At 58.2% G+C, this 57671-nt stretch carries 47 protein-coding genes (1 of these 47 running past the window's edge); 20 read left to right on the forward strand and 27 right to left on the reverse strand.

The annotated features are described in order from the left end of the window. The 7 genes from dnaA to PCPL58_RS02475 all read left to right on the forward strand — a co-directional run bounded on the left by dnaA (window position 1) and on the right by PCPL58_RS02475 (window position 13481). Window positions 1-1536: a chromosomal replication initiator protein DnaA gene (gene dnaA / locus PCPL58_RS02445; protein ID WP_054082286.1), complete on the forward strand. Its 1536-nt coding sequence runs from the start codon at window positions 1-3 to the stop codon at window positions 1534-1536. Between the two features lie 38 nt (window positions 1537-1574). Beyond that, window positions 1575-2678, forward strand: a complete 1104-nt coding sequence (gene dnaN / locus PCPL58_RS02450) for a DNA polymerase III subunit beta (protein ID WP_065348732.1) — start codon at window positions 1575-1577, stop codon at window positions 2676-2678. Window positions 2679-2700: 22 nt separating this feature from the next. Further along, window positions 2701-3804 (forward strand): DNA replication/repair protein RecF, encoded by a 1104-nt coding sequence (gene recF / locus PCPL58_RS02455; protein WP_065348733.1) that lies wholly within the window; start codon window positions 2701-2703, stop codon window positions 3802-3804. 4 nt (window positions 3805-3808) lie between these two features. After that, a complete protein-coding gene (gene gyrB, locus PCPL58_RS02460; protein ID WP_003432737.1) occupies window positions 3809-6226 on the forward strand; it encodes a DNA topoisomerase (ATP-hydrolyzing) subunit B in 2418 nt (805 codons plus the stop codon). A 585-nt stretch (window positions 6227-6811) separates the two neighbouring features. Then, on the forward strand, window positions 6812-11710 hold the full coding sequence (locus PCPL58_RS02465) for a DEAD/DEAH box helicase (RefSeq protein ID WP_065348734.1): 4899 nt from the start codon (window positions 6812-6814) through the stop codon (window positions 11708-11710). A 409-nt stretch (window positions 11711-12119) separates the two neighbouring features. After that, window positions 12120-12359 (forward strand): hypothetical protein, encoded by a 240-nt coding sequence (locus PCPL58_RS02470; RefSeq protein ID WP_065348735.1) that lies wholly within the window; start codon window positions 12120-12122, stop codon window positions 12357-12359. 75 nt (window positions 12360-12434) lie between these two features. Beyond that, window positions 12435-13481 (forward strand): reverse transcriptase family protein, encoded by a 1047-nt coding sequence (locus PCPL58_RS02475; protein WP_065348736.1) that lies wholly within the window; start codon window positions 12435-12437, stop codon window positions 13479-13481. Between the two features lie 11 nt (window positions 13482-13492). On the opposite strand, the gene PCPL58_RS02480 is transcribed toward PCPL58_RS02475, so the two are convergent. Then, window positions 13493-13723, reverse strand: a complete 231-nt coding sequence (locus tag PCPL58_RS02480; RefSeq protein ID WP_065348737.1) for a hypothetical protein — start codon at window positions 13721-13723, stop codon at window positions 13493-13495. Between the two features lie 1156 nt (window positions 13724-14879). On the opposite strand from PCPL58_RS02480, the gene PCPL58_RS30535 reads away from it, so the two are divergent. Continuing rightward, on the forward strand, window positions 14880-15026 hold the full coding sequence (locus PCPL58_RS30535) for a hypothetical protein (protein ID WP_157893882.1): 147 nt from the start codon (window positions 14880-14882) through the stop codon (window positions 15024-15026). Between the two features lie 25 nt (window positions 15027-15051). On the opposite strand, the gene istB (PCPL58_RS02490) is transcribed toward PCPL58_RS30535, so the two are convergent. The 4 genes from istB (PCPL58_RS02490) to PCPL58_RS02505 form a co-directional block, all read right to left on the reverse strand. Beyond that, window positions 15052-15861, reverse strand: a complete 810-nt coding sequence (gene istB / locus PCPL58_RS02490) for an IS21-like element ISPsy4 family helper ATPase IstB (protein WP_005741073.1) — start codon at window positions 15859-15861, stop codon at window positions 15052-15054. Next, window positions 15858-16880, reverse strand: a complete 1023-nt coding sequence (gene istA, locus PCPL58_RS02495; protein WP_002551322.1) for an IS21-like element ISPsy4 family transposase — start codon at window positions 16878-16880, stop codon at window positions 15858-15860. Before istA (PCPL58_RS02495) ends, istB (PCPL58_RS02490) begins: the two co-directional genes overlap by 4 nt. 275 nt (window positions 16881-17155) lie before the next feature. Then, window positions 17156-19525 carry a S8 family peptidase gene (locus PCPL58_RS02500; RefSeq protein ID WP_232002875.1) on the reverse strand — a complete coding sequence of 790 codons (2370 nt, stop codon included), beginning with the start codon at window positions 19523-19525 and terminating at the stop codon, window positions 17156-17158. 142 nt (window positions 19526-19667) lie between these two features. Next, entirely contained in the window at window positions 19668-20663 is a 996-nt protein-coding gene (locus tag PCPL58_RS02505) for an AAA family ATPase (protein ID WP_024669681.1), read from the reverse strand. Window positions 20664-20802: 139 nt separating this feature from the next. Here PCPL58_RS02505 and PCPL58_RS02510 point away from each other — a divergent pair, with 139 nt between their 5' ends. Then, window positions 20803-21432: an HAD family hydrolase gene (locus PCPL58_RS02510; protein WP_065348740.1), complete on the forward strand. Its 630-nt coding sequence runs from the start codon at window positions 20803-20805 to the stop codon at window positions 21430-21432. Window positions 21433-21485: 53 nt separating this feature from the next. Here the strand turns inward: PCPL58_RS02510 and PCPL58_RS31955 are convergent, their stop codons facing one another. The 6 genes from PCPL58_RS31955 to PCPL58_RS02540 all read right to left on the reverse strand — a co-directional run bounded on the left by PCPL58_RS31955 (window position 21486) and on the right by PCPL58_RS02540 (window position 27809). Next, the gene (locus tag PCPL58_RS31955) at window positions 21486-21794 is read right to left on the reverse strand and encodes a hypothetical protein (RefSeq protein ID WP_232002877.1); all 309 of its coding nucleotides are present in this window, start codon (window positions 21792-21794) and stop codon (window positions 21486-21488) included. A gap of 489 nt (window positions 21795-22283) precedes the next feature. Continuing rightward, window positions 22284-23087 carry an IS21-like element ISPsy20 family helper ATPase IstB gene (istB, locus tag PCPL58_RS02520; protein ID WP_031598096.1) on the reverse strand — a complete coding sequence of 268 codons (804 nt, stop codon included), beginning with the start codon at window positions 23085-23087 and terminating at the stop codon, window positions 22284-22286. Next, the gene (gene istA / locus PCPL58_RS02525; protein ID WP_104685637.1) at window positions 23080-24579 is read right to left on the reverse strand and encodes an IS21-like element ISPsy20 family transposase; all 1500 of its coding nucleotides are present in this window, start codon (window positions 24577-24579) and stop codon (window positions 23080-23082) included. The genes istB (PCPL58_RS02520) and istA (PCPL58_RS02525) overlap by 8 nt, the downstream gene beginning before the upstream one ends. Window positions 24580-24847: 268 nt before the next feature. Next, window positions 24848-25735 (reverse strand): transporter, encoded by an 888-nt coding sequence (locus PCPL58_RS02530; protein ID WP_065348742.1) that lies wholly within the window; start codon window positions 25733-25735, stop codon window positions 24848-24850. Between the two features lie 27 nt (window positions 25736-25762). Continuing rightward, complete coding sequence (locus tag PCPL58_RS02535; RefSeq protein ID WP_065348743.1) at window positions 25763-26797, reverse strand: phenylacetaldoxime dehydratase family protein; 1035 nt, start codon at window positions 26795-26797, stop codon at window positions 25763-25765. A gap of 1 nt (window position 26798) precedes the next feature. Beyond that, entirely contained in the window at window positions 26799-27809 is a 1011-nt protein-coding gene (locus PCPL58_RS02540; RefSeq protein WP_065348744.1) for a nitrilase, read from the reverse strand. A 168-nt stretch (window positions 27810-27977) separates the two neighbouring features. Between PCPL58_RS02540 and PCPL58_RS02545 the strand changes: the two genes are divergently transcribed. Beyond that, a complete protein-coding gene (locus PCPL58_RS02545) occupies window positions 27978-28937 on the forward strand; it encodes an AraC-like ligand-binding domain-containing protein (protein ID WP_065350984.1) in 960 nt (319 codons plus the stop codon). A gap of 157 nt (window positions 28938-29094) precedes the next feature. Here the strand turns inward: PCPL58_RS02545 and PCPL58_RS02550 are convergent, their stop codons facing one another. The 4 genes from PCPL58_RS02550 to glyQ all read right to left on the reverse strand — a co-directional run bounded on the left by PCPL58_RS02550 (window position 29095) and on the right by glyQ (window position 33484). Then, window positions 29095-29865, reverse strand: a complete 771-nt coding sequence (locus PCPL58_RS02550) for a lysophospholipid acyltransferase family protein (RefSeq protein WP_044309641.1) — start codon at window positions 29863-29865, stop codon at window positions 29095-29097. Between the two features lie 65 nt (window positions 29866-29930). Then, window positions 29931-30473 (reverse strand): D-glycero-beta-D-manno-heptose 1,7-bisphosphate 7-phosphatase, encoded by a 543-nt coding sequence (gmhB, locus tag PCPL58_RS02555; protein WP_003367814.1) that lies wholly within the window; start codon window positions 30471-30473, stop codon window positions 29931-29933. A 12-nt stretch (window positions 30474-30485) separates the two neighbouring features. Beyond that, entirely contained in the window at window positions 30486-32540 is a 2055-nt protein-coding gene (glyS, locus tag PCPL58_RS02560) for a glycine--tRNA ligase subunit beta (RefSeq protein WP_065348745.1), read from the reverse strand. Further along, window positions 32537-33484, reverse strand: coding sequence for a glycine--tRNA ligase subunit alpha (gene glyQ, locus PCPL58_RS02565; protein WP_002551326.1), 948 nt, complete (start codon window positions 33482-33484; stop codon window positions 32537-32539). Before glyQ ends, glyS begins: the two co-directional genes overlap by 4 nt. An 80-nt stretch (window positions 33485-33564) precedes the next feature. Here glyQ and PCPL58_RS02570 point away from each other — a divergent pair, with 80 nt between their 5' ends. After that, window positions 33565-34116, forward strand: coding sequence for a DNA-3-methyladenine glycosylase I (locus PCPL58_RS02570; RefSeq protein WP_003432729.1), 552 nt, complete (start codon window positions 33565-33567; stop codon window positions 34114-34116). 38 nt (window positions 34117-34154) lie between these two features. Further along, entirely contained in the window at window positions 34155-35042 is an 888-nt protein-coding gene (locus PCPL58_RS02575; RefSeq protein WP_058402478.1) for a lysophospholipid acyltransferase, read from the forward strand. Between the two features lie 72 nt (window positions 35043-35114). Here PCPL58_RS02575 and PCPL58_RS02580 read toward each other — a convergent pair whose 3' ends face one another. From PCPL58_RS02580 to def, 5 genes are all read right to left on the reverse strand, one after another. Next, complete coding sequence (locus PCPL58_RS02580; protein ID WP_065348746.1) at window positions 35115-37478, reverse strand: FdhF/YdeP family oxidoreductase; 2364 nt, start codon at window positions 37476-37478, stop codon at window positions 35115-35117. A 154-nt stretch (window positions 37479-37632) separates the two neighbouring features. Next, on the reverse strand, window positions 37633-39006 hold the full coding sequence (trkA, locus tag PCPL58_RS02585) for a Trk system potassium transporter TrkA (protein ID WP_065348747.1): 1374 nt from the start codon (window positions 39004-39006) through the stop codon (window positions 37633-37635). Window positions 39007-39010: 4 nt separating this feature from the next. Then, complete coding sequence (rsmB, locus tag PCPL58_RS02590; RefSeq protein WP_003432726.1) at window positions 39011-40336, reverse strand: 16S rRNA (cytosine(967)-C(5))-methyltransferase RsmB; 1326 nt, start codon at window positions 40334-40336, stop codon at window positions 39011-39013. Then, a complete protein-coding gene (gene fmt / locus PCPL58_RS02595) occupies window positions 40333-41277 on the reverse strand; it encodes a methionyl-tRNA formyltransferase (protein ID WP_044309644.1) in 945 nt (314 codons plus the stop codon). The genes rsmB and fmt overlap by 4 nt, the downstream gene beginning before the upstream one ends. A 53-nt stretch (window positions 41278-41330) precedes the next feature. Next, window positions 41331-41837, reverse strand: coding sequence for a peptide deformylase (gene def / locus PCPL58_RS02600; protein ID WP_002551333.1), 507 nt, complete (start codon window positions 41835-41837; stop codon window positions 41331-41333). A 125-nt stretch (window positions 41838-41962) separates the two neighbouring features. Between def and PCPL58_RS02605 the strand changes: the two genes are divergently transcribed. The 3 genes from PCPL58_RS02605 (at window position 41963) to tsaC (ending at window position 44826) form a co-directional block, all read left to right on the forward strand. Beyond that, window positions 41963-42988 carry a LysM peptidoglycan-binding domain-containing protein gene (locus PCPL58_RS02605; RefSeq protein WP_065348748.1) on the forward strand — a complete coding sequence of 342 codons (1026 nt, stop codon included), beginning with the start codon at window positions 41963-41965 and terminating at the stop codon, window positions 42986-42988. A gap of 123 nt (window positions 42989-43111) precedes the next feature. After that, window positions 43112-44230, forward strand: coding sequence for a DNA-processing protein DprA (gene dprA / locus PCPL58_RS02610; RefSeq protein WP_065348749.1), 1119 nt, complete (start codon window positions 43112-43114; stop codon window positions 44228-44230). Window positions 44231-44268: 38 nt separating this feature from the next. Beyond that, the gene (gene tsaC, locus PCPL58_RS02615) at window positions 44269-44826 is read left to right on the forward strand and encodes an L-threonylcarbamoyladenylate synthase type 1 TsaC (protein WP_003340101.1); all 558 of its coding nucleotides are present in this window, start codon (window positions 44269-44271) and stop codon (window positions 44824-44826) included. Between the two features lie 36 nt (window positions 44827-44862). Here tsaC and PCPL58_RS02620 read toward each other — a convergent pair whose 3' ends face one another. Next, the gene (locus tag PCPL58_RS02620) at window positions 44863-45840 is read right to left on the reverse strand and encodes an NADPH:quinone reductase (RefSeq protein ID WP_065348750.1); all 978 of its coding nucleotides are present in this window, start codon (window positions 45838-45840) and stop codon (window positions 44863-44865) included. A 171-nt stretch (window positions 45841-46011) separates the two neighbouring features. Between PCPL58_RS02620 and hemF the strand changes: the two genes are divergently transcribed. Together hemF and aroE are read left to right on the forward strand one after the other, a co-directional pair. After that, entirely contained in the window at window positions 46012-46926 is a 915-nt protein-coding gene (gene hemF / locus PCPL58_RS02625; RefSeq protein WP_003401477.1) for an oxygen-dependent coproporphyrinogen oxidase, read from the forward strand. Window positions 46927-46977: 51 nt separating this feature from the next. After that, window positions 46978-47802, forward strand: a complete 825-nt coding sequence (gene aroE / locus PCPL58_RS02630) for a shikimate dehydrogenase (RefSeq protein WP_003432721.1) — start codon at window positions 46978-46980, stop codon at window positions 47800-47802. Window positions 47803-48044: 242 nt separating this feature from the next. On the opposite strand, the gene PCPL58_RS02635 is transcribed toward aroE, so the two are convergent. From PCPL58_RS02635 to betC, 3 genes are all read right to left on the reverse strand, one after another. After that, window positions 48045-49613 (reverse strand): SulP family inorganic anion transporter, encoded by a 1569-nt coding sequence (locus tag PCPL58_RS02635; protein ID WP_065348751.1) that lies wholly within the window; start codon window positions 49611-49613, stop codon window positions 48045-48047. 170 nt (window positions 49614-49783) lie between these two features. Next, window positions 49784-50710, reverse strand: coding sequence for a choline ABC transporter substrate-binding protein (locus tag PCPL58_RS02640; RefSeq protein WP_065348752.1), 927 nt, complete (start codon window positions 50708-50710; stop codon window positions 49784-49786). 36 nt (window positions 50711-50746) lie between these two features. After that, entirely contained in the window at window positions 50747-52252 is a 1506-nt protein-coding gene (betC, locus tag PCPL58_RS02645) for a choline-sulfatase (protein WP_065348753.1), read from the reverse strand. Between the two features lie 114 nt (window positions 52253-52366). On the opposite strand from betC, the gene PCPL58_RS02650 reads away from it, so the two are divergent. Next, complete coding sequence (locus PCPL58_RS02650; RefSeq protein WP_003367782.1) at window positions 52367-53317, forward strand: choline sulfate utilization transcriptional regulator; 951 nt, start codon at window positions 52367-52369, stop codon at window positions 53315-53317. Window positions 53318-53462: 145 nt separating this feature from the next. Beyond that, window positions 53463-54287, forward strand: coding sequence for an alpha/beta fold hydrolase (locus PCPL58_RS02655; protein ID WP_065348754.1), 825 nt, complete (start codon window positions 53463-53465; stop codon window positions 54285-54287). Window positions 54288-54441: 154 nt separating this feature from the next. Here the strand turns inward: PCPL58_RS02655 and PCPL58_RS02660 are convergent, their stop codons facing one another. The 3 genes from PCPL58_RS02660 to trpB all read right to left on the reverse strand — a co-directional run bounded on the left by PCPL58_RS02660 (window position 54442) and on the right by trpB (window position 57133). Next, window positions 54442-54972 carry an anti-virulence regulator CigR family protein gene (locus PCPL58_RS02660; RefSeq protein WP_065348755.1) on the reverse strand — a complete coding sequence of 177 codons (531 nt, stop codon included), beginning with the start codon at window positions 54970-54972 and terminating at the stop codon, window positions 54442-54444. Window positions 54973-55097: 125 nt separating this feature from the next. Next, complete coding sequence (gene trpA, locus PCPL58_RS02665; protein ID WP_003432715.1) at window positions 55098-55907, reverse strand: tryptophan synthase subunit alpha; 810 nt, start codon at window positions 55905-55907, stop codon at window positions 55098-55100. Continuing rightward, window positions 55904-57133, reverse strand: coding sequence for a tryptophan synthase subunit beta (trpB, locus tag PCPL58_RS02670; protein ID WP_065348756.1), 1230 nt, complete (start codon window positions 57131-57133; stop codon window positions 55904-55906). Before trpB ends, trpA begins: the two co-directional genes overlap by 4 nt. Before the next feature lie 79 nt (window positions 57134-57212). On the opposite strand from trpB, the gene PCPL58_RS02675 reads away from it, so the two are divergent. Beyond that, a protein-coding gene (locus PCPL58_RS02675) for a LysR family transcriptional regulator (RefSeq protein ID WP_065348757.1) crosses the window boundary here: on the forward strand, window positions 57213-57671 show its beginning. It continues 498 nt past the right edge of the window; only the first 459 of its 957 coding nucleotides appear in the window; the start codon lies at window positions 57213-57215; the stop codon falls past the right edge of the window.

Raw genomic sequence — 57671 nt, forward strand, 5'->3', positions numbered from 1 at the left:
GTGTCAGTGGAACTTTGGCAGCAGTGCGTGGAGCTTTTGCGCGATGAGCTGCCTGCCCAGCAATTCAACACTTGGATCCGTCCGCTACAGGTCGAAGCCGAAGGCGACGAGTTGCGTGTGTACGCACCAAATCGTTTTGTTCTCGATTGGGTCAACGAAAAATACCTCGGTCGTTTGCTTGAGCTTCTCGGCGAACACGGTCAAGGGATGGCCCCTGCTCTTTCCTTATTAATAGGAAGCAAGCGCAGCTCCGCACCCCGTGCCGCTCCGAATGCGCCATTGGCCGCCGCAGCGTCCCAGGCACTGTCTGCCAATTCGGTCAGCAGCGTCTCGGCACCGGCTCCTGCCACGGCTGCTCCGGTTGCTGCCGTGGCGACGCCGGCACCTGTTCAGAACGTTGCAGCACACGACGAGCCGTCGCGTGACAGCTTTGATCCGATGGCAGGTGCCAGCTCGCAACAGGCGCCCGCTCGCGCAGAACAGCGTACCGTTCAGGTAGAAGGCGCGCTCAAGCACACCAGTTACCTGAACCGTACGTTCACGTTCGAGAATTTCGTCGAGGGTAAGTCCAACCAGCTGGCACGCGCTGCGGCCTGGCAGGTTGCCGACAACCCCAAGCATGGCTACAACCCGCTGTTCCTTTATGGCGGTGTCGGTCTCGGTAAAACTCACTTGATGCACGCAGTAGGTAACCACCTGCTGAAGAAGAATCCGAACGCCAAGGTCGTGTACCTGCATTCGGAGCGCTTCGTCGCAGATATGGTCAAGGCCTTGCAGCTCAATGCAATCAACGAGTTCAAGCGTTTCTACCGTTCAGTTGATGCACTGCTGATCGATGACATCCAGTTTTTCGCCCGCAAGGAACGCTCGCAGGAAGAGTTTTTCCACACGTTCAACGCGCTGCTGGAAGGCGGACAGCAGGTCATTCTGACCAGCGACCGCTATCCCAAGGAAATCGAAGGCCTTGAAGAACGACTCAAGTCGCGTTTCGGCTGGGGCCTGACGGTTGCCGTCGAGCCTCCGGAGCTGGAAACCCGCGTCGCGATCCTCATGAAAAAAGCAGATCAGGCCAAGGTCGATCTGCCTCATGACGCAGCGTTCTTCATTGCCCAGCGCATTCGCTCCAACGTCAGAGAGCTGGAAGGTGCGCTCAAGCGCGTCATCGCTCACTCGCACTTCATGGGCCGCGACATCACCATCGAGCTGATTCGCGAGTCGCTGAAGGACTTGCTGGCGTTGCAGGACAAGCTGGTCAGTGTGGATAACATTCAGCGCACCGTTGCCGAGTACTACAAGATCAAGATCTCCGATCTGCTGTCCAAGCGTCGTTCCCGCTCTGTCGCCCGGCCTCGCCAGGTCGCGATGGCGCTCTCCAAGGAACTCACCAACCACAGTCTTCCGGAAATCGGTGACGTGTTTGGTGGCCGTGACCACACGACCGTCTTGCACGCGTGCCGAAAGATCAACGAGCTCAAGGAATCCGATGCGGATATCCGCGAGGACTACAAGAACCTGCTGCGCACTCTGACTACGTGATAACGCCAGTGCAGCTCATCAAGGCAAGGGACTAGACCATGCATTTCACCATTCAACGCGAAGCCCTGTTGAAACCCCTGCAATTGGTCGCCGGCGTCGTCGAACGCCGCCAGACCTTGCCGGTTCTTTCCAATGTGCTCCTGGTCGTAGAAGGTCAGCAACTGTCGCTGACCGGTACGGATCTGGAAGCCGAACTGGTTGGCCGCGTCCAGCTGGAAGAGCCCGCCGAACCTGGAGAAATCACGGTTCCTGCGCGCAAGCTCATGGACATTTGCAAAAGCCTGTCCAACGACGCGCTGATCGATATCAAGCTCGACGACTCGAAGCTGATCGTCAAGGCGGGGCGTAGCCGGTTTACCCTGTCTACCTTGCCCGCCAATGACTTCCCGACCGTCGAAGAAGGCCCGGGTTCGCTGACGTTCAACCTGGTGCAGAGCAAACTGCGCCGCTTGATCGAGCGCACCAGCTTTGCAATGGCCCAACAGGACGTTCGTTACTACCTCAATGGTATGTTGCTGGAAGTGAGTGCGGGCATCTTGCGCGCCGTGGCTACCGACGGCCATCGTCTGGCGATGTGCTCGATGTCTGCCGATATCGAACATGCTGATCGTCATCAGGTGATCGTTCCACGTAAAGGTATTCTCGAAATGGCTCGCCTGCTGACCGAGCAGGACGGTATGGTCAGCATCGTTCTGGGTCAGCATCACATCCGTGCGACCACTGGCGAATTCACCTTCACCTCCAAACTGGTGGATGGCAAGTTCCCCGACTACGAGCGCGTGCTGCCTAAAGGTGGTGACAAGCTGGTGCTCGGTGATCGTCAGGCACTGCGTGAGGCGTTCAGCCGGACGGCGATTCTGTCCAACGAGAAGTACCGTGGCATCCGTCTGCAACTGGCCAGCGGTCAATTGAAGATTCAGGCCAACAACCCCGAGCAGGAAGAAGCGGAAGAAGAAATCAGCGTCGAGTACAACGGTGACTCGCTGGAGATCGGTTTCAACGTGAGCTACCTGCTTGACGTGCTGGGCGTCATGACGACCGAACAGGTGCGTTTGATTCTGTCCGACTCCAACAGCAGCGCCTTGGTGCAAGAGTCCGATAACGACGATTCCGCCTACGTCGTCATGCCGATGCGTCTGTAACTTCATGTCCAGCGCAACCTAGATGTCTCTTAGTCGCGTCTCGGTCACCGGGGTGCGCAATCTGCACCCGGTGACCCTCTCCCCCTCCCCGCGTATCAATATCCTCTACGGCGCTAACGGCAGTGGCAAAACCAGCGTGCTGGAAGCTATCCATCTGCTGGGTATTGCCCGCTCGTTTCGCAGCAGTCGCTTGCTGCCCGTCATCCAGTACGAAAAGCCTTCATGTACGGTCTTCGGTCAGGTCGATCTTGCACAAGGTGGACACAGCAATCTGGGTGTTTCACGCGATCGCCAAGGTGAGTTCCAGATTCGTATCGACGGGCAGAACGCCAGGAGCGCCGCCCAGCTTGCGGAAATTCTGCCGCTGCAGCTCATCAATCCTGACAGCTTTAGACTGCTAGAAGGCGCGCCGAAGATACGCAGGCAATTTTTGGATTGGGGAGTGTTCCACGTGGAACCTCGCTTTATGGCCACGTGGCAGCGCCTGCAGAAGGCCCTCAAGCAGCGAAACTCGTGGCTTCGGCATGGTACACTTGACGCCGCTTCACAGGCGGCATGGGACCGTGAGCTGTGCTCGGCGAGTGACGAGATCGACGAGTTCCGCCGGGCGTATATCAAGGCATTGAAGCCAGTCTTTGAACAGACTTTGAGCGAACTTGTCGAGCTTGAAGGTTTGACCCTGAGCTACTACCGGGGATGGGACAAGGAAAAAGAGCTAAGTGCAGTGCTCGCCTCTTCCCTCCACCGCGACCAGCAAATGGGCCACACCCAGGCCGGGCCACAGCGAGCTGACCTGCGCCTTAGATTAGGCGCGCATAATGCGGCAGATATTCTGTCTCGCGGTCAGCAAAAGCTGGTGGTCTGTGCACTGCGTATTGCTCAGGGACATCTGGTCAGCCAGGTCCGTCGAGGCCAGTGTATTTACCTGGTAGATGATTTGCCCTCCGAACTGGATGACAACCATCGACGCGCACTTTGCCGCTTGCTGGAAGAATTACGCTGCCAGGTGTTTATCACCTGTGTAGATCAAGAATTTTTGAGGGAAGGCTGGCAGACGGAAACGCCAGTCGCTTTGTTCCACGTGGAACAAGGCCGTATCACCCAGACCCACGACCATCGGGAGTGATTGCATGAGCGAAAACCAAACGTACGACTCGTCCAGCATTAAGGTGCTGAAAGGACTTGATGCCGTACGCAAGCGTCCCGGAATGTACATCGGTGATACAGACGATGGCAGCGGTCTGCACCACATGGTGTTCGAGGTGGTTGATAACTCGATCGACGAAGCATTGGCAGGCCATTGCGACGACATCAGCATCATCATCCATCCAGACGAATCTATCACCGTGCGCGACAACGGCCGCGGTATTCCGGTAGACGTGCATAAAGAAGAAGGCGTGTCGGCAGCCGAGGTCATCATGACCGTGCTCCACGCTGGCGGTAAGTTCGATGATAACTCCTACAAGGTATCCGGCGGTTTGCACGGTGTAGGTGTATCTGTTGTTAACGCCCTTTCAGAAATTCTGTTGCTGACGGTTCGTCGCAGCGGCAAGATCTGGGAGCAGACTTACGTGCATGGTGTTCCACAGGAACCGATGAAAATCGTCGGTGAAAGTGACACCACGGGCACCCAGATCCACTTCAAGCCTTCCGCTGAAACGTTCAAGAATATCCACTTCAGCTGGGACATCTTGGCCAAGCGGATTCGCGAACTGTCCTTCCTTAACTCCGGTGTCGGCATTGTCCTCAAGGACGAACGTAGCGGTAAGGAAGAGCTGTTCAAATATGAAGGTGGTCTGCGTGCATTCGTTGAATACCTGAACACCAACAAGACGCCGGTCAATCAGGTGTTCCACTTCAATATTCAACGCGACGACGGCATTGGTGTCGAGATTGCGCTGCAGTGGAACGACAGCTTCAACGAGAACCTGCTGTGTTTCACCAACAACATTCCGCAGCGTGATGGCGGTACTCACCTGGTGGGTTTCCGTTCTGCACTGACGCGTAACCTGAACAACTACATCGAGCAGGAAGGTCTGGCCAAGAAGCACAAGGTCGCGACTACTGGCGACGATGCGCGTGAAGGTCTGACTGCGATCATTTCGGTCAAGGTGCCTGATCCGAAGTTCAGCTCGCAGACCAAGGACAAGCTGGTTTCGTCTGAAGTCAAAACGGCTGTCGAACAGGAAATGGGCAAGTACTTCTCCGACTTCCTGTTGGAAAACCCGAACGAAGCCAAAGCAGTTGTCGGCAAGATGATCGACGCAGCCCGTGCCCGCGAAGCTGCGCGCAAGGCGCGTGAGATGACTCGTCGTAAAGGCGCGCTGGATATCGCTGGTCTGCCCGGCAAACTGGCGGACTGCCAGGAAAAAGACCCTGCCCTCTCCGAACTGTACCTGGTGGAAGGGGACTCTGCTGGCGGATCAGCCAAGCAGGGGCGTAATCGTAGAACCCAGGCCATCCTGCCGCTCAAGGGCAAGATCCTGAACGTTGAAAAAGCGCGTTTCGACAAGATGATCTCTTCGCAGGAAGTGGGCACCTTGATCACTGCGCTGGGCTGCGGTATTGGCCGTGAAGAGTACAACATCGACAAGTTGCGTTATCACAACATCATCATCATGACCGATGCTGACGTCGACGGCTCGCACATCCGTACCCTGCTGCTGACCTTCTTCTTCCGTCAGTTGCCCGAGCTGATCGAGCGTGGCTACATCTACATCGCTCAGCCGCCACTGTACAAGGTCAAGAAAGGCAAGCAGGAGCAGTACATCAAGGACGACGAGGCCATGGAAGAATACATGACCCAATCGGCCCTTGAAGACGCCAGCCTTCACCTTAGCGAATCGGCTCCGGGTATCTCCGGTACCGCGCTGGAGAAGCTGGTCAATGACTTCCGCATGGTCATGAAGACGCTCAAGCGCCTGTCGCGTCTGTACCCACAGGAACTGACCGAGCATTTCGTCTACCTGCCGCCGATCACGCTCGAGCAGCTGTCTGATCACGAGGGCATGCAGGCCTGGCTGGCACTGTTCGACGCGCGTCTGCGTACCGGTGAGAAGTCAGGTCTGGTCTACAAGGCCAGCCTGCGTGAAGACCGTGAACGTAACGTCTGGCTGCCAGAGGTCGAACTGATCTCCCACGGCCTGTCGAACTACGTCACCTTCAACCGCGACTTCTTCGGCAGCAACGACTATAAGACCGTTACCGCTCTGGGCGCGCAGATCAGCACGCTTCTGGAAGAAGGTGCTTACGTGCAACGTGGCGAGCGCAAGAAGCCCGTCACCGAGTTCAAGGAAGCCCTTGCCTGGCTGATGGCCGAAAGCACCAAGCGCCACACCATCCAGCGCTACAAAGGTCTGGGTGAGATGAACCCGGACCAACTGTGGGAAACCACCATGGACCCGAGTGTGCGTCGCATGCTGAAGGTCACTATCGAAGACGCCATCGGCGCTGACCAGATCTTCAACACCCTCATGGGTGATGCGGTCGAGCCACGTCGTGACTTCATCGAGAGTAATGCACTGGCAGTGTCCAACCTGGACTTCTGATGAGCTGTCGACGGGCAAGTTAATTGTCATGTTCGTGCAGGTTATTGTCATGACAAAAAGCGTCACTACCCCGGCTTAGCGCCGGGGTTTTTCGTTTTGGCTGAGAGCTTTAGGGATGGCTGGGAGGTATCCGTGGAGTTCATTTTGTAGCGAAGCTACAAAGATTGTTCGGAAAATCTCGTATTGATAGAGGCAAAAAACCTGGGAGATTTAGAAGCATCTGATGCGAGGCAATTTATGGAAATCAAAACAGCATCGCCCATCAGACCCCTAAACCACCGCTGATGGGCGCCTATTGAGATACGCTTGCGGATTGATTAAAACAAACCGCATGCTGAGCCAGCCAGCCAGCCAGCCAGCCAGCCAGCCAGCCAGCCAGCCAGCTGTAGGTGGGTAAAGTTAATCGCCACGTCGGTCAAAATTAATCGATTTGGCCAAAGTTAATGGCCCACTGCCCTGCCAACAAACCCTGGTTGACCGAAAGGCCTACCGGGGTTTTCTTTTGGCTGTTCGTAGTTGCCCCAATTGATAGACTGCTGCGATTTGGTGCCCGTGATGCGCCAGTCGTATTCAAAAGGAATTCTTATGTCCGCTCTCACCGCCCTGCTTAACACCTATCGCACCGCCTCAGTAAGCGAGCGCGAGAAAGGCACCTACTTTGAAGAGCTGATTTGTACCTACCTGCGCAACGAGGCGACATATTGCGATCTGTATGCGCAAGTGTGGACATATTCCGACTGGTCAAAGGAGCAAGGACTAGACGGTCGCGACACCGGTATCGACCTCGTAGCCAAAACCCATGGCACGGGGGAGATCCACGCCATCCAGTGCAAATTCTTCGCAGACAACTACCGCATCCAAAAAAGCGACATCGACAGCTTCTTTACCGCTTCGGGCAAAAAGCCCTTCACCCATCGCGTTATCGTCACTACCACCAACAACTGGAACGAGCACGCCGCCGACGCCCTGCAAAACCAGCAGCCGCCAGTGAGCAAAATTGATCGTCAAGACCTGGAAAACAGTCAGATTGACTGGGCACGCTATCAGCCCAATCAAGCTGTAGTGCTCAAGGGTAAGAAGCAGCTGCGTGACCACCAGAAGCGCGCCCTGCTATCCGTTGCCAGCGGCCTGCAAACCGCTGACCGGGGCAAGCTGATCATGGCCTGTGGCACCGGCAAAACTTTCACCAGTTTGAAGATTGCCGAACAGTTGGCCGGTGCGGGCAAGCGCGTGCTGTTTTTGGTGCCCAGTCTGTCGCTGCTGTCGCAAACACTCACCGAGTGGACGCAAGAGAGCGAAACCCCGTTGCATAGCTTTGCCGTGTGCTCTGACAGCGACGTGGGCAAGAAGCGCAAGAAAGACGATGACGCCGTACAAACCTTTGCCCACGAACTGCGCTACCCGGCCACCACCGCGCCACGCAAGTTAGCAGCAGAGATGCTCGCGCGCCACGATGACCAACATATGAGCGTGGTATTCAGCACCTACCACTCCATTGCTGTGATCAGCGATGCCCAAACCCAGCATGGCCTGGCTGACTTCGACCTGATCATCTGCGACGAAGCCCACCGCACCACCGGGGCGACCTTTGGCGACGATGACGAAAGCGCCTTCGTTAAAGTCCACATCGCCGACTACATCCGCAGCACCAAGCGCCTCTATATGACCGCCACTCCGCGCATCTATGGTGAATTGGCCAAGGCCAGTGCTGAAAAAGATGATGTTGCTCTGTGCTCCATGGATGACGGCAGCCTGTACGGTAAAGAGCTGTTCGTCATCACCTTCAGCGAAGCGGTAAAGGCCGAGCTGCTGGTCGATTACAAAGTGCTGGTGCTGGCCATGGATGAAAAGCACATCAGCAGCCGCCTGCAAAAGCTGCTGGCCGACGACGACAATCAAATCAAGCTGGAGGACGCTGCCAAAATCATCGGCTGCTGGAAGGCCCTGAGTAAACAAGACACCCGCGAAGACCTCGTAGACGATGGCGATCCCATGCGCCGCGCCGTGGCCTTTTGCCAGGTCATCGAGTACCAAAAGTTCGCCAAAACCCACAAGGTCAGCTCCAAAAACATCGCTAGCATGTTTGATCAGGTGGTCGAGTCTTACAAAGCCAGCAACCCGGAAAGCACCGACACTGCCGCCACGCTCATCTGCGAAGCTTCTCATGTTGACGGCGGCATGACTGCCAGCCAGAAAGAGGCCGAACTCGACTGGCTTAAGGCCGAGGTGCCCGACAACACTTGTCGCATCCTCAGCAACGTGCGCTGCCTGTCTGAAGGTGTGGACGTGCCCGCCTTGGACGCCGTGCTGTTCCTCACTCCGCGCAATTCACAGGTAGACGTGGTGCAATCGGTTGGTCGCGTCATGCGCAAGGCCGAAGGCAAGAAGCGTGGCTATGTGATTTTGCCGGTCGTCATCCCTTCCGGCATGGCACCCGATGAAGCGCTGAACGACAACAAAACCTACAAGGTCGTCTGGCAAGTGCTGCAGGCCTTGCGCTCACACGATGACCGCTTCGACGCTATGGTCAACAAACTCGATCTGATCGGCAGCGACCCGGCCAAGATGGAAATCATCGCCGTTACCGAGAAGCTCAACAAGAAAACCGACCGCAGCAACATCGGCAAAGACAATGGCAAGGACACTTATGGCATCGGCGAAAAGAGCGGTAAATATGATCACGGCCCTGCGCCTCAACAGTTCGGCCTAGAGTTTGAGATTGGTGAAATTGAGCGCGCTATCTATGCCAAGGTGGTGCAGAAGTGCGGTAACCGCAGCCACTGGGAAGATTGGGCCAAGGACATCGCTAAAATTGCCCGCACGCACATCACGCGCATCACCAGCATCATTGAGAATGAAGACAACACCCGTGAGCGCGAAGCCTTTTTTAGCTTTGCCGGCGAGCTGCGTGACGACTTGAACGACAGCATCAGCGACGGCGAAGTAATCGAGATGTTGGCCCAGCACCTAATTACCAAGCCAGTGTTTGACGCGCTGTTTGAGGGGTACAGCTTCGCCAGCAATAACCCCATGTCTTGCGCGATGCAAAACGTCCTGGACGTGCTTCAAGAGCACCACTTGGACAAAGAAGCCGACACCCTCCAACGCTTTTACGACAGCGTAAAAATGCGCGCCGACGGCATCGACAATGCCGAAGGCAAACAGAAAATCATTGTTGAGTTGTACGACAAGTTTTTCCGTAACGCCTTCCCGCGCATGACCGAGCGCCTAGGCATTGTCTACACCCCGGTGGAAGTGGTGGATTTCATCATTCACAGCGTCAACGACATCCTACAGAGCGAGTTCGGCCAAACTCTGGGCAGCGATGGGGTGCATATCATCGACCCCTTCACCGGCACTTTCATCACCCGCCTGCTGCAAAGTGGACTGATTAGCAAAGAACAGCTACAGAGCAAATACCAAGGCCAAATCCATGCCAACGAAATCGTATTGCTGGCCTATTACATTGCCGCCATCAATATCGAAGCTGTCTACCACAGCATTGTAGGGGGCGGGTACCAGTCCTTCGAGGGCATCTGCTTAACCGACACCTTCCAGCTCTATGAAAAAGACGACCTAGTCAGTGAGCTGCTGATGGATAACAGCGCTCGCCGTACCCGCCAGAAGGCGCTGAATATTCGAGTGATCATTGGCAACCCGCCGTATTCAGTTGGGCAGGCCAGCGAGAACGACAACAATTCCAATGTCGCCTATCCGCTGCTCGACAGCCGTATTCGTGACACCTATGCAGCGCAGTCAAAAGCCACGCTCGCAAAGGGACTGTACGACAGCTATATCCGCGCTATCCGTTGGGCTTCTGATCGAATTGGCGACAGTGGCGTGATTGGGTTCGTCACCAATGCGGGTTTTTTGGAGGCTACCACCGCTGACGGTTTGCGTCAGTGCTTGGCCGAAGAGTTCTCCAGTATTTATGTATTCCATTTACGCGGTAATCAAAGGACATCTGGCGAGCTTTCCCGAAGAGAGGGAGGCAAGATATTCGGCAGCGGCAGCCGCGCCCCGATTGCCATTACGCTGCTGGTCAAGAACCCAGCCGCCCGGCAACACGGACAAATTTACTGGCACGATATTGGCGACTACCTAAGCCAAACCGAGAAACTAGAAAAGATTAGCGCTTTTGCCAGTATTGCCGGTATTACCGCAGCAAATGCTTGGCAGTCCGTGACCCCCGACGAGCATGGTGACTGGGTCAACCAGCGCGATAACAGTTTTGGTGAATTTATCGTGCTGGGCGATAAGAAAGGGGATGCAAAGAAGGTTTTTGAAAATTTCTCGCAAGGGGTGCTCACAGCACGGGACGCTTGGTGCTTTAACGCTAGCAAGTCTGGTGTAGCGTCCAACATGAGCGGGATGATTGAATTTTATAATGCAGAGGTAACGCGCTTTAACGCCGCCCATGTTGGGGCGGACAAGAAAGCCCGCGAATCTAAGTTGGAAGGTTTTATCAATACCGATCCAACACAAATCAGTTGGACTCGGGCGCTCAAACAAGAGCTTGCCAAAGATCGGTTCTTTACCTTTGAAGCGGACTGCCTTGCCCCAAGTCTCTACCGCCCTTTCACCAAGCAGTGGATTTACTTCAATCGTCGTTTCAACGAAATGGTCTACCAAATGCCGCGTATCTTCCCCGGAGATGGGGCGGATAATCGGATAATTATGGTTAAAGCAAGATGGTCAAATGGCCAGATTGCGCTCATTACTGATCGCGTTCCTGGGTTCACGCCTGATGGCGGAGAACAATGCTTCCCGCTTTACCTTTACGACAGTCCTGAAGATCAAGCCAGGGCCAGTAAGACGGTTCCGAGCCTGTTTGACACCCCGGCACAGCCAAGTGCCAGCCGCCGCGACGCTATCACCGAGGAAGGTCTGGCGCACTTTAGCGCCGCCTATCCAGGCGAGGTCATCAGCAAGGAAGACCTCTTCTATTACGTCTATGGCCTGCTGCATTCGTCGGAGTTCCGCGACAAGTACGCCGACAATCTCAGCAAAGAGTTGCCGCGCATACCAGCGGTAAAAGCCGCTGCTGACTTCTGGGCTTACTCCAAGGCAGGTCGCGCGCTGGCCGATTTACACCTGGGCTACGAAACCGTGGCAATGTACCCCGCTAACGTACAAAGCAGCGCCAGCATCGACAGTGACTACCGCGTAACCAAGATGAAGTATGGCAAAAAGGGCAAAGACAAAGACCTCAGCACTCTGCATTACAACGCCAAAATCACCATCACTGGCATCCCGCTGCAAGCCTACGAATACATCGTCAACGGCAAGCCCGCACTGGATTGGGTGGTCGAGCGCCAATCCGTCAGCACCCACAAAGACAGCGGCATCACCAACGACGCTAACGACTGGGCCATCGAAACCATGGACAACCCCCGCTACCCGCTGGAGCTATTCCTGCGCGTGGTCACGGTTAGCCTGGAAACCATGAAGATCATAGAGTCCCTCCCTCCTCTCGATATCTGATCGAGAGCTTGTCACCGGCTAGATGAAATGGCCGGTGACATTTTCCAGTTGAATCCCTCGTCTGAACTCAGGTACAACTATCAGTGCTGGGTGTTACCGCCCAGGTGCTCTTTAAACATGGTTAAGAATCGGGCTTGCAGTTGGTGGTCGGGAAACTGACCAGCTTTTGTGTTCTCCAGAGCTACCTTCGCCACACACCTGTCGTCATCCCGATGTGCTCAGCGCTGAGGGTTTCGTGGCAAATGTCACGAGGCTGTCAGCGATGCTCCATCGGTAAATCGACAGAAATGCGGCGGACGGCTTATCAAGGATTTGATAAGCAGAACTGTGGTTTGTAGCGGCATCTTCAAAGTTCCATTCGGCCCGGAATACCTGGCGGCGGAGTAATCCACCGTAAGGAACTGTAACCATGAAGAAGGTAAAGAATGCTGTCGATACTCGTATCCATCAGCACATGCACAACACTGAAGATGCCCGCGTCATCGTACAAACTGTTCCCCAGCAACCGAGTCAGCGCAAATGGGTCAAGATGAAGGCTGTTGCCAAACCGGTGGCAAAATTTATCCTGTACCGTTCTGCAATCTGGGTCTGGGATCACTCAGGGAGTATTTGGGATTGGCTTTGCAGTAATGTAGGGTTCTTCCTATGACGCAACAAACCACATCATTCGAATTCTAGTGAGGCCGATCCAGTGATCGGCCTCACGTCATTTTGGGGACAGGAAATGGACGCTCCGCTTTATCCCTTCAAACCGATCTACAGCCTAAAGGCGCTGTCATTGACCCTTGGCGAACCCGCCGAACTCCTCGAAAGCTTGGCCAGGCGCAGCTCCAACTTGTACCGTCATGTGCCGCAAACCAAGAAAGACGGCACTCCCCGTGATACCTATGATGCCTACGAGCCGTTGAAAGCCATTCAGCGCAAGATCGTTGATCGACTGCTGGCTCGCGTTCGCTTTCCAGGCTATCTCCATGGCGGGATCAAGGATCCGGTTAAACGCCGCAGTATTTACTCCAATGCACACATCCACGGTCGTGCCCAGTGCGTGGTGCTTCAGGACATTAAAGACTTTTTCCCTTCCATCAAGACGCAGCATGTTCAGCAATTGTTCGTGGGCTTGTTCGGGTTTTCCGAGGCGGTGGCAGGCATCTTGGCGCTGCTGACAACCCGTCATGGCGTCGTGCCGCAAGGTGCCAGCAGCAGTGGCTATATAGCCAACCTGGTGTTCTGGGATATCGAACCGGCATTGGTCGCCAAGTTGAATGCGCAGGGATTCAATTATTCTAGGTTCGCGGATGACATCACCATCACCTCCATTAAGCCCATCGATTCATCAGCGCTAACAAGCATCGTCTCGGCGGTCACCCACATGCTGGCGCAGAAGGGCTGCTACCAGAAGCGTTCAAAGTTGCATATTCGCAAGCGCGGACAAACGGTGCTCTCCAAAAATGGATTCGAGTCTTTGACCGTTACCGGGCTGACGATCTTTAACGCAATCCCAGGCATACCCAAGGCCGAGCGTAAGGCGATTCGGGCGGTAGTAAAACAGTTGGAGGATCAGGCGACGCAGGGTACGGCGTGGACAGAGCTGGAGCCTTTGGTTCGCCGTGCGATGGGCCGTGTAGGACGCTTGATTGCCTGTTCGCATCCCGATGGTGAACGCCTTAAACAACGACTGCATACACTCAAAGTCCGCAGCCAGGTTGCGCTTTTGGATCGCTACGCTGCGGCACTGCAAGACCTGGCGGTTACAGGTCAGTTACCCGGTTAATGCGACTTTCCTTAGAGTTCGACCGTCAGCATCTTGCTGCCCACGCCTGCGCAGAACCGCCCAACGGCGGTCAGTGAGCGCCAGTAGCGCACCGGTTCACGCCGTGACCGCACCGGCAGCCACTTGGCGCCGAGGCGCAGTTCCAGGCGCCAGGCCTCGCCCTCGCGTAGCACGCGAAACTCCCGCGCCGCCCCAGTCTCGACCAGGGCCGCCAGGGTTTCCTGCGCAATGGCTTTCTTCATCAGCCGCCCCTTCGTTCCACTGCTACGCCATGCCCCACCCTGCTGCTATAGCGTATGACCGAGATCCGGTCTCCGGAGTGGTAGCGGCTGTCGACCGTGTCCGCCCCCCACGTGGGGGCTGATTGACCATAACGTCCAATTATGTGCAGCGCGAATCGTAGAGAGCTTAGGAATGGCCCTGTCGTTCCTGAGCCTTACAAAAGGCTAACGCCATGGCCGTGGTCGCTGGCGCGCGTTCAGTCGATTTCTTCGGTTCACGCTGGACGTTGGGCCGTCGTGGATTGGACGGCTTATTCAACGATGCCGTTCGCTTATCTGTGGGTGTGGGTTTCGCCGACCCAACCGATGTACTTCGGCCTTCTCTCGCTTGGGCAAGCAGAGCGTACACGTCGAGGGTGATCGGAGACCCCTGCGTGAGAAGGATCGACAGCTGAAAGTGGCCGTCGCCTAGGGTTTTAATCTGCGCTAGGTTGTGCTCGGACAGCGCCTGATGGTGTTGATGGTGTGTCACGAGCCGCCTTAGATAGAGGAACAGGTGCTGCCCCTGACGGACTCCGGTCAGCTTAAGGTAGTCTTTGTCGATGCCCACGACCGCTTCGATAATGAACGGTTGCCATCCGGCACGCTGCCATGCGTAAACGGTTGACTGACCTGTCATCCTCGATGAGTGAGGAGCTTTCGCTGGAGGGGTGATAGTGTCGGTGCAGGGGTGTTTTGGCCAAGGAGGGCCCAACTCGTCGAAGAAAACTCGGCCACCACTGGGCGATTGATAAAAGAACACTGCAGTCCCGCACACCGGGCAGCCGGCGTTGGGATTGACGTAACTGTGATAGGTATTGGTAAGCGAAATTAACCAGGCGCCGTGAGTCGCTGGCGCGCTATAGGCATTAGTGGATCGTCCTGGGTGTCCATCACCGCCCCAGCCGCAGCTGCAGTTTTTGGGGTGATTCCATGCATTACACATGAGTACTCCTTGTGATTGCCGGCGATTTTCTGATCTCTCAGTCTTTGGCTGTTCTATGTCCTGACGTGACCAGCTCGTTGGGGGGCCCACACACGCTGTAATGCTGATGGCGTATTGATATCTCAGGGTGACCCCAGTACGATCGCTTAGAAATCGATACGAAAGAAATCAATCGCAAAGGAACGCTTGGAAATGGCTAAAAGTGCTCACGTTATTGCCACCGATATCGACGGTTTTATGAAAAAGAAAACGTTGAATGTATGGACATTACCTTGGGCCCAGCTTTACGAGGTTGCTTCCCGTGAGCGTATCAAGGTGTCAACGCCAACTAAAAAGTGACCCCCTTCCGTGCTAAATCGCCAACTTAGTTTTGACCCCCCTCGGGTTCATATTTTCGAGCCGGTTCGGCCCGAGAAGATTTGGTTCCTGCTTTGCGCTTGTCCTTGAGTCGATAGCTTTCACCTGTCATCTGCACGATATGGGCATGATGTAACAGCCTGTCCAGCATGGCCGCTGTCAGTGTTTGATCATCCGCAAAGGTTCCGGCCCACTGGGTAAACGGCAAGTTACTCGTGAGGATCAGGCTGCCTTGCTCGTAGCGCTTGGCGACAACATTGAAGAACAGGTTGGCTTCATCACGACCAAACGGCAGGTAGCCGATTTCATCGATGACCAACAACCCAGGGGCCATCACCACACGACTGAAGTATTCCTTGAGCCGTTCCTGGCGGTGCGCAGCGGTCAGTTGCAGCATCAAGTCAGCCGCCGTGACGAAGCGGGTTTTGATACCGGCCATCACTGCCCGGTAGGCCAGGGCGATAGCCAGGTGGCTCTTGCCTACACCACTAGGCCCCAGGAACACGATGTTCTCGGCACGTCCAACAAAACTCAGTGCTGCCAGCTCCTGGAGCTGTGCCCGGGGGACGCCGGTGGCAAACGCGAAGTCGTATTGCTCCAGCGTTTTCACAGCGGGCAGCGCGGCAGTTTTCAGCAGGGCCTGTCGAGAGCGTTCACTTCGGGCATCGGTCTCGGCAGCCAGCAGCTTTTCGAGGAAGTCGGCAAAGCTGTCTTCGCCGCTTGCTGCTTGTTGGGCCAGGTGCGGCCAGTCCACCCCGACGCGCTCAAGCTTTAGCCCCTTGCATAGTTCTGTCAGGCGAGCATGTTGAAGGTTCATGCTCTCACCTCCAGCAGTTGCTCATAAACCGACAGCGGATGCTGCAAGCTCTCGTACGGCAGGACCCGTCCCAGGCGTAGGCCTTGGGCGGGTTGCGGGCGCAGGCTCTGTGTTGGCAGTGGTAATAGTACCTGCTGCTCTTGGGCCAGACGTACCGCCGGTTGAACACCCGTCGTGCCGTGAATCCGCTGATGAGCGACTTCGTCGAGCCATTGGCCGATATGTGCGTTGGCCGTCACCACATCCAGCGTCAGACCCGCACTCTTGAGCGTAGCGGCCAACGGGGTAATGAAACTGCCCTTCAGATACCCGTTGAAGCGCTCAACCTTGCCCTTGGTCTGGGCACGGTAAGGGCGGCAGACCTTGGGAATAAAACCAAACTCATCGGCCAGCGCAGCCAATCGGGGATGCCAACGGTGCTGGCCCTCCCCAAAAGCATCTCGCTCGGTGATGATGGTTCCGGCGTTATCAAACAATGCCTGCTCGGGCACGCCGCCAAAGTAAGCGAACGCCTCCCGAAGCCCTGTCAGCCAGGCTTCGCTGTCCTCTCGCTCGGAGAAACGGACAAAGCTTGCTCGACTAAAACCAAGTGTCGCCACGAACGCCTTAAGCGGCTGACGGCCTCGTCGAATGGTGGTGAAGTCCACCTGTATCTGCTTGCCGGGCAGTGTCTCGAAACGTACCACCGGCTCTTCTGCCTTACGTTTGAAGGGGCGAATATAAGCCTTCAGACGACTGACGCCGCCGCTGTACCCCAATGCCGTGATCTCACGCAGCAGGACGGTCGCCGGAATCCAGTGTGGGCGCGCCGCCTCAATACGCTCGTGCAGGTAGTCCTTGAAGGGGTCGATTTTGCACGGACGTGCGGGTCTCACCTTGTCACTGGGTAGCGACCGGGCCTTTCGCAGGTACTTGCGCACGGTGTTACGCGAAATACCCAGCTCACGGGCGATGAATTTGATGCCATGGCCCTGACGGGCCAACACTTTAATTTCCACAGACTGCTCCTGGGTCAACATATTGGCAGCTCAAAGCCGCCAGTTTTACCCAGGGGGGTCAATTCTAGGTTGGCGTTAGGGGGTCATTTTTACAGTGGCGGTGACATCAAGGAGGCATTTCAGGACGATCTGAGGGCAGCATTGAAGGGCCATGCGCTCGAAATCACCTATGGCACAAATGCTGTCGTCATCCACCGTGACTCAAATTTCGGCCCACAGAGCTGGGGTTGAGTACAAAGTCCGTCCTCCGATGCAAGGCATAAGCTTCTCCCCAGCTGCCTATGCGGATCATACCGTTACACCAGAACGACATTTTCTGGAGTGATCTTGGCAGCGATTACACTGTAAATGTCCGTATCAACCTCAGGGACTTTGATCGAAATAATTAGCGCATATCGTGCCGGGCTGTCATATCGCTCCAAAGCCCCCCTAGTCTTCCACCATCCTAATGATGGGTACACGGCAAGATAGCCACGGCTTGCTAGCTCAGCTGCAGTGCCTTTCCAAGTGTCCTGATGAAGCGAGCCACGATGGCGTTTCTGTTTACCTAGAGTCCACGCCGGGTCGTTGTCATGGTTCGGCACTCCATTTTCATCGTCGAGCGCAGCGGCATTTACCCTGGCTCTGAACCGAGGGACATCCTCCGTTGGGCGTTTTACGTCGAAGCGAAGACCGTGGGATTCATATCGATAGCGAGATCTTCCGCGGGCGGATGGATTAGGTTCGATGAAGTAGGACAACGTGACGGTCATCTCAACGTCGGTTGCCCCCAATGCTTCAAGTTCGTCCTTAGGCCAGGGTAGCTTGTGCAGGTGCATTTCTCGTGGAGAGGGATCTTTCCCTCTCAACTTCTTAAAGGGTTGGAGGGTGTCCTCGACAATCAGCGTCAGCGAGTTAGATGCGCTCCATTGGGCACGCTCCAGGCTGGGCACGCCAAAGCCACAATGCCTAACCAGACGTTCGTAATCCTGTTTTGTTGGGTTACGATTTTGCGGAAGAAACATCTGCTTCATCGCATCAGTCCATTCAGCAGAATGAACGATCAAAGCCCGAATGCTTTCAGGCCAGCGCCCTGGGTATGCGGCCATTAACTGAGCCGCCATCCGGGAACAAAGCGACGTCGCAGCGCTGGTGGCAGTGGCTAAGGTGAGATGGCGGTCGACTGGGTGGTTATGGGTGGTCAGCAGTGATAGCTCCCCTGCTGTAGCAGGGCCCAACAACTCATCATGGATCAGATTACCTCCCTCGAAGAGCACGTCGGGTTTCAGGGGATAATGGTTAATCCAATTCTGCGACGTCGTGCTGAAGGGGCTGAGGCCGCCCTTTGCGGCAACAGCTCTCAGGCCTGGTGGGAGCTCTACCAGATCTGTAAATGCCCCCACAGTTAATGAGTTCCAAGCCTGTGCAGGGTCACAAATGCCCATCAACGTATTGCTGCTTGGGTAATCCATCCATTCGCTGGATTCTCGAATGTTACCTGCCGATACAACGAATAGTCGTGGGCTTGCACCCTGTGCATCTGCGTCGAAGGCAAGCCGATCGAGAGCCGATGACCAGGATGACGGGCGGCCCCGATCTCGACCGTCCACGGTAGTGACTGCCATGCTGAACAATCGTGTTCTTAGGGGCGCAGTTATCTCAGCCCTGGATACAGCTTCGACTGTATTGAACCCGAAATTCTTCTCATCTCCAGCATTTGCTCCGTCGCTTGGTAGCAGCTTCACAGACTCAAGGCGATGTTCAATGATCAGAGGTTCCGCTGATCTTAATGTATGGGTTAAATCGCCATAAAGGGCTAGTCCAGCCATGCTGGTGCCATGGCCATGGCGATCATCAACACCCCAATCCGGCTCGATAGTGTGAAGGTCTGGTTCCACAAGTGCTGGAGTTAAAAGTGGGTGGCCGTGGTTCACACCCGTATCAAGAATGCAGATGTGCGGAGTATGCTCTGAGGCGGTGAAGGTTGTTCTGCCTAGAAGTTCAGCAGCCCATTCGTGCTGCTCTGCAGGTGTAAACGAATCAAAAAAATCTGCCGTTTCCTTTGCCCTGCGTAGTTCAGCGATGCTGTTAAGAGTCAGAACTGACTGCTGTAGCTGTGCTTTGCTGCATTGGATTGTCAGCACTGTTCGTTCTGGGAAATTAAGCCTTCCCTCCAGTACTCGAATACCAAGTAGCTGAGCGGCCTGCATGAAGCCTGCAGCTACCAGGTCGCGATTATCCCTGACGGGTAACCAAGCCTCCCACCATATAATCTCGTTTTCGTCTGTAGGAAAAAATGCTGGAGCATCCGTCCACAGCGCCTCTAGTTGAGCCACATGGATGGATTGAATCGTGTTGACTAGGGCTTTATGGTCAAGGCTTCGACCTGTAGAACCTTTACGATCATCAAGGTACTCGATGATGACCCGTTCAAAATAATCGAGCTTGCCATCCGGGACGAAAACGGTCGCAAAGCCTTTTCCTCCTTCTTCTTTATAATTGAGAAGCTCGATCCCATTGGGTTTATTTGCCAAACTTTCAAAAGCGAGCTTGATATCGTCGAAGCTTTCAAACTGAACTCGGAGGCCCACGCCGTTTTGGATTCCAAGTGCCGCTTGTTCTTCTTTTGCCTGCTCCGCAACAGGCCGAAGCTGCTGGAGCTGTTCTCGCAAAGCATTGCCGTGCATGGCACGATCACGTGCAGGAAGCGGTGGAGGCCTTACCGGAACCCTATGGGAGGTGAAGGGCTCTGCGGATGATGTATTCTGGGGAAATAGATGCGGGAGGTTTTCTCTGCGTTGATCCGTCATCGCGATACTGCTCTTCGAATTATGTATCGATTAGTATTTTCTTACTGATCAGCTTCCGTTCTTCCAACATATTTAAGACATCAGAATCCGTGATCGATGCACGGTCATGAATAATTGCATCTTTGAGGGTATCGTCTGCCGCCCGTGCCACGTCGGCATAGCTCAGACCGCTGGCTTTATCTGCGAGCTTTGACCAAGCCAACCGTTTCGGTTTGAAGGCGGATAAACGATTCTTCAGCACTGCGATGATTTGCTCTGCTTCGGGAAGTCCGTACTGGATCATGTCGTCAAACCGACGGAACAAGGCGTAGTCCAAAATCTCGGGGTGGTTTGTAGCCGCGATTACCAGACTGTGGGACTGATCCTGCTCCAGCATTTGCAAAAAACTATTCAAAACGCGCCGTATCTCGCCGACATCATTTGCCTGGCCACGTTGCGAGCCTATGGCATCGAACTCGTCAAAAAAATAGACACCGCGTACTTCCGTTATGGCATCAAAGACCTGACGCAGTTTGGCGGCGGTCTCCCCCATGAATTTGGTGATCAAGGCATCAAGTCGCACAACAAACAGCGGAACTCCCAACTCACCTGCCAATGCAGAGGCGGTCAGTGTTTTGCCAGTGCCTGGTGGCCCGACCAATAACAGTTTCCGGCGAGGTGAAAGCCCGTGTGCACGGATCTTCGTATGGTTCTGCTGTTCTTTGATGATCCGATGCAAACGCATAGCAACCTGGTCGTCCAGGATCATGTCGGAAAGCCGAGCTTGTGGATAAGAGGCTTGGAGAAGTCCGACCAACTCACCACGAGGTTGGCTGATAGGGATCGTTTTGTTTGGTAGTTTTGAAGAGGGCCGAGCTTTCGCTGCATCGATCAGAGCTTTTAGCTCTTCTGCCAGTTTTCCGTGGCCGAGCTTTGCCTCGTGCGCTGCAACCTGCATCGCTACGGAGAAAAAGTGGCTGTCATCACCAGCAATGTGGGATTTCAGCAGTGCTTTGAGCTGATCGGCGCTTGCCATAGGTTGACCTCATGCTAGCTGTGCATTATAGGCCTGAATAGGTTTGCCTTGCAGAAAAGTAGCTTCGGCACAGCAAAAGGTTGGCTTTCTCGAAGGTGTTGATTTTCTGGCGTTCGATGTTCTGGAAGGAGTATGCGGTATGAGCCATGTCCAAGCGGCCATCTTTGATGCGTTCGGTACCATCATACGGATTGAGAACGCGCGCCATCCATTTCGCCAGCTTCTAAAACTGGGTATCGCCCAAGGGCGGCGACCTAAGCCGGATGATGCGTCAATGCTAATGCGCCATCCTTGGGGTCTTGCACAGGCCGCTGACCATTTCGGTATTGATGTAACACCGGCAGAGCTTGCGCGAATCCAAGCCGAACTTGATGCCGAGGTCGCTAGCATCCAACCCTTCGCCGACGCCCTCGCCTGCATTGAGGCACTGCAAGCGCGTGGTCTGAAAGTGGCGGTCTGTTCAAATTTGGCCCGGCCCTATGGCGCGGCTGTTAAGCGCATCTTTCCTGGCTTGGAGAGCTACGGCTTCAGCTATGAGATAGGGACGCTCAAGCCAGATCGGCGGATCTACGAGGCAGTGCTGACTGAGTTGGCTGTAGACGCCTGCAAGGTGTGGATGATCGGGGATTCCCAGCGTTGTGATCGAGACGGGCCAATAGCCCTTGGAATCAAAGGGCATTATCTAAAACGGACTGGAGCAGGATCGCCATCTGACTTTCGCGATTTGATGGCTTTCAAGCACTCCGTGTTTGAAAGCCGATCGCCTTGATCTCCCAGTTACATCTACAGTGTGCAGCACCGGCAACGCTTAGCCGGTACAGGTCAGAGACCTAGGTCAATAGCAGCTAACCGGTCAATTTGATGCGACGTCGCATCGCCTTGCCCGGCAATTGCCAGTAAGCGCTCTCGAAGTACGTCCGAGTACGGGCGATGCTTCGTCGGTGCAGATATAGGCTGGATGTTCCGTAAAGGTATTGTGATGCAGGCTTTGCTGCCATCCATAGCTTCCCCAGTGGCGATCAGATCATTTGGCCGAAGCGCACCTTCGCCCTTTGTCATGCTGCCTATCAGGTTGGAGAAGTATTCCTCAAAAAGCACCTCAAGCTTCCCTGATTCGGTCAGATAGGCCAAGAGTAACCATGGATCGTCACTAGTAGGCGAGCCACCCCACCAGATGCTTAGCTCTGCGAGGTGCTGAAGCACGGCACTGTCTTTTTCAAAGACATACCAGATCGCTGGGGCTGTGTGCCTGCGAGCTATTGCATGCTCATACAGCTCCCTAGCAACGCCGGCAGGATCCCGCCAGCCGCTCCCCTGTTTACAAAGGACGAGGGCGCTCGGTTGACCGTTTTCTGTGTTGATGAGATATCCAGGACAGGAGCCGAGGCATGGTTTGAGTCTGAACGCTGTACCCCGATACGAATCGAAATGCACCAAATCTGACGATGCTATCCAGACATGTTGGCGCTGATTGAAAACTGACCCACCCTGCCGATTGAAAATTGACCCAGGACGGATTGCTGATTTTTGCCCCAGCAATTGTGGATAAGCTTAGCAGCAGTGTTCCGATTGAAGACGCATCAAGCCCCACCGCATGCAGCAGGGCATTTATGGTGCGGATCAAAATGGCTCATCGTCCTCGATATCATTTCCGTCCTTTCGCTTTCGTTCGCGTGTTTTGATCTTTGTCTGGGCAGCCAATGTGCTGTGTTGTAGGCGGTAGGACTCGTTGCCCGTTTCGACGATGTGGCAGTGGTGTGTCAGCCGATCCAGCAACGCGGTGGTCATCTTGGCGTCGCCAAACACACTCGACCATTCCGAGAAGCTCAGGTTGGTGGTGATGACCACGCTGGTGTGTTCGTACAGTTTGGACAGCAGGTGAAATAACAGGGCGCCACCGCTTTGGCTGAAGGGCAAATATCCGAGTTCATCCAGTATCACCAGGTCTGTGCGCAGCAGTGCCTGGGCGATTCGCCCTGCCTTGCCATCGTACTTCTCACGCTCCAGCAGATTCACCAGATCCACCGTGGAAAAGAAGCGCACGCGTTTGTTGTAGGCCGTGATTCCGGATACAGCCAAGGCACTGGCCAGGTGTGTTTTCCCGGTGCCAGGGCCGCCGATGAACACGACATTCTGCGCGGTTTCAGTGAACGCCAAGCTGGATAGATCGCTGACCAGCCGGGCATCAGCGCTGGAAGCGCTGAAGTCAAAGCCAGCTAAGTCACGGTGCATGGGGAGTTTTGCCATGTTCATCTGATGATTCACCGAGCGCACCGCGCGATCCGCATGTTCCTGCTGAAGCAGATGTTCCAGCAGCCATTTCGATGAAGCCGTCGACGCTGTTCCTTGAGAGACCAGTTCTTCCCAAGCACTGGCCATGCCGTGCAGGCGCAGTTCTTTGAGTTCAGTCATTAGGTCACGCATTGCGATTCTCCTCATCGGTCGTACGGAGCCGGTCGTAGCGTGCTGTATTGGCAACCGGCGCCACTTTGAGTTGCAGGCTGGTTTCTACACAGGGAGGTGGTGCGGTGGAGGTCAGGCGGGCAACGACATTGAGGATGTGATCGGCGCTCAGACTTCCCGATTCAAGTACCAGCTCCACCGCCACCAGCACTGGTTCGAGACCGGCGATGGGCACAGCAGCCAGTACCTGCATCATGATTCGATCACCGTTGGTGTGACGCCTCAGTCCGCGTTTAAGAAGCTGTAACGGTTTTGGCAGATCAGCAAATGGAGCGCCATTGCGCAGTGCACCAGGCTTGCGTTCGATGAGTGGGATGTAGTGCTGCCAGTCAAAACCGATCTGATCTCGATCAAAGAGGCGCTCGTGACTGGCGATCACCGTTTCGTCGGCAATGACCACGATTCGCGAAGGGTACAAACGGCTGCTGACCCATTGACCCACACGCTCGCAAGGCACCGAATAACGATTGCGCGCCACGCTGATCAGGCAGGTGCTAGAGACACGGACGGTGCGTTCCACGTAGCCATCAAAGGCCGTCGGCATCGGCATCATTTCAGCCTGCTCCAGCTCCAGGGCTTCTGCCACCGTCAAACCGTTGTACTGCGGATGTACAAGTTCAGCCCAGAGCGTACGACAGCGTTGGCCGAGCCAGACGTTCAGCTCCTCGAAGGTATGGAACATGCAATTTTGAGCATCGAGCCAGATTCGCCTCCGGCTGTCTTGCACGTTCTTTTCGACGATGCCTTTCTCCCAGCCAGAGGCCACGTTGCAGAAGTCCGGATCGAACAGATAGTGCGCGCACATCACGGAAAACCGGGCATTGACCGTGCGGCCTTTGCCTTTGTTAACCTTGTCGACAGCCGTTTTCATGTTGTCGTAGATGCCGCGACGTGGCACGCCACCCAACGCTCCAAACGAACGTGTATGGGCATCAAACAGCATCTCGTGGCCTTGACTGGGGTACGCAACCAACCAGAACGCGCGACTTGCGCACAGCTTCATATGGGAGACCTGGATACGTCGAAACAGGCCACCGATCAGCAGGCCTTCTTCGCTCCAGTCAAACTGAAAGGCCTCACCGAGGGCAAAAGTCAGCGGTACAAAAGCGCGTACAGACTTGCCTTGCTCGCACCGCCAAGAGCGGACAAACGCCGTGAGCTGGCTGTAACCGCCGTCATAACCCTCGGCCTTGATCTGCTCAAAAAGTGCCTTGGCGCTCCTACGGTTGTGTTTTGGCCGGAACGAATCAGCCTTGAGCGCCTGCTCTAAGGTCTCGTGAAAAGGGTTGAGCTTATTGAAGGATGCGCACCGTTGGTACGCTGGTTGATTGGCTTCGGGCGCTCTGACCCATTTTCGGATGGTGTTTCTCGACAGCCCGGTACGCTTGGCTATCTGATGCAGCGAGAGCTTGTCGCGGAAGTACATCCGCCGGATTTTTCCCAACATTTCCATGCTGATCACCCTGTGTTCTCCTGCTCAAAAAGTGAGCAGAAGCAGTTGAACACCTGGGTCAGTTTTCAGTCGGCAGAACAGCCTCTACTGGGTCAGTTTTCGGTCAGCGGCAACAATCTTGTTTGACGCGTTCATGTCATTAATCTTGCCCAATTCGTTCTTAAGTCATTGATTTTTATAGCGTGACGGATGACATTCATGTTGCCCGCCGACATGAGCGTATGAGCAAACATCAACCCCGGCGAAAGCCGGGGTTTTTGTTTGTGCTCTAAAACAGTATCGCCAGTCGCAGATTCAAACGTGCCTTCTCCCGGAACCCCTCTTCCACTTCCAGATCCTTGCCGAGTACGGCCTGGACCTGAATCGTCGGGGTCAGCATATGAGTAGCACTCAAACGCAGATAGGCAGTGCTCAGCCGATCATCCTGGCTGACGCCACCCACCCGGTTTTCACCGCCATCGATATAACCCCCACCCACGGCAAACCGGGTTTGCGGCGAAAGGTTGTAGCTCAGGTAAGCCTGGTATTCGTAACGGGCCTTCTGTTCCAGTGTATTACTGCCTGGACCGTAATCATGGTTATGGCTGAACCATGACACATCCGCAGCGGTGTCCAGCGCCCATCTTGCATTGAAATGGTGGATATAGGCGGCTTGCAGCAAGAGCCGCCAGCGGTTTTCACCCAGATTGAGTGCGTCGTCGTTTTCGTAACTGCCGGTAGGCAGATAAAGGTAAGGCGCCACGGAAAAGACATCCTTATTGTCGGTGGCCAAGGTCCACTTTACCGGTGCGCCTAGAATCAGATCACCGGTGCCGGTAGTCTGGCCAAGTGCGCTTGCCTCACCACCAGCCTTCAGATGTCCATAAGGCAGGATGAACTGTGGCTCTATCACCGCGTTGTTGCCCAGCGCAAACGAGTGGATATAGCGAAGCAGGCTGACATCGGTCTTGAGCCGAAAATCGTCCGAGACCTTGTGACCGTTGCTGTAGAAGTCCGAGCTTTCGGCATGCTGTGCATAAACCAGCAAAGCGTTCATGCCGGCAGGTAGCGGCTCATAATCGCCTGCGGTGATTTCCAGCGCATGAGTGGTGGTCGACCAACACGGCAAGGTAGAGATGGCCAGCGCTGAACGGGTAATCAGGGTGAGTCGTTGCATGATCTGCTTCCTCAAGGATGATGCGTATCAGCGGCTGAGCAAGCCACTGCCGGGATGGCAGTTGAGGTATTCGAAATACTGGGCCTCACTGGGGATCACTGCGATCTCGTGGTAGAGGCGCAACTGGACCTGAAAGTTAAGGGTCTGTACGTACTGCATGAAGCCGCCGAAGATCGCCACATGAGTGGGATGAGTCTTTGCCCAGCGCTCCAGGTTACTCAGGTCATCGAACCAGGCGAGGCCAAAACTCTTCTCCAAGGGTTCGCCGGTATCGCTGTCCAGCGCTTGCATGAAGCGACAGCTCAGGCAGCCAACAGTGGCGCCTTTGTCGCGCAGAAACGACATGCCGCGCTCTAGCACGGGTTGTATGTCGTTCAGATACATATCGCGTTCCTGTCCGGTGGTGCTGCTCCAGTCCTGTCCGGATCGAATCAGGCACAGGTTATCGCGCCCCGACATACGCACCCTGCCGACGCAAAGCGCGTTCGCACTGGAAGGATTGCTGCTGCCTGTCAGTGCATCGGTCTGGGCCAGAGGGATACGATCGCGGGAACTGCCCCAGTACGCGTGTTCCTGAATAGGTTCACTCATGTGACTGGCCAGATGCGTAACGCCTTCAGGTACATCCGGCGCGGAAAACAATGTTTCGAAACGCTCGGCACTCGGGCAGACGACCTCGAGGAACCATCCCAGTGGCCCGGTTTCACGAGCCGGGTCTTGCCACCAGTGCGCGAAACCCGAGCTGTTGCGCCACTGATTGAAAGCGTACACGTCGAGCCAGTAAGCGATGGCTATGCAGGTATGGAAACCATCGGCGTCCACGCAACGTGCGCTGTCCCAATACCGCGGTCCTGAGTCGCTATCGAACCGAGTGGTTATCGCTGCCAGTTCTGGCAGACCTACCGGATGCAAGGACTGGACGCCGAAATAAGCCATCACCACCTGCCCTGCCAGCGGATCGAAACGCGCGGACCATGCAGGAAAAGGTGGTTGATAGCCCTCGGGCAGATTGCTGTTCAGCTTACGTGGCTTGCGCAGTTGTTCAGGAATGGCTGAGTGCATGTCACACCTCCAGCGCGATGTCAGGCTGAAACAGCTCGATGCACTCGCTGCTGATCGGCAGGACTGGTAGATCGACTACACATGGGTTGGGATTCGGATTGAACATCAGACGAGTGACGTCGGGACGTGAGTAATGTCCAGTCGGGTCGGCTGCTACCTTGGCGAAGGTCAATGCGGCTGGATCAAGTGTTGCGTAGAGCAGGCCTTCCTCATGTTCGCCCAGCGGAGTTGCCAGATCACTTCCGTCCGGACCGAAAATGCGTGCGTGCCCGCCACCGGCCTGCAACAGGCTGCGCTTGGCGTCACTGTCGCAGAGCATCTCGATCATTTCGGAGGAAACGATTGCACAGGGTGCGAGGACGAAGCACTGCCCCTCTGCGGCATAAACCCGCGAAGCCGCAGTATTGACCTCAGGCCCCAAGGCGCTTGTGGCACTGCGGTACAGGCTGAAGCTTGGCCAGGCGGCGACGTGGATCTGTTCGTTCTGCGCATACATGGCGTACTTGGAAAGCGGTTGCAGGTGCTCCCAGCAGCAAAGCGCGCCCAGAACGCCGACAGGTGTTTCAAACGTACGCAATGAGGCGCCGTCGCCTTCGCCGAACATCGTACGTTCTACATGGGTAGCCTTGAGCTTGCGACGCACGCCAACCGTTTCACCGCGATCGTCGATGATCCACTGACCGATATACAGCGACGCTTTGTGTCGCTCGCTGTAACCCAGCACCACATAGAGACCGAGATGGCGAGCCGCATCGCTGATGCGCCGGGCCTGGGGGCTGTCCAGTACCAGAGACTGCTGGTGATAGCGCTGCACCAGTGGCATGTTCCAGGCCGGTGCGTCCAGCCACAAAAACCACGGATAGCCCGGAATCCACGTTTCGGGGAATGCAATCAAACCGGCTCCGGCGGCTGCCGCCTGCTCCATCAGGGCGATGGTCTTGTCTACGGTGGCGTCCAGATCCAGAAATACCGGCGCGGCCTGTACGCAGGCGACTTTCAAGGGCTCTTTCATCGTCAAAAACTCAAGTGGCTGTTGGATGGCCACAGGCTATGGGCTTTTCTGGCGACGGTATTAGGACGAAAAGGAACGGCTTTTTGACTGGAACGGACAGGCCGACAGGAATGGTTTCAGACTTGCATGGCGGTTGGCTTCGACGCATCGAAATGCAGGTTGGACGCGATGAGCATTTATTTCGACACCAACAGTATTGCTGTGCAGGAACGAGCAGAGTTCTGGCAGGAAGTGGTGTGCAGTACCTTCGTGCCGCTGGAATGTGCCTTCTCGGATCGACAAAATTTCCACGGTCGTTTGCGCTCGCACAGCATTGCAGGACTGGCCTTGGTAGAGGTGCAGGCCTGCAGTCAGACAGTCGTCCGAGATACCTCGAGTATTTCGCGTAGTGACGACGAGTTCGTATTGGTGAGTCTGGCGCTTGAAGGCCGGGCGCAGGTTTCTCAAGAGGGGCGCGAAGCGCTATTGGAGGTCGGCGACTTTGCCATCTACGACACTCGTCGCCCCTACCGGCTGCACTTCGACAGTGCATTCAGACAGACTGTGGTGCAAATCCCGCGCAACAGCCTGCAGCAGCGTCTGTGTAATCTGGAGTATCTGACTGCGTTATCACTGTCTCGCAATGACCCGCTCAATGGACTGGTCTTCGACTTTTTTACCGGCCTGGCTGCACTCGAGAACCGGGTAGGCGAATCACAACAGGCGCGGATAACCGAACAAGGGCTGGACTTGCTGGCAATGGCGTTGTCCGAACGGGTCGAAGGGCAGGCACAAGGTTCAAGACGCAGTGGCTTGCTGCTGCGCATCAAGGATCATATCCAGGCCAACCTGGCAGATACAAAACTGTCTCTGGCCAGTGTCAGCGTCCGGTTCGGAGTCAGTACGCGCTATATCAGCAGCTTGTTTCAGGATGAACAGACCTCGTTCGGACGTTACCTGCTGGCCTCTCGGTTGCAACGCTGCGCCAGTGACCTGCGCGAGCCATTACTCGCCAATCGACAGATCAGTGAGATCGCCTGGCGTTGGGGATTCAGTGATGTCGCTTACTTCAGCAGAGTCTTCCGCCAGCGCTTCGGAGTGCCTGCACGGCAATATCGGCTTGAGGCTTCACCAACGCGTTGCGCATAAAAAAACCGACCTATTAAAGGTCGGTTTCTGATACATCATCAAAACTTATGCACGTTTTTCCAGTTTTTATAGCCTGAAAAAATATGTATATGAATTAGCAGGTTAGATCGTCTTTTTGCGCGGTTTCAAAAAAACCGTACACAGGTTATCCACAAAATCACGCCGGGACTTTTTCGGGAGTTGCAACAGGTACAGCAGGCGAGCCCATCGCCCGTTGCGTATCCTCATTCCAGGTCTGAACGCGCTCATTCAACGCAGCGATGGCACGTGGGCCTGAGCCCTCTGCGTACATCGGCTCGCCGATCACCACTTGAATGGTGCCTGGCTTTTTCGCCCAGCCGTCGCGAGGCCAGTACTTGCCTGCGTTGTGCGCGACCGGCAGCACAGGCAGATCAGCGTTCACTGCCAGTGCAGTACCGCCGCGAGAGAATTTGCCGACCTGGCCGTAAGGCACGCGTGTGCCCTCCGGGAAGATCAATACCCAGACGCCATCCTTGAGCAACTCGTCGCCCTTCTTGGCAATCTCCCTGAGTGCGGCTTTCGGGTTTTCGCGGTCAATGGCGATCGGGCGCAGCATTGCCATCGCCCAGCCAAAGAACGGCACATACAGCAGTTCACGCTTGAGGACCTGGCTCATCGGCTCGAAATACGCCGACAGAAAGAACGTCTCCCAGGTGCTCTGGTGGTTGGAGATGATCACGCAGGGGGTTTTCGGTACGTTTTCGGCGCCAGTCACTTCTACCTTGATGTTCAGGAACACCTTGGTCAGCCAGATGGCGCAGCGGCACCAATAGACGTTAATGAAGCGATAGCGGGCTTTGAACGGCAGAAAAGGCGCAATGAAAAAACTCAACGTGCACCACAACAGCGAGCTGGTGCCCAGCAACAGGTAGAAGAAGAAGGTCCTGATTGCCTGCATGATCGACATAGTTACGTTTACCGTACGGGCAGGTGCCCGCTCCTTGAGCGTCCTGAACCTGAAGAGCTGACTGTTCAGTGAGCGCTGTTGTGGATAAGTTCTGCGGCAACTGCCGCCAGATCGTCAAAAATCAACGTGCCTGCCGGCACTCCGCCTTCCATCGTCTTGCGGCCTTTGCCGGTCATCACCAGCACAGGCTGAGAATCGACGGCTTGTGCGGCCTGCAGGTCACCTTTGCTGTCGCCCACGAACCAGAGACCTTTGAGGTCCACTGTGTAATGACGGGCGATAGCCTGCAGCATCCCGGGTCTGGGCTTGCGGCAGGTACAGCCATCGTCTGGCCCATGCGGGCAATAGACGATCAAACCGACCTCGCCACCCTGCTCTGCCACCAGCTTGCGCAAGCGCACGTGCATGGCATCCAGAGTGGCCAGATCATAATAACCTCGGGCAATGCCGGACTGGTTGGTGGCCACGGCCACCGTCCAGCCAGCCTTGCTCAGCGCTGCGATAGCTTCGATCGAGCCAGGAATGGGCAGCCACTCCGCCACCGACTTTATGTAAGCGTCGGAGTCATGATTGATCACGCCATCCCGATCAAGTATCAGCAGTTTCACAGCGACTCCTTGTCAGCCCAGCAACGAGATGTCGGCGACGCCGAGGAACAGGCCGCGCAAACGCGACAACAGGGCATAACGGTTGGCACGCACGTTGGCGTCTTCCGCGTTGACCATCACGGCTTCGAAGAACGCATCGACCGGCTCACGCAACATCGCCAGACGCGCCAGCGATTCGCTGTACTGACGCTCGGCAGCCATCGGCTGGATCGCGTGATCGGCCTGCTGGATGGCCGAGTACAGCGAGAACTCGTTGGCGTTGTCGAAATACTTGGGCTCGACGGTCTGGGCAATGCTGCCCTCGGCCTTGCTCAAGAGGTTCGATACACGTTTGTTCACTGCGGCCAGTGCTGCGGCCTGTGGCAGTTTGCGGAAGGTTTGGACTGCCTGGACGCGTTGATCGAAATCCAGCGCCGAAGCCGGTTGCAGGGCACGCACCGAAAGGTACACCGCCACGTCGACGCCTTCGTCTTCATAGCGCGCACGCAGACGATCGAAGATGAAGTCGAGCACCTGTTCCGCCAGACCGGCTGGCTTGATCTTCGCGCCGAACTGCGTGACGGCGAACTTCACCGTTTCGATCAGGTTCAGATCGAGCTTCTTCTCGATCAGGATACGCAGGATGCCCAGTGCCGCACGGCGCAGTGCATAGGGGTCCTTACTGCCGGTAGGCAGCATGCCGATCCCGAAGATGCCAACCAGCGTGTCGAGCTTGTCGGCAATTGCCACCGCAGCACCGGTCAGTGTGGTTGGCAGTTCGGCACCCGCGCCACGCGGCATGTACTGCTCGTTAAGCGCCAGTGCGACATCTTCAGGCTCGCCGTCGGCCTTGGCGTAGTAGTAACCGGCAATGCCCTGCATTTCCGGAAACTCGCCGACCATCTCGCTCGACAGGTCGCACTTGGACAGCAGACCGGCCCGCGCAGCACGCTGGGCGTCGCCGCCGATGCGGGGGGCGATGTAAGCGGCCAGTTTCGACACACGCTCGGCCTTGTCGAACACGCTGCCCAACTGCGCCTGGAACACGACGTTCTTCAGGCGATCGTTGAAGGTTTCCAGCTTCTGCTTCTTGTCCTGCTTGAAGAAGAACTCGGCGTCGGTCAGGCGTGGACGAACCACCTTCTCGTTACCGGCGATGATCTGTGCCGGGTCCTTGCTCTCGATGTTGGCCACGGTGATGAAGCGCGGCAGCAGCTTGCCGTCGACATCCAGCAGGCAGAAGTATTTCTGGTTGTCCTGCATGGTGGTAATCAAGGCCTCCTGAGGGACTTCCAGGAAGCGCTCTTCGAATGAACACACCAGCGGAACCGGCCATTCGACCAGACCGGCCACTTCGTCCAGCAGGCTTGGCGGCACGATGGCGGTGCCTTCCTGTTGGGTGGCCAGCTCGTCGACGCGCTTGCTGATGATCTGCCGACGTTCGTTGAAGTCGGCCAGCACATGAGCGGCGCGCAGGTCGCTGAGGTAACCGGCAGGCGAAGAAATGCGCACGTCTTGCGGATGATGGAAGCGATGACCGCGCGAATGACGACCCGCGCTCTGGGCGAGGATCGTGCAGTCCACCACCTGATCACCGAACAGCATCACCAGCCACTGGGTCGGCCGCACGAACTCTTCCTTGCGAGCACCCCAGCGCATGCGCTTGGCAATCGGCAGGTCGTTCAGCGAGTCTTCGACGATGGTCGGCAACAGGGACGTGGTCGGCTTGCCGAGGATAGTCTGGCTGTAACGCAGTTTCGGACCGCTCTGATCGATTTCGCTCAGGTCGACGCCGCACTTCTTGGCGAAGCCCAGGGCGGCCTGAGTCGGGTTACCGTCGGCATCGAACGCTGCCTGACGCGGCGGGCCGTCGAGGTTGACGCTGCGATCCGGTTGTTGCGTGGCCAGTGCGGTAATCAGCACGGCCAGGCGACGCGGTGCTGCGTAGACCTGCTTGGCGCTGTAGGTCAGACCTGCGCCTGTGATGCCTTTTTCAATACCGGCGAGAAACGCATCGGCCAGCGAGACGAGGGTCTTGGGTGGCAGTTCTTCGGTGCCCAGTTCGACCAGAAAATCTTGAGCACTCATTGCGCTGCCTCCAGCTTGGCCAACACTTCATCGCGTAGATCGGGCGGCGCCATCGGGAAGCCGAGACGGGCGCGGGCCTGCAGGTAGGCCTGAGCCACCGAACGGGCCAATGTGCGTACGCGCAGGATGTACTGCTGACGCGCCGTCACGGAAATCGCGCGACGGGCATCCAGCAGGTTGAAGGTGTGCGAGGCCTTGAGGACCATTTCGTAGCCGGGCAATGGCAGCTCCAGCTCGATCAGGCGTGCGGCTTCGCTTTCGTAGAAGTCGAACAGCTCGAACAGTTTGTCGACGTTGGCGTGTTCGAAGTTGTAGGTCGACTGTTCCACCTCGTTCTGGTGGAACACGTCGCCGTAGGTCACTTTGCCGAACGGACCGTCAGCCCAGACCAGATCGTAGACCGAGTCCACGCCCTGCTGGTACATCGCCAGACGCTCGAGGCCATACGTGATTTCGCCGGTGACCGGGTAGCACTCCAGGCCACCGACCTGCTGGAAGTAGGTGAACTGCGAGACTTCCATGCCGTTGAGCCAGATCTCCCAGCCCAGACCCCAGGCGCCCAGCGTCGGCGATTCCCAGTTGTCTTCGACGAAGCGCACGTCGTGCACCAGCGGATCGAGGCCGATGTGCTTGAGCGAGCCCAGGTACAGTTCCTGGAAGTTGTCCGGGTTCGGCTTGAGAATCACCTGAAACTGGTAATAGTGCTGCAGGCGGTTCGGGTTTTCGCCGTAGCGGCCGTCAGTCGGGCGACGGCTTGGCTGTACGTAAGCGGCGTTCCAGGTTTCCGGGCCTACGGCGCGCAGAAACGTGGCAGTGTGGAACGTGCCGGCGCCTACTTCCATATCGTAGGGCTGAAGTACCACGCAACCTTGTTCTGCCCAGTATTGCTGGAGGGCGAGGATCAAGTCTTGGAAGGTACGCACGGCTGGCGTAGGCTGGCTCACAAATTTCACCTGTGCTGGGCTGCGATTCAAAGAGCGGGAGTATACCCGATTCGGCCGCACGTCCACTCCTTGGGAGCCCTATGACACGCTGCTTTTGGTGCAACGAAGACCCCCTGTACATCGCTTATCACGATCAGGAGTGGGGAGTGCCGCTGCGCGATGCGCAGAAGCTCTTCGAGTTGCTTTTGCTCGAAGGGTTCCAGGCCGGGCTGTCGTGGATCACGATTCTCAAGCGGCGGGCGCGTTATCGCGAAGTGCTGCACGGCTTTGACGTCGAGCGCCTGGCGCAGTTGAGCGATGCCGAAATAGAGACGCTGATGCTCGATCCGAGCATCATCCGCAACCGCCTCAAGCTCAAGGCCGTGCGCACCAATGCGCGGGCCTGGCTGGCGCTGGAAGACCCGGTCGCGCTGCTCTGGTCGTTTGTCGGCGGTACACCGAAGATCAATCACTTCAAGGATCGCAGCGAAGTCCCGGCGATTACCGCCGAGGCCGAAGCAATGAGCAAGGCACTTAAAAAGGCCGGTTTCACCTTTGTCGGCCCGACCATCTGTTATGCCTACATGCAGGCCAGCGGTATGGTCATGGATCACACTGTGGATTGTGATCGGTATGCGATCCTGAGCCGCTGACGGTTACACTACCCGCCTCGAGAATCTGGGAGTCATCTGTGGATAAGTTCAAAGGCGCCGTAATGGTCGGGGCGTTGCGATTGTTTGCGCTGTTGCCGTGGCGCGCGGTGCAATGGGCAGGTACCGCGATTGGCTGGCTGATGTGGAAGTTGCCCAACCGTTCGCGCGAAGTGGCACGGATCAACCTGTCCAAGTGCTTCCCCGAGTTGAGCGAGCCCGAGCTGGAAAAGCTCGTTGGCCGCAGCCTCATGGACATCGGCAAGACCTTGACCGAAAGCGCTTGTGCGTGGATCTGGCCTGCGCAGAAATCGATCAACCTGGTGCGTGAAGTCGAAGGGCTTGATGTGCTCAAGGACGCGCTGGCGTCCGGCAAGGGCGTGGTTGGCATCACCAGCCACCTGGGCAACTGGGAAGTGCTTAATCACTTCTATTGCAGCCAGTGCAAGCCGATCATTTTCTATCGTCCACCGAAGCTGAAGGCGGTCGACGACCTTTTGCGCAAGCAGCGTGTGCAGTTGGGCAACCGGGTGGCGGCGTCGACCAAGGAAGGCATTCTCAGCGTCATCAAGGAAGTGCGCAAAGGCGGCTCGGTGGGTATTCCGGCCGATCCGGAGCCGGCCGAATCAGCGGGCATCTTCGTGCCCTTCTGCGGCACCCAGGCGCTGACCAGCAAGTTCGTACCGAACATGCTGGCAGGCGGCAAGGCAGTCGGTGTATTCCTGCACGCCATGCGCCTGCCGGACGGCTCGGGTTACAAAGTGGTACTCGAAGCGGCTCCGGAAGCCATGTACAGCACCGACACCGAAACCTCGGCAGCAGCGATGAGCAAAGTGGTCGAGAAATACGTGCGGGCTTACCCTAGCCAGTACATGTGGACCATGAAACGCTTCAAGAAACGCCCGCCAGGCGAAGCGCGCTGGTACTAGATAGAAAGGACTGGACGCAGAGCGTCCGGAACGGCGTGCCCACGCTGGAGCATGGGCACGATAGTGTTTCCCTCAACTGGCCGCCGCAATCAACCCGCGCCGCTCCAGCGCCACCTGAGTGCCCTCCGGACTCATCCGCACCAGGTTCACCGGGATGGATTTGGCCGCAGGAGTGTTGCCATGTTTATCCCGGTTGGCCAGTGGCAGCAGGCCGTTGGTTTCCGGGTAATACGCTGCGCAGCAACCCTGCGGCACGTCGTAGGGTATGACCTTGAAACCCGCTGCACGCCGCGCCGTGGTCGGGTCGAGCGCCGTCTGAAACTCGATGTAGTCCCCGGCTTTCAGCCCCAGGCGTTCGATATCCTGCGGGTTGAGCATCACCACCATGCGGTCGCCAAAGATGTCCCGATAACGGTCATCGTTGGAATACACCGTGGTGTTGAACTGGTCATGGCTGCGGATCGTCATCAACTGCAGATGCTCGGCGCCCGGCGGCGTGTCGTCTTCGTCGTAGATGCCTTCGGGAAAGAGGAAGTTGGCCTTGCCCGACTCGGTGTCCCACTTGCGCTCACTGGCGGCATTGGGCAATCGAAAACCTCCGGGTTCTAGGATGCGCTGATTGAAATCGTAAAACTGCTCGGGCAGTACTTCTTCGATCTTGTCGCGAATCCTGGCGTAGTCACCCACATAGCTGTCCCAGTCCACCTTGGGGTTGGGCGCAAGCGTCGCTTTGGCGATACCGGCAATGATGGCGATTTCGGAAATCAGATGTTTCGACGCAGGCTCGAGCATGCCGGTCGAGCCGTGCACCATCGACATCGAGTCCTCCACCGTAATGGTTTGCGCCACACCGTTCTGCAGGTCGCGTTCCGAACGCGCCACGCATGGCAGCAGAAAGGCCTTCTGTCCATGTACCGTTGCACTGCGGTTGAGCTTGGTGTTGACCAGCACCGTCATTTTCAGGCGGCTGACGGTCGGGCAGATCACATCGGTGTCCGGAATGGCACGGAAGAAATTGCCGCCCATGGAAATGAGTGCTTCTACCTCGCCACGCAACAGGGCTTCGCAGGTCTCGGCCACGGCGTGGCCTTTTTTTCTGGACGCCTCAAAACCGAACACCTTGCTCATGCTGGCCAGAAACGGTTCGCCGGCCTTTTCATAGATGCCCATCGTCCTGTCGCCCTGTACGTTGGAATGCCCGCGCACCGGGCAAGCCCCCGCACCGAGCTTGCCGATGTTGCCGCGCAACAGCAGCAGGTTGATGATCTGCTGCATGGCATCACCGCCACGCTTGTGCTGAGTGATGCCCATCCCCCAGCAGCAGATGACCCCCTTCGAGCGCTTATAAACCGCAGCCACCTCTTCGATGGCCTGACGCGTCAGACCCGAATGGCGCTCGATGATGTCCCAGGGCAACTGTCGGCAATAATCGGCGTACTGCTCGAAGCCATGGGTGTGCTCTTCAATGAACGCCACGTCGAGGACGCGCGGCAGGTTTTCACGCTGCGCCACGTCATCGGCTTCGATCACGGCCTTGCAAACGCCTTGCAGGGCGATCATGTCGCCGCCGATCCTGACCTGATGGTACTGCGAGCTGATTTCCACCCCATGCAGACTGAGCATGTCGCGCGGGTCCTGCGGCGCCGCAAAGCGTACCAGCGCCCTTTCCCGCAGCGGGTTGAACGAGATGATGCTTGCGCCCCGGCGTGCGGCGGCGTGCAGCTCGGACATCATGCGCGGGCTGTTGGTCCCGGGGTTCTGGCCGATGATAAAAATCGCGTCGGCGTTCTCGAAATCTTCCAGCGTCGTGGTGCCTTTGCCGACCCCGATCGACTCGGGCAGCGCCGCAGTGGTGGTTTCATGGCACATGTTCGAGCAGTCTGGGAAGTTGGCCATGCCGTACAGCCGACCGAACAGCTGATACAGAAAGGCGGCTTCGTTCGACGTGCGTCCGGAGGTGTACAGCTCCAGCTTCCACGGATCGCTCAGGCCGCGCAGCTCTGCGCCGATCTCGGCGAACGCTTCGTCCCAGGTGACGGGCAGGTATTTGTCACTGGCAGCGTCGTAGCGCATCGGCTCGGTAATACGGCCTTCTGCTTCCAGCGCGTGATCGCTCCAGGTCGCCAGTTCGCTGACCGTATGCCGGGCGAAGAACTCGGGCGTCACGCGTTTCCTGGTCGATTCCCAGGCCAGTGCCTTGGCACCGTTCTCGCAGTATTCAAAGGTGTGCGGCTTCTTCGGGTCCGGCCAGGAGCAACTGGGGCAATCGAAGCCGCCAGGCTTGTTCATGGACATCAGCGTGCGGTTGCCCTTGATCAGCACATGCTGGTGCAACAGGTGCTTGTTGACCGCGCTGAGCGCAGGCCAGCCACCCGCCGGTATGCCGTCGGTCTGTGATCCTTGAAGCGGGGCTGGGGAATTTTCCGATTCGGACATGGGGTGCGTTCTCTCTCATAAAGCCCGTGCAGGCATGAAGCTCGTGTGTCTGAGATGCACGGGCTCAGAGAGAATTCGCCCGAGTCGACGAGCGTTGCCGACAGGGCGCGTCGGCAAGAGGTTCAGTCAGGGTCACACCCTGTTCAGGAGCGGTTCAGAAAAAGCTCAGGCCGACCTGAAACAGCCGCTCAACCTCGCGGATGCACTTCTTGTCCACAAGGAACATGATCACATGGTCACCGGATTCGATCACGGTGATGTCATGGGCGATAAGCACCTGTTCGTCGCGGATGACTGCGCCGATTGCCGTACCGGTCGGCAGGTTGATGTCCTTGATGGCGCGGCCCACCACCTTGCTGGATTTCGAGTCGCCGTGAGCGACGATCTCGATGGCTTCGGCTGCACCGCGTCGCAGCGAATGCACGCTGACGATATCACCACGGCGCACGTGGGCCAGCAGCGTGCCGATGGTTGCCAGCTGCGGGCTGACCGCAACGTCGATTTCGCCACCCTGCACCAGATCGACGTAGGCCGGGTTATTGATCAGCGTCATCACCTTGCGCGCGCCCAGACGCTTGGCCAGCAGCGACGACATGATGTTGGCTTCATCGTCGTTGGTCAGCGCCAGGAACAGGTCGGTGTTGCCGATGTTTTCTTCCAGCAGCAGGTCGCGGTCCGATGAGCTGCCCTGCAGCACCACCGTGCTGTCCAGATGCTCCGACAGATAGCGGCAGCGCGCCGGGCTCACTTCGATGATCTTCACCTGATAGCGGCTTTCGATGGCTTCAGCCAGACGCTCGCCGATGTTGCCGCCACCGGCGATGACGATACGTTTGTAGTTCTCGTCCAGGCGCCGCAGCTCTCCCATCACGGCACGAATATCAGCCTTGGCGGCGATGAAAAACACCTCGTCATCGGCTTCGATGACCGTGTCGCCATGCGGCAGTATCGCCCGGTCGCGGCGATAGATCGCCGCGATGCGCGTTTCGACATTCGGCATGTGCGCTCGTAGCTGGCGCAACGGCTGACCCACCAGTGCGCCGCCGTAATAGGCTTTGACCGCGACCAGTTGCGCTTTGCCTTCGGCGAAGTCGATCACCTGCAGCGCACCGGGGTATTCGATCAGACGTTTGATGTAGTTGGTGACGACCTGCTCCGGACTGATCAGCACGTCGACCGGGATCGCGTTTTTATCGAACAGGCCAGCGCGTGTCAGGTACGCCGCTTCACGAATGCGCGCGATCTTGGTCGGCGTGTGGAACAGCGTGTGGGCCACCTGACAGGCGATCATGTTGGCTTCGTCGCTGCTGGTCACCGCGACCAGCATGTCGGCGTCGTCCGCGCCGGCCTGACGCAACATCGTCGGGTAGGAGCCTTTGCCCTGCACGGTGCGGATGTCCAGGCGGTCGCCCAGATCGCGCAACCGGTCGCCGTCAGTGTCGACCACGGTGATGTCATTGGCTTCGCCCGCCAGATGCTCGGCCAGCGTACCGCCTACCTGTCCTGCACCCAGAATGATGATTTTCACGCGCTTACTCCCGCGCCGCCGCGATCTTGATCAGTTTGGCGTAGTAGAAACCATCGTGGCCGCCTTGCTGGGCCAGCAGCTGGCGACCATGGGCTTGCTTGATACCCGCGGGCGGCTGTCCTGCCTGCCCGGCGATGTCCAGCTCTCTGGCCCCGGAGGTACGCGCCAGAAACGCCTCGATGACGTCGGTGTTTTCGGTCGGCAGTGTCGAGCAGGTCGCGTACACCAGCATGCCGCCTACCTGCAGCGTAGGCCACAACGCATCGAGCAGCTCGCCCTGCAAGGCCGCCAGCGCGACGATGTCGTCTGCCTGACGAGTCAGTTTGATGTCCGGATGACGACGAATCACGCCGGTCGCCGAGCACGGTGCATCGAGCAGGATGCGCTGGAACGGTTTGCCGTCCCACCACTGCGCTGTCTCGCGTGCATCGGCGGCGATCAGCTCGGCATCCAGGCCCAGGCGATCAAGGTTTTCACGCACGCGCACCAGACGCTTGGCTTCCAGATCCACCGCTACCACGCCGCTTAGTTGCGGCTGCACTTCCAGCAAGTGGCAGGTCTTGCCGCCCGGCGCGCAGCAGGCATCGAGTACCCGTTGCCCGGGGGCCAGCTCCAGCAGGTCGGCGGCCAGTTGCGCGGCTTCGTCCTGCACGCTGATCCAGCCTTCGGCAAAACCGGGCAGTGAGCGCACATCGCACGGCTCGGCGAGCACGATGCCGTCCTGACTGAATGTGCACGCACTGGCTTGCAGGCCGGCAGTGTTGAGCAGTTCGAGGTATTGATCGCGACGGTGATGGCGTCGGTTGACGCGCAAAATCATCGGCGGGTGCGCATTGTTGGCCGCGCAGATGGCTTCCCACTGTTCCGGCCAGGCGGCTTTCAGGGCTTTCTGCAGCCAGCGCGGGTGGGCTGTACGCACCACCGGGTCGTGTTCCAGCTCGATCAGCAGCGCCTCGCCGTCACGTTGCGCATTGCGCAGCACGGCGTTGAGCAAGCCTTTGGCCCAGGGCTTTTTCAATTTGTCGGCGCAGCCCACGGTTTCACCGATGGCGGCGTGGGCCGGAATGCGGCTGTAGAACAGCTGATAAAGACCGACCAGCAACAAGGCTTCAACGTCGGCGTCGGCGGCCTTGAAGGGCTTTTGCAGCAGTTTGGCCGCCAGAGCCGACAGGCGCGGCTGCCAGCGCGCGGTGCCGAATGCCAGGTCCTGAGTCAGACCACGATCACGCACCTCGACCTTGTCCAGTTGAGTGGGCAACGAGCTGTTCAGCGAGGCCTTGCCGCTGAGCACGGCAGCCAGTGCCTTGGCGGCGGCCAGACGCGGGTTCATTGGCCCAGCACCGTGCCGATGGCAAATTTCTCGCGGCGGCTGTTGAACAGATCCGTGAAGTTCAGCGGCTTGCCGCCCGGCAATTGCAGACGGGTCAGGCGTAGCGCGTTCTGACCGCACGCGACGATCAGGCCATCCTTGCTGGCGCCAAGAATCGTCCCCGGCGCGCCCTGCCCTTCGGCCAGATCGGCTGTCAGGACTTTCAGGGTTTCTTCGTTCAGCGTGCTGTGGCAGATCGGCCAGGGGTTGAAGGCGCGGACCAGGCGCTCAAGCTCATCGGCCGGACGTGTCCAGTCCAGGCGCGCTTCGTCCTTGTTCAGCTTGTGGGCGTAGTTGGCCAGGCTGTCATCCTGAACCTCGCCGACCAGCGAGCCGTCCGCCAGACCGGCAATGGCCTGCAACACAGCCGGCGGACCGAGTTCGGCCAGGCGATCATGCAGCGTCCCGCCCGTGTCCTGCGCGGTGATCGGGGTAACGGCCTTGAGCAGCATCGGCCCGGTGTCCAGGCCCGCTTCCATGCGCATCACCGTTACGCCGCTCTCGGCATCACCGGCCTGTACCGCGCGCTGAATCGGCGCCGCACCACGCCAGCGCGGCAGCAGCGACGCGTGGCTGTTGATACAGCCCAGGCGCGGAATATCCAGCACCACTTGCGGCAGGATCAGGCCGTAGGCGACGACCACCATCAAATCGGGTTGCAGCGCTGCCAGTTCGGCCTGCGCGTCAGGATCGCGCAGCGTTGGCGGCTGCATGACCGGTACGTCATGTTGCAGCGCCAGTTGCTTGACCGGGCTGGGCATCAGCTTTTGTCCACGACCGGCCGGGCGATCGGGCTGGGTGTACACGGCGACGATCTGGTGAGGGCTGTCGAGCAGGGCCTTGAGGTGTTCGGCGGCGAATTCCGGGGTGCCGGCGAAGACGATGCGCAGTGGCTCAGTCATGGAGTTCTCATTATAAAAAAAGGCCTGTTCAGGCCTTTTGGGGTAACGACGGATCAGGCGTTGAGCTTGTGCTGCTTTTCGAGCTTCTTCTTGATCCGGTCACGCTTGAGGTTGGAAAGGTAATCGACGAACAGCTTGCCGTTCAGGTGATCGCATTCATGCTGGATACAGATGGCGAGCAGGCCCTCGGCAACCAGTTCGTAAGGCTTGCCGTCACGGTCCAGCGCCTTGACGCGAACCTTTTGCGGGCGGTCGACGTTTTCGTAGAAACCGGGAACCGACAGGCAGCCTTCCTGATACTGATCCATTTCGTCGGTCAGCTTTTCGATTTCAGGATTGATGAAGACCCGCGGTTCGCTGCGGTCTTCGCTCAGGTCCATGACGACCACGCGCTTGTGGACGTTGACCTGAGTCGCGGCCAGGCCAATACCTGGCGCTTCGTACATGGTTTCAAACATGTCGTCGACCAACTGGCGAATGCCTTCGTCTACCATCGCCACAGGTTTGGCGATAGTGCGCAGGCGCGAATCGGGAAATTCGAGGATGTTTAGAATGGCCATATACGTAAGAGCTGCACTGTTAAGGTAAAGTCAATGTTGGGTGCCGGGCCCGGGAGTTCAAGGCAGGCAGCCCAGGACAGGACTCTAGGGTTCGCGTGAGGCAACATGATAAAGGGATTCACCGCATGAGGAAATCACTACTCGCCCTGCTGCTGCTGACCGCCAGCGGTCTTGCGCAGGCGCAAGTGCAACTCAGGGAAGGCTATCCGCAAAGCTACACCGTTGTCGCCGGGGACACACTCTGGGACATTTCCGGCAAGTTCTTGCGTGAACCGTGGAAATGGCGCGAGATCTGGCGGGCCAATCCGCAAGTCCATGATCCCGACCTGATCTACCCCGGTGACACCCTCGCGCTGACCTGGGTCGATGGTCAGCCGCGTGTGACGCTCAATCGGGGCGAGTCGCGCGGGACCATCAAATTGTCACCGCGTGTGCGCAGTACGCCGATGGTCGAGGCCATTCCGAGCATTCCGCTGGGGGCGATCAACGCATTCCTGATCAGCAACCGGATTGTCGACAACGCCGAGCAGTTCGAGAAAGCCCCCTACATCGTTGCGGGCAATGCCGAGCGCGTGCTCAGTGGCAACGGTGATCGTGCCTATGCACGGGGCGCGCTGGACTCGGCGCACAGCGTCTATGGCATCTTCCGTCAGGGCAAGACCTACATCGATCCGGAGACCAAGGAAGTACTGGGCATCAACGCCGATGACGTCGGCAGCGCCGAGGTGGTTGCCACCGAAGGTGACGTCTCGACCCTGATTCTGCAGCGCTCCACGCAGGAAGTGCGTCTGGGCGATCGCTTGTTCAGCAGCGAAGAGCGGGCCATCAACTCGACGTTCCTGCCCAGCGCTCCGCAGGCGCCGATAGAAGGTTTGATTCTGGATGTGCCACGCGGCGTCACTCAGGTCAGCGTGCTGGATGTGGTCACGCTCGACAAGGGCAAACGCGACGGTCTGACCGAGGGCAACGTGCTGGCGATCTACAAGACCAGTGAAACCGTGCGCGACCGAATCACCGGTGAGCTGGTAAAAATCCCCGACGAACGGGCCGGTCTGCTGATGGTTTTCCGTACCTACGACAAGCTTAGTTACGCCTTGGTCCTGCAAGCCAACCGATCTTTGGCCATCATGGACAAGGTTCGCAATCCGTAGACGCATGTTTCAGATCTGACACGGATTTGTGTGACGAACCAGACACTTATCAAATTGTTGTCAACAGAGTTATCCACAGGTTTGTGCATCACTTGAGATGCACGATGGATCAGGGACGATCTCATGCCATTGTTCGAAAATGCCCTCTCTTCGCCTGCAGAGCTGGAAGCGCGTTTGCGCGTGCACCGCTTGCCCGAGATAGGGCCGAAACGCTTTTCCAGACTGATTGAAGCTTTCGGTTCGGCCTCGTCGGCGCTCAGTGCGCCGGCCAGCGCATGGCGTGCGCTGGGCATTCCAGGTGTCTGTGCCGAGGCGCGTCGTGCCCCCTCCGTACGTGATGGCGCCAGTGCCGCATTGGCCTGGCTGGAGCGTCCGGCCCAGCATTTGCTGATGTGGGACGACCCCGGCTACCCCGCGCTGCTGGCGCAGATCGCAGATCCACCGCCGCTGATCTTCATTGCCGGCGACCCTTCGATCCTTGAGCGTCCGCAACTGGGAATGGTCGGCAGTCGTCGCGCCTCCCGACCCGGACTCGACACCGCCAGCGCTTTTGCGCGCAGCCTGGCGGCTGCCGGTTTTGTGATCACCAGCGGCTTGGCGCGAGGTATTGACGGTGCCGCGCATCAGGGCGCATTGGATGTCGGGGGGCTTACAATCGGCGTGCTTGGCACCGGGCTCGAAAAACTTTATCCACAGCAGCACCGCGCGCTCGCAGCACAGATGGCGGCCCAGGGCGGCGCCGTGATTTCCGAGTTTCCGCTGGACGCCGCAGCACAGGCCAGCAACTTCCCGCGACGTAACCGAATCATCAGTGGCCTGTCGCTGGGCATACTGGTGGTCGAGGCCATTGTTGCCAGCGGCTCATTGATTACCGCGCGGCTGGCCGCCGAGCATGGACGAGAGGTTTACGCGATACCCGGCTCGATTCATCACCCTGGCGCCAAGGGCTGTCATCAGTTGATACGAGACGGCGCGACACTGATCGAGACCGTCGAACACATTCTTGAAGGCTTGCAGCACTGGAAACGTGTTGCGCCCGGCATCGATCCCGTCACGCCGGCGAAGCCTGCCCCTTGCGATCATCCACTGTTGGCGCTGCTGCACGCCGCACCGCATACCAGCGAGGGGCTGTCGGTGTCATGCGGATGGCCATTACCCAAGGTATTGGCTGGCCTGACCGAACTGGAACTGGACGGACGCATAAGCTGTGAAGCAGGACGATGGTTCGCCAGAGCGCCCTGAGGTTAAACTGCCGCCAGGATTCAGTGGAGAGACAAACAATGGTCAGCAGTTGGCGAGTGCAACAAGCCGCTCAGGATATTCGAGCCGGTGCGGTGATTGCCTACCCGACCGAGGCAGTCTGGGGGCTTGGGTGCGATCCGTGGGATGAAGAAGCGGTCTATCGTCTGTTGGCGATCAAGTCACGGCCGGTGGAAAAAGGCCTGATCCTGATTGCCGACAACATTCGCCAGTTCGACTTCCTGTTCGAAGACTTCCCTGAACTGTGGCTCGACCGCATGGCCAGCACCTGGCCTGGGCCCAACACCTGGCTGGTACCGCATCAGAACCTGCTGCCCGAGTGGATCACCGGCATTCACGAAACCGTGGCGCTGCGTGTTACCGATCACCCGACCGTACGTGAACTGTGCGCACTGGTCGGTCCGTTGATCTCCACCTCGGCCAACCCGGCGGGTCGCCCGGCCGCGCGTTCGAGATTGCGCGTCGAGCAGTACTTCCGCGGGCAGATCGACGGGGTTCTCGGCGGCAGCCTGGGCGGGCGTCGAAACCCCAGCGTGATACGGGATATCGCTACCGCGCAGATTGTGCGCGCCGGCTGACGCTGGCACACACAGTGCGCATTCAAGGGCAGACGATCAAGGAATCAGAATGGTCGAGCCAGTGGTACGCCGGGCCGACAGCTCGGTCTGCGCCTTGGCGGCATCCTTCAGAGCATACTGCTGAATGCCGTCGACCTTGAGTTTGCCGCTGGCGAGCATGTCGAACAGCTCGTCCGCCATGGCCTGCAGGTTCTGCGCATTGTTGGCGTAAGAGCCCAGTGTCGGGCGGGTGACATACACCGAACCCTTTTGCGCCAGAATCCCGAGATTCACGCCCGAGACCGGCCCGGACGCATTGCCGAAGCTCACCACCAGCCCACGTGGTGCCACGCAGTCGAGTGACGTCAGCCAGGTGTCCTGACCCACCCCGTCGTAGACCACCGGGCATTTCTTGCCGTCGGTCAGCTCCAGCACGCGCCTGGCGACGTCTTCGTGACTGTAATCGATGGTTTCCCAGGCACCCAGCGCCTTGGCGTGCGCGGCCTTCTCCGGCGAACTGACCGTGCCGATCAGTTTGGCGCCCAGCGCCTTGACCCATTGGCAGGCCAGCGAACCCACACCACCCGCAGCAGCATGAAACAGAATGGTCTCGCCCGGCTTCACCTGATATGTCTGACGCAGCAGATACTGCACCGTCAGGCCCTTGAGCATCAGGGCTGCGGCCTGCTCGAAACTGATCGAGTCCGCCAGCTTCACCAGATTCGCTTCAGGCAGCACGTGCACTTCGCTGTACGCCCCCAGCGGCCCGGTGCCGTAAGCGACACGATCACCGACCTTGAAGCGCGTCACCTCGGCCCCCACCGCCTCGACCACCCCCGCCCCTTCGGCACCGAGGCCGGAAGGCAGCGACGGCGCCGGATACAGCCCGCTGCGGTAATAGGTATCGATGAAATTCAGGCCAATGGCCTTGTTACGCACAACCACCGCCTGCGGCCCCGGAGCCTGCGGCTCGAAATCGACATATTTAAGAACCTCGGGTCCTCCGACAGCGCTGAACTGGATACGCTTTGCCATGTGCTCTCTCCTTGATGGTTAAAACAAGCTGCGAAAGCCCCCATCGGACTCCATCCCCGGACCCTCGTCAACTGCCAGCCCGCGCTGCCGATGGTATGCTACGCGCCAATTTGCCTGCGCCTCTTTTGCTGCGAGGGCTCAGCCGTTTGACGTCAGCCGTAAGGGATCCTCATGAGTACCCGTACCGAGGCCGTAAAAGCCTACCTGCTCGACCTGCAAGACCGTATCTGCACTGCGCTTGAACAGGAAGATGGCAGCGCACACTTCATGGAAGATGCCTGGACGCGTCCGGCGGGCGGCGGTGGTCGCACGCGTGTGATCGAGAATGGCACGGTCATCGAGAAAGGCGGTGTCAATTTTTCCCATGTTTTCGGCAGCAATCTGCCGCCGTCTGCCAGCGCTCATCGGCCTGAACTGGCCGGGCGTGGTTTCGAGGCGCTGGGCGTGTCGCTGGTGATCCATCCGCACAACCCGCATGTGCCGACGTCCCACGCCAACGTGCGTTTCTTCATTGCCGAGAAAGAAGGTGAAGAGGCCGTCTGGTGGTTCGGTGGCGGTTTCGACCTGACGCCCTATTACGGCGTCGAGGAAGACTGCGTGCACTGGCACCGGGTCGCCGAGCGCGCCTGTGCGCCCTTCGGTGAGGATGTCTACCCGCGCTACAAGGCCTGGTGCGACAGTTACTTCCACCTCAAGCATCGCGATGAACCGCGCGGCATCGGCGGTCTGTTTTTCGATGACGTGAACCAGTGGGATTTCGACACCAGTTTCGCGTTCATTCGTGCCATCGGTGATGCGTTCATCAATGCGTATCTGCCGATCGTGCGGCGGCGCAAGGCGGCGGCCTATACCGTGCAGCAGCGTGAGTTTCAGGAATTCCGTCGTGGTCGCTACGTCGAGTTCAACCTGGTGTATGACCGCGGCACGTTGTTCGGTCTGCAATCGGGTGGGCGTACCGAATCGATCCTCATGTCGCTGCCGCCGCAAGTGCGTTGGGGTTATGACTGGAAGGCCGCGCCGGGCAGCGAAGAGGCGCGTCTGACCGAATACTTCCTCACTGATCGGGACTGGCTGGCCGAAAACTGAGCCGATTCACCGCCGCAAGGTGCTGCACACGCAAACAGATCAGGAACACACATGGACCAGTACGTCGTCTTCGGTAATCCCATCGGCCACAGCAAGTCGCCGTTGATTCATCGCCTGTTTGCCGAGCAAACCGGGCAAACGCTGGATTACCAGACCTCGCTGGCACCGCTGAACGATTTCACCGCGTTCGCCCAGGCGTTTTTCCAGGTCGGGCGCGGTGCCAACGTTACTGTGCCGTTCAAGGAAGAAGCCTGGCGCCTTGCCGACAGTCTGACCCAGCGTGCGCAGCGCGCCGGGGCGGTCAACACCCTGAGCAAGCTCGACGACGGAACCCTGCTGGGTGATAACACTGACGGTGCCGGGCTGGTACGTGATCTGACGGTCAATTGCGGTCGCAGCCTGCGTGGTCAGCGCATTCTGTTGCTGGGCGCAGGCGGTGCGGTGCGTGGTGCGCTGGAGCCGTTGCTTGCGCAACAGCCCGCTGCCTTGGTGATCGCCAATCGTACGGTCGAGAAAGCCGAACGACTGGCGCAGGAGTTTGCCGACCTCGGGCCGGTATTCGCCAGCAGCTACGACTGGCTTGAAGAGTCGGTGGACGTGATCATCAACGCCACCTCGGCCAGCCTGGCCGGAGAGTTGCCACCGATTGCGCCCAGCCTCATCCAGTCGGGAGTGACCTTCTGCTACGACATGATGTACAGCAACGAACCCACTGCTTTTTGCCGTTGGGCCACCGAACACGGCGCGGCGCAGGCGGTGGATGGTCTGGGCATGCTGGCCGAGCAGGCCGCAGAAGCCTTCCTGCTGTGGCGCGGTGTGCGTCCGGAATCGGCTCCGGTGCTGGCTGAGTTGCGCAGATTGCTGGCTGCGGGTTGATCGGCTATCTGCGGACTATCGTGCCAATGCTCCGAGTTATACACAAGTCCGCTTTTGATTCTGGCCGAAGGCCGTGGGAGCGAACTTGTTCGCGAAGGCGGTATTTCAGATGATGTATTTTCGGCGATTATACCTGTCCTTTCGCGAACAAGTTCGCTCCCACGCCCTCCGGGCAGAAGCCAAATCTACGGGCTCATCGGGACCTTTGTAGAACGCAGAGCATCGCGACGATGATTCATGGCTCAATCCTCAAACAGAATCGGGCACTTCTCCGCCCCTTCCAGCTTGTGCAGTTCCTCGATCACTTGCGGCCTGGCATTGCGCAGGACCAGCACTCTGCCCTGCCGGCCCAGACGTCTGGCTTCCTGATGAAGCATCTCCACGCCTGAGTAATCGATGAAGTTGATCTGCTGCGCATCGATCACCACTCGCACACCTTCGGTACGTTGCAGGCGGGTTTGCAGGTAGTGGCTGGCGCCGAAGAAGATCGATCCGCCGACCCGCAGGACCTCCTCGTCGCCCTCGCGCCATTGCTGGACACGCGGTTGCGAGGTGCGCTTGAGGTAGAAAAACAGCGAGGCCAGTACACCGGCGTAGATCGCGGTTTGCAGCTCCAGCAGCAGGGTGGCCAGACAGGTCAGCGCCATCACTAAAAACTCGGCGCGGCTGACGCGGAACAGCGCACGAATGCCTCGGCGATCCACCAGCCCCCAACAGATCAGCAGAATTGAGGCGGCCATGGCCGGGATCGGAATGTGCGATATCAACGAGGCACCGGCGACTGCGAACAGCGCCACCCATAGCGCGGAAAACACCCCCGCCAACGGCGAGCGCGCACCTGCCTCGTAACTCAATGCCGCACGGGTAAAAGACCCGGCTGACAGGTAGCCGGAGAACAGCGAGCCGACCATGTTCGACAGCCCCTGGGCACGCACTTCCTGATTGGCATTGAGCATCTGCTGCGAACGAGCTGACAGCGAGCGGGCAATCGATAGGCTGTTGACCAGCCCGAGCATGCCCACCGCCACGGCGGTCGGCAGCAGCTTGAGGATCAGTTCGAGATCCAGCGGCAACGGGCTGAAGGGCGGCAGATGGCCGACGAAGGCGCTGACCACACGGACATGGCCGAACATCGCCGGCCACAGCCACACCAGCAGGCTGCTCGACACCAGTGCGATCAACAGCGTCGGCCAGCGAGGCACGAGAAGCTTGAGTCCGATACCCAGCGCCAGGGTCAACAGACCGAGCATCAGCGAAGACAGATCGACCTCACGCAGATGCTCGAGCACGGCGCTCACGCTTTTGAGGGCGGTGGTCTGACTCGGCAGATCAATGCCCAGCAGATTGGGCATCTGCCCCAGCGCAATCACCACCGCAGCGCCCAGCGTGAAACCCAGCACCACCGAGTGCGAAACGAAATTTACCAGTGCACCGAAGCGCATCATCCCCAGCAACAACTGAAATACGCCAGCGATGAAGGTCAGCAGCAGGATCAACATGATGTAGTCCTGACTGGCCGGGACGGCGAGCGGACTGACACTGGCGTATAGCACGATGGAAATAGCCGCAGTCGGCCCGCAGATCAGGTGCCAGGACGATCCCCACAGACAGGCCACGAGGACTGGAACAATTGCAGCGTAGAGACCGTACTCAGGCGGCAGCCCGGCGATCAGTGCGTAAGCGATGGATTGCGGCAGTGCCAGAATGGCGCCACTCAGGCCCACTAGCGCATCACGCCCGACGCTGGCGCGATTCTGCTGCGGCAGCCAGGCGAGAAAGGGTAGGAATTTATGGCGATTGAGCCAGCGCATCGGTCCCTCGGTTGAATTGAACGTAGAGGACGCAGAGCGCCCAGAACGGCACGTGGAGCATGGGCACGATAGTCGGACGCCTGTCGTTCCTCACGCTCCAGCGTGGTAATGCCTTGGGTGACGCTCCGCGTCACAGACCTTCGTCACGCAGCGCACTCAAGGCTTTACGCTTACAACCTGGCCTTCACCGCCGCCAGGCCGTCCTTGCCATCAGCGGTCTGTACGCCCTCCAGCCACTTGTCCAGCACCGCCGGGTTGGCCTTGATCCAGGCTTTCGCCGCCTCGCTGTTGCTGACCTTCTTGTTGACCACTTCGGCCATGATGCTGTTTTCCATGTCCAGGGTGAAGCTCAGATTGGTCAGCAGCTTGCCGACGTTCGGGCAGGCTTGAGCATAACCCTTGCGGGTCAGTGTAAAGACCGAGCCGGTGTCGCCGAAATATTTCTCGCCGCCCTTGAGGTAGTGCATGCCCTTGATCTGCACGTTCATCGGGTGCGGCGTCCAGCCGAGGAACACCACAAAGGCTTTTTTCTTCACGTTGCGATTGACCTCGGCGAGCATCGCAGTCTCGCTGGATTCCACCAGCTTCCATTTGCCCAGGTCGAATTCGTTCTTCTTGATGATCTCCTGCAACGACAGGTTGGCAGGCGCACCGGAACCGATGCCGTAGATCTTCTTGTCGAACTTGTCAGCGAATTTGTTCAGGTCGGCAAAGTTATGCACACCGGCTTCCCAGACGTAATCCGGTACAGCCAGGGTGAATTCGGTGCCCTCCAGGTTTTTCGCCAGTTGCGTCACATCTCCGGTGGCCACGAACTTGTCGTAAAAGCCCTGCTGCGCCGGCATCCAGTTACCTAGAAACACATCCAGCTTGCCGTCTTTCAAACCGCCATAGGCAATCGGCACGGCCAGGGTATCGACCTTGGGCATGTAGCCCAGGCCCTCGAGGACCACGCTGGTAATGGCGTTGGTGGCTGCAATGTCACTCCAGCCGGGATCGGCCATCTTCACGGTGCTGCAACTGGCGTCCTCCGCCTGCGCTGCCAGGCTACCGAAGGTCATGACCGCGACCGCAACGGCTGTGGATAACTTCTTCATTGATGTACCCCTTTGGTTTTTTTGGTGTGGGCAGGGTCAAGGTTGCGGAAAACGTGCCTTGCGCTCCAGATCGTCCAGATCAATGTGGTTGCGCATGTACTGCTGACTGGCGTCGACCAGTGGCTGGTGATCCCAACTCTTCAGCTTGCCGGTTGCCAGCGATTTGGCGACGAAGCGCCTTCTGCGCTGACTGGCGAGCACCTGTTGGTGTATCGCCGGGATGTCCCACTTGGCCCGAGCTTCGGCCAGGAAGTCATTGAACAGCTTTTCATGGGCGGGTGACTGGCTCAGGTCCTTCTGCTCTTTCGGGTACTTCTTCACATCGAACAGCAGGCACGGGTCCTGTTCCGAATAGATAAATTTGTACGCGCCACGACGGATCATCATCAGCGGGCTGGTGGTGCCTTCGGCCATGTATTCACCGAACACCTCGTCGTGCCCGCCCTTGCGTTTCAAATGCGGCATCAGCGAACGTCCGTCCAGTGGCAAACCGGCGTCCAGTTTGCCGCTGGCCATTTCGACGAAGGTCGGCAGCAGGTCGGCAGTCGACACCGACGCACTGACCCGTCCCGGTTTGAACTGGCCCGGCGCGTACACCACCAGCGGCACGCGCGCGGCCATTTCGAACCAGTGCATTTTGTACCAGAGGCCCTTCTCGCCCAGCATGTCGCCGTGATCGCCGGAGAACACCACGATGGTGTCTTCCGCCAGCCCGACTTCATCGAGCGTCTGCATCAGCTTGCCGACGTTGAGGTCGATGTAGCTGCACGCGCCAAAGTAGGCGCGGCGAGCATCACGAATCTTGTCGGTCGGCATGGGCTTGTCCCACAGGTCATAGACCTTGAGCAGCCGTTGCGAATGCGGGTCCAGCGCGGCCTGATTGGCGTGCGGCGGCGGCATCGGGATCTCTTCGTCGGCGTACAGGTCCCAGAACGGCTTGGGAATGGTGTACGGGTCATGAGGATGAGTCATGGAAACGGTCAGGCAGAAAGGCGCATCACCGTCCTGGCGCACGTGGTCGTACAGATATTGCTGGGACTTGAACAGCACCTCTTCATCGAAATCCAGCTGGTTGGTGCGAATGCACGGACCAGCCTGCAATACCGATGACATGTTGTGATACCAGCTTGGCCGCACATCCGGCTCGTCCCAATTGACTGACCAGCCATAGTCGGCCGGGTAGATGTCACTGGTCAGGCGTTCTTCGTAGCCATGCAACTGGTCCGGCCCGCAGAAATGCATCTTGCCTGCCAGGGCGGTCTTGTAGCCCAGCGCACGCAGGTAGTGGGCATAAGTAGGGATGTCGGCCGGGAAGTCAGCTGCGTTGTCGTACGCGCCGATCCTGCTCGGCAGCTGGCCGCTGACCAGGGTGAAGCGCGACGGCGCGCAAAGGGGGCTGTTGCAATACGCCGAGTCGAACACTACGCCATTGGCGGCCATGCGGCTCAGGTTCGGCATCAGAATCGGGGACCGGGCGTAAAACGGCAACATTGGCGCGGCCATTTGATCGGCCATGATGAACAGAATATTTTTGCGCTTCATGTAATCGCTGCATCCCATTGTGAAAAGTTATGCGAAAGTGCCGGGTATGAGGATGGAGTCCATACGTTTCAGGGTAAAGCCCATACACAGCAATACCTAGGATAAGCCCAGCTAATGTTTGAATCTTTCGGCGATGTGTCACTCGATCTGCTGCGTGCATTTGAAGTCGCGGCGCGTTTGCGCAGCTTCACAGCGGCAGCCCTCGAACTGGGCACGACACAGCCCGCTGTCAGCCAGCAGATCAAGCGCCTCGAAGAGCAACTCGCTACCCGTCTGTTCGACCGCATCTACCGTGGCATCGAATTGACCGACGCCGGTGAAGTGCTATTCAGCCATGTGCAGGCCGGGCTGCAATCCATCGACAGCGGATTGACAGCCATTACCGAACACCACCAGCACGAAGTGCTTCAAGTGGCGACCGACTTCGCCTTCGCCGCCTACTGGCTGATGCCGCGTCTGCACCGTTTCCACAAGGTTAACCCGGACGTGGACGTCAGCTTGGTCACCAGCGAGCGTACCCACAGCATGTTACGTGCTGATATCGATGTTGCGGTGCTGTTCGGTGACGGGCGCTTCAAACAGGGCGAAAGCCACTGGCTGTTCAGCGAAGAGGTCTTCCCGGTGTGCAGCCCGCAACTGATCGCCGGGCGCCAGACGCCGCTGCCCAACGATGCGCTGCGCGACTTTCCACTCCTGCACCTGCGTGGCGAAAGCATCAACCACTGGTTCGACTGGGCGGGCGTATTCCGCGCGCTGGACATCCCTCAGGCCCCCGCGCCCGGTCAACTGCGCTTCGACAACTACACCCTGCTGATCCAGGCGGCCATCGGCGGACAGGGCATCGCCATCGGCTGGAAGCACTTGGTCGACGACCTGCTCGATCAGGGCCTGCTCTGCCGCCCTATCGCCGGCGCGGCGATTTCCGGCCAGGGCTATTACGTTGTCCTGCCCCAGCGCAAACGCCGCGTGCAGATCGTTCAGCAATTCGTGGACTGGCTGGCCAGCGAGCAGGCGTTGAGCGGGGTTTCGCTGGCGGGCAGGCCATTGCCGTCGATTGCGGTGTAACATTGCCCCGCTGAAAAGTGACCGCTCGGTCCATCGCCGCGCGCACATCAACAAAATGGTCATGCATACGCGTGAATATCATCGTTGCCCTGCCCCAGGCTGCCTGAACCGAATGCTGAAAGACCAGAACAGAGGATCATCAGAAATGCCGGATCTACTCATCGACGGGAAGACACTTCACTATTCCGACCAGGGCACGGGCCCGGTGGTAGTGCTCGGTCACAGCTATCTCTGGGACAAGGCGATGTGGAGTGCACAGATTGATACCCTGGCCAGCCAGTATCGGGTGATCGTGCCGGATCTGTGGGGGCACGGAGATTCCAGCGGGTTTCCCGAAGGCACTCGCAACCTCGATGATCTGGCGCGGCATGCGCTGGCGCTGCTGGATCATTTGAATATCGAGCGTTGCAGCATCGTCGGGCTGTCGGTCGGCGGTATGTGGGGCGCGATCGCTGCACTGCTCGCGCCAGAGCGCATCACCGGGCTGGTGCTGATGGACACCTATCTGGGCAAAGAGACCGAAGCCAAGAAAGCCTATTACTTCTCGTTGCTCGACAAGCTGGAAGAGGTCGGGACCTTTCCTGAGCCGCTGCTGGATATCGTCGTACCGATTTTCTTCCGTCCCGGCATTGATCCGCAGTCGCCTGTGTACACGTCGTTTCGTGCAGCGCTTGCCGGCATGAATACCGAGCAGTTGCGTCAGTCCATCGTACCACTGGGAAGGATGATTTTCGGTCGTGATGACCGGCTCGTGTTGATCGAACAACTGAATGCCGACACCACGCTGGTAATGTGTGGCGATGCGGACATCCCGCGCCCGCCTGAAGAAACCCGCGAGATGGCCAGCCTGATCGGCTGCCCTTACGTGCTGGTGCCTGAGGCAGGGCATATCGCCAATCTGGAGAACCCGGATTTTGTGTCGGGAGCGCTGATGACGTTTTTGTCGCGGGTTAACCAGAAGCAGGGTTGAGCTGGGCTGGTTTCTGCGCTGGGCGGCCCTCAAGATCGGACGCGGAGCGTCCAGAACGGCATGCGACGCGGAGCGTCGCACGATAGTCGAGATTATCGTTCCTCACGCTCCAGCGTGGGAGTGCCTTGTTTGACGCTCCGCATAGCAGCACCCATCAATTCAACACGCCATCCAGAATCGCGTAAACAATCCCAGAACCCACGGCGATCAGTACGACGTCGGTACCCAGGCGGCGCCATTCGTAGCCGTCATAATGTGGCAGGTATTGCAGCGAGCGGCTGTCCAGGCGTTTGCCGTAACCAGGGGGCAACGGACGGCCCTTGGCGATGTGTACGCCAGGCGGCAGTGGCTGGCCCCGGCCGATGACGTCGCGGTGTTGCTGGAAGGTCTCGCGTACCGGGCCGAAATCCTGCGGTGGGCGGTTGCCGCCGCGGTTGTCCTGATGCGCCTGTCTGCCTGGCTGGCTGGCCGGGCCTTTGTCCGGACCCCGGCCATTGTCATTACCCGGTCCACGGTCATTGCCATGCTCGTTATGCCCGCCATTGCTCTGCGGCCCCGGCTGTTGAACGCCACGATTGTCGTCCGGGCCATCACCGCGTTGATCCGGTGGTGCAGCTTGCAGCAGCGGACTGGCGCTGGTCATCAAGATACCCAGTCCGGTGATAAAACGGTTTGGCAGTTTCATGGTGTTTCCTCAGCTTCACTCAATGCAGCAAAAAGGGGTTCATGACGCTGGTCATGAACCCCTTATGTCTTGCTACATAGAGCCGCCGCTCAGGCTTTGATTCCTCTGTATCAGAAACTTTACCCTCAGCGACGAGCGCTACGTACGCCCTCGGCCAGTGCCGCGCACAGCGTCAGCACGCCGTCGACGGCATGCTCCGGCGACTCGGCGCTGGCGATCTTGTCGACGAAGGCCGAGCCCACGACTACGCCGTCAGCCAGACGCGCAATCGCCGCGGCCTGCTCGGGTGTGCGGATACCGAAACCGACGCTGATCGGCAGATCGGTGTGGCGGCGCAAGCGAGCGATGGCTTCAGTGACGTGCTCGGTGGTGGCCGAGCCAGCCCCGGTCACACCGGCGACCGACACGTAGTAAACGAACCCGGAACTGCGTTCCAGCACGCGCGGCAGGCGCGCATCATCGGTGGTCGGCGTAGTCAGACGGATGAAGTCGATGCCGGACGCCTGTGCAGGAGTCGCCAGCTCGGCGTCGTGCTCAGGAGGCAGGTCAACGATGATCAGACCGTCAACGCCCGCTTCCTTTGCCTGCGCCACGAAGGCTTCGACGCCAAAGCGGTGGATCGGGTTGTAGTAACCCATCAGCACAATCGGCGTGGTCTGATCGTCGACACGGAATTCGCTGACCATTTGCAGGGTTTTCTGCAGGGTCTGGCCAGCGTCCAGAGCACGCAGGGTCGCCAGCTGAATCGCCACACCGTCGGCCATCGGATCGGTGAACGGCATACCCAGCTCGATCACGTCAGCACCCGCCGCAGGCAGGCCTTTCAGTACTTTCAGCGAGGTGTCGTAGCCAGGGTCACCGGCGGTGATGAAGGTGACCAGCGCCGCACGACCTTCGGTTTTAAGCTGGGCGAAACGATGTTCTAGACGGCTCATACCAGCTGCTCCTGAGTGTGTTCGGCGGCTGCCATATGGTTCATGACGGTTTGCATGTCTTTATCGCCGCGCCCGGACAGGCATACGACCATCAGGTGATCATCGCGCAGGTTGGTCGCGCGCTTCATGGCTTCGGCCAGGGCGTGAGCGGTTTCCAGCGCCGGGATGATGCCTTCGAGCAGGCAGCACTGATGGAAAGCATCCAGCGCTTCGTCATCGGTGATGCTGACGTATTCGACGCGCTTCACTTCGTGCAGGAATGCGTGTTCCGGGCCGATGCCTGGGTAGTCCAGACCGGCAGAGATCGAGTGCGCATCGGTGATTTGTCCGTCGCCGTCCTGCAGCAGGTAGGTACGGTTGCCGTGCAGCACGCCCGGTACGCCGCCGTTCAGGCTGGCCGCGTGCTTGTCGGTGCTGACGCCGTGGCCGCCCGCTTCAACGCCGATGATTTCCACGCTGGCGTCATCCAGGAACGGATGGAACAGGCCCATGGCGTTGGAACCGCCGCCGACACAGGCGACCAGGCTGTCCGGCAGACGACCTTCCTTCTCCAGCATCTGCTCTTTGGTTTCCTTGCCGATGATGGCCTGGAAGTCACGGACCATCGCTGGGTAAGGGTGCGGGCCTGCCACGGTGCCGATCAGGTAGAAGGTGTCGTCGACGTTGGTCACCCAGTCACGCAGCGCTTCGTTCATCGCATCTTTCAGGGTGCCGGTGCCGGAAGTGACCGGAACGATTTCAGCGCCCAGCAGCTTCATGCGGAACACGTTGACCTGCTGACGCTCGATGTCGGTAGCACCCATGTAGATCACGCAAGGCAGACCGAAACGTGCAGCAACGGTAGCAGTGGCAACGCCGTGCATGCCGGCGCCGGTTTCCGCGATCAGGCGTTTTTTGCCCATGCGTTTGGCCAGCAGCACTTGGCCGATGCAGTTGTTGATCTTGTGCGCGCCGGTGTGATTGAGCTCTTCACGCTTGAAGTAGATTTTCGCGCCGCCACAGAACTCGGTCAGGCGCTCGGCGAAGTACAGCGGGTTTGGACGGCCCACGTAATCGCGCTGGAAGTAGGCCATCTCCTTGATGAATTCCGGGTCGGCTTTGGCGGCTTCGTACTCGCGGTTGAGGTCTAGCACCAGCGGCATCAGGGTTTCAGCCACGTAGCGGCCGCCGAATGAGCCGAACAGGCCATTGGCGTCGGGGCCGCTGCGGAAATTGGTCTGGGTCATGAAGTGCTCCAGTTGCAGTATTGGGCGAATGGGTTGAGCCGTATTGGCAATGAGTCCACTTTAACCAGCGCAAGGCTGGATGAAAACCGATAAGATCGCTGCAACCTGTCAGGAAAACTCACAGATCATGAGCCGCGACCTCCCTCCCCTCAATGCATTGCGCGCCTTTGAAAGCACTGCCCGGCTTGGCAGTGTCAGCCAGGCGGCCGAACAGCTGAACGTGACGCATGGTGCTGTCAGTCGCCAATTGAAAGTGCTTGAAGAACACTTGGGTGTAAGCCTGTTCAGCAAGGACGGACGAGGCCTGAAACTCACAGATGCAGGTATTCGCCTACGCGATGTCAGCGGCGACGCGTTCGACCGGCTGCGCGGCGTGTGTGCAGAACTGAGCAAGGGCAGCGCAGATGCGCCGTTCGTGTTGGGTTGCTCCGGCAGCCTGCTGGCGCGCTGGTTCATCCCGCGCTTGAGTCGCCTGAATGCCGAGCTGCCGGACCTGCGTCTGCACCTGTCGGCAGGTGAAGGTGATCTTGACCCGCGT

This window comes from Pseudomonas cerasi (assembly GCF_900074915.1).
Taxonomy (GTDB): Bacteria; Pseudomonadota; Gammaproteobacteria; order Pseudomonadales; family Pseudomonadaceae; genus Aquipseudomonas; species Aquipseudomonas cerasi.

What these genes read in the sequence shown, in the direction of transcription:
- dnaN (WP_065348732.1), top strand. Translation starts at nt 1,575, where the DNA reads ATGCATTTCACCATTCAACGCGAAGCCCTGTTGAAACCCCTGCAATTG.
- recF (WP_065348733.1), top strand. Translation starts at nt 2,701, where the DNA reads ATGTCTCTTAGTCGCGTCTCGGTCACCGGGGTGCGCAATCTGCACCCG.
- gyrB (WP_003432737.1), top strand. Translation starts at nt 3,809, where the DNA reads ATGAGCGAAAACCAAACGTACGACTCGTCCAGCATTAAGGTGCTGAAA.
- PCPL58_RS02465 (WP_065348734.1), top strand. Translation starts at nt 6,812, where the DNA reads ATGTCCGCTCTCACCGCCCTGCTTAACACCTATCGCACCGCCTCAGTA.
- PCPL58_RS02470 (WP_065348735.1), top strand. Translation starts at nt 12,120, where the DNA reads ATGAAGAAGGTAAAGAATGCTGTCGATACTCGTATCCATCAGCACATG.
- PCPL58_RS02475 (WP_065348736.1), top strand. Translation starts at nt 12,435, where the DNA reads ATGGACGCTCCGCTTTATCCCTTCAAACCGATCTACAGCCTAAAGGCG.
- PCPL58_RS02480 (WP_065348737.1), bottom strand. Translation starts at nt 13,723, where the DNA reads ATGAAGAAAGCCATTGCGCAGGAAACCCTGGCGGCCCTGGTCGAGACT.
- PCPL58_RS30535 (WP_157893882.1), top strand. Translation starts at nt 14,880, where the DNA reads ATGGCTAAAAGTGCTCACGTTATTGCCACCGATATCGACGGTTTTATG.
- istB (WP_005741073.1), bottom strand. Translation starts at nt 15,861, where the DNA reads ATGAACCTTCAACATGCTCGCCTGACAGAACTATGCAAGGGGCTAAAG.
- istA (WP_002551322.1), bottom strand. Translation starts at nt 16,880, where the DNA reads ATGTTGACCCAGGAGCAGTCTGTGGAAATTAAAGTGTTGGCCCGTCAG.
- PCPL58_RS02500 (WP_232002875.1), bottom strand. Translation starts at nt 19,525, where the DNA reads ATGCACGGCAATGCTTTGCGAGAACAGCTCCAGCAGCTTCGGCCTGTT.
- PCPL58_RS02505 (WP_024669681.1), bottom strand. Translation starts at nt 20,663, where the DNA reads ATGGCAAGCGCCGATCAGCTCAAAGCACTGCTGAAATCCCACATTGCT.
- PCPL58_RS02510 (WP_065348740.1), top strand. Translation starts at nt 20,803, where the DNA reads ATGAGCCATGTCCAAGCGGCCATCTTTGATGCGTTCGGTACCATCATA.
- istB (WP_031598096.1), bottom strand. Translation starts at nt 23,087, where the DNA reads ATGCGTGACCTAATGACTGAACTCAAAGAACTGCGCCTGCACGGCATG.
- istA (WP_104685637.1), bottom strand. Translation starts at nt 24,579, where the DNA reads ATGGAAATGTTGGGAAAAATCCGGCGGATGTACTTCCGCGACAAGCTC.
- PCPL58_RS02530 (WP_065348742.1), bottom strand. Translation starts at nt 25,735, where the DNA reads ATGCAACGACTCACCCTGATTACCCGTTCAGCGCTGGCCATCTCTACC.
- PCPL58_RS02535 (WP_065348743.1), bottom strand. Translation starts at nt 26,797, where the DNA reads ATGCACTCAGCCATTCCTGAACAACTGCGCAAGCCACGTAAGCTGAAC.
- PCPL58_RS02540 (WP_065348744.1), bottom strand. Translation starts at nt 27,809, where the DNA reads ATGAAAGAGCCCTTGAAAGTCGCCTGCGTACAGGCCGCGCCGGTATTT.
- PCPL58_RS02545 (WP_065350984.1), top strand. Translation starts at nt 27,978, where the DNA reads ATGAGCATTTATTTCGACACCAACAGTATTGCTGTGCAGGAACGAGCA.
- PCPL58_RS02550 (WP_044309641.1), bottom strand. Translation starts at nt 29,865, where the DNA reads ATGTCGATCATGCAGGCAATCAGGACCTTCTTCTTCTACCTGTTGCTG.
- glyS (WP_065348745.1), bottom strand. Translation starts at nt 32,540, where the DNA reads ATGAGTGCTCAAGATTTTCTGGTCGAACTGGGCACCGAAGAACTGCCA.
- PCPL58_RS02570 (WP_003432729.1), top strand. Translation starts at nt 33,565, where the DNA reads ATGACACGCTGCTTTTGGTGCAACGAAGACCCCCTGTACATCGCTTAT.
- PCPL58_RS02580 (WP_065348746.1), bottom strand. Translation starts at nt 37,478, where the DNA reads ATGTCCGAATCGGAAAATTCCCCAGCCCCGCTTCAAGGATCACAGACC.
- rsmB (WP_003432726.1), bottom strand. Translation starts at nt 40,336, where the DNA reads ATGAACCCGCGTCTGGCCGCCGCCAAGGCACTGGCTGCCGTGCTCAGC.
- fmt (WP_044309644.1), bottom strand. Translation starts at nt 41,277, where the DNA reads ATGACTGAGCCACTGCGCATCGTCTTCGCCGGCACCCCGGAATTCGCC.
- def (WP_002551333.1), bottom strand. Translation starts at nt 41,837, where the DNA reads ATGGCCATTCTAAACATCCTCGAATTTCCCGATTCGCGCCTGCGCACT.
- PCPL58_RS02605 (WP_065348748.1), top strand. Translation starts at nt 41,963, where the DNA reads ATGAGGAAATCACTACTCGCCCTGCTGCTGCTGACCGCCAGCGGTCTT.
- dprA (WP_065348749.1), top strand. Translation starts at nt 43,112, where the DNA reads ATGCCATTGTTCGAAAATGCCCTCTCTTCGCCTGCAGAGCTGGAAGCG.
- tsaC (WP_003340101.1), top strand. Translation starts at nt 44,269, where the DNA reads ATGGTCAGCAGTTGGCGAGTGCAACAAGCCGCTCAGGATATTCGAGCC.
- PCPL58_RS02620 (WP_065348750.1), bottom strand. Translation starts at nt 45,840, where the DNA reads ATGGCAAAGCGTATCCAGTTCAGCGCTGTCGGAGGACCCGAGGTTCTT.
- hemF (WP_003401477.1), top strand. Translation starts at nt 46,012, where the DNA reads ATGAGTACCCGTACCGAGGCCGTAAAAGCCTACCTGCTCGACCTGCAA.
- aroE (WP_003432721.1), top strand. Translation starts at nt 46,978, where the DNA reads ATGGACCAGTACGTCGTCTTCGGTAATCCCATCGGCCACAGCAAGTCG.
- PCPL58_RS02635 (WP_065348751.1), bottom strand. Translation starts at nt 49,613, where the DNA reads ATGCGCTGGCTCAATCGCCATAAATTCCTACCCTTTCTCGCCTGGCTG.
- PCPL58_RS02640 (WP_065348752.1), bottom strand. Translation starts at nt 50,710, where the DNA reads ATGAAGAAGTTATCCACAGCCGTTGCGGTCGCGGTCATGACCTTCGGT.
- betC (WP_065348753.1), bottom strand. Translation starts at nt 52,252, where the DNA reads ATGAAGCGCAAAAATATTCTGTTCATCATGGCCGATCAAATGGCCGCG.
- PCPL58_RS02650 (WP_003367782.1), top strand. Translation starts at nt 52,367, where the DNA reads ATGTTTGAATCTTTCGGCGATGTGTCACTCGATCTGCTGCGTGCATTT.
- PCPL58_RS02655 (WP_065348754.1), top strand. Translation starts at nt 53,463, where the DNA reads ATGCCGGATCTACTCATCGACGGGAAGACACTTCACTATTCCGACCAG.
- PCPL58_RS02660 (WP_065348755.1), bottom strand. Translation starts at nt 54,972, where the DNA reads ATGAAACTGCCAAACCGTTTTATCACCGGACTGGGTATCTTGATGACC.
- trpA (WP_003432715.1), bottom strand. Translation starts at nt 55,907, where the DNA reads ATGAGCCGTCTAGAACATCGTTTCGCCCAGCTTAAAACCGAAGGTCGT.
- trpB (WP_065348756.1), bottom strand. Translation starts at nt 57,133, where the DNA reads ATGACCCAGACCAATTTCCGCAGCGGCCCCGACGCCAATGGCCTGTTC.